Source organism: Mesorhizobium sp. URHB0026 (genome assembly GCF_054059755.1).
Genome location: NZ_JBSSCN010000002.1, coordinates 286,891 through 342,590, shown reverse-complemented (window position 1 = coordinate 342,590; position 55,700 = coordinate 286,891). Strand labels below are relative to the sequence as shown.

Sequence of the window (55,700 nt, the reverse complement as noted above, 5' to 3'; positions counted from 1 at the left end):
GCGCAGCTAAGTTTCTGCTTGGTCCACCTGATGCGGCGCGAGCCTGCCGAAGCCCTTCAATGGGCGAAGAAAGCTGTCACTTTATGTGATGAATTCGTCATGCCATTGCTGCTTGGCCAGGCTCGTGTGTATTTCGGCTGGGCGCTCGCCGGTCTGGGGCAGTTGGAGGAAGGCATTCGCCAAATGCGCCTGGGAATTGCGGGTATCGCCGCAACTGGCGCGGATATGGGCATGGCCTACTACCTTTGCATTCTCGCGCGCAACTGCGGCGAGCGCGGCGATGCAAGCGAAGGCCTTGCCCTCCTGGCGCAGGCTTTCGACACTCTGGGCAAATCGACCTCTAAGTATCAGCTACCAGAGTTATTGTGCACAAGGGGTGAGTTGGTTTCAGCGCTGGACCCGACCGATGAAGCCGCCGAAAGCTGGTTCCAGCAATCGCTCTCGGCGGCCCGCGATCAAGGCGCGAAATCCTCTGAACTGAGGGCCGCGCTTCGGCTCACCCGCCTCTATGCCGGCCAAGGCCGCAACGATAAGGCGCGGCATATTCTTGCGCCAGTCCACGCCAGCTTCACCGAGGGGTTTGACACACCTGATCTCGTAGAGGCCAAAGGGCTGCTCCAAATGCTTTCGCATTAGACGGAACGTGGGTGAAGCACTGCATCCAATACGCAAATTCCTAGTTGGACGACGCTGCTGTGGAAGGAGAAGCGATATGCAAACGTGGGCTGGTCTGTTGCTAGGCGCCGCCATGACATTTGCGAGTGGACCTGTTTCGGCCAAGGAACTCACTATCCTTTGGGCGGAGTGGGATCCGGCGAATTACCTTCAGGAACTCGGCAACGAGTACGAGAAGGAAACCGGCGTCAAGGTAACTGTTGAAACGACTGCCTGGCCGGGATTCGAAACCAAGGCCTTCGCCGAGTTCAACGCCAGCGGCGACGCCTATGATATGGTCGTCGGCGACTCGCAGTGGCTCGGCGCCGGCTCGACCGGCGGCCACTATGTCGACCTGACCGACTTCTTCGCCAAGAACGACGTGGCCAAGCTCATGGCCCCTGCCACGGTAAAATTCTACGCCGAATATCCTGGCAACAGCGGCAAATACTGGGCGATCCCGCTCGAAGGCGACGCCGTCGGCTGGTCCTATCGCAAGGACTGGTTCGAAGACCCCAAGGAGATGGAAGCCTTCAAGGCGAAGTATGGCTACGACCTCGGCGTGCCGAAGGATTTGAAGGCGCTGCGCGACATCGCCGAGTTCTTCTACCGTCCGGACCAGAAGAAGTACGGCGTCGCGATCTATACCGACAATACCCACGACGGGCTGGCAGCGGGCTTCGAAAGCATGCTGTTCTCGTACGGCGGCGAGCTTGGCGACTACTCGACCTACAAGGTCGACGGCTTCATCAACTCCGACAAGGCGATTGCCGCGCTCGATGCCTACAAGGAGCTGTACGAATTCACGCCTCCGGGGTGGGCCAACGCCATTTTCACCGAGGACAACCAGGCGATCACTGAGAACCTGGCGGCGATGAGCATGAACTTCTTCGCGTTCTTCCCGTCGCTGATCAACGAGGCGAGCAATCCCAACGCCAAGAACACCGGCTTCTTCGCCAACCCTGCAGGACCGAACGGCGACCAGTTCGCCGCGCTTGGCGGGCAGGGCATCTCGATCGTCTCCTACTCCTCGAAGCAGGCCGAATCCCTGAAGTTCCTGGAATGGTTCATCAAGGACGAGACCCAGAAGAAGTGGGCGGCGCTCGGCGGCTACACCTGCAGCGCAGCCATACTGAAGTCGGACGAGTTCCAGAACGCCACGCCCTACAACAAGGCCTTCCACGAGACTATGTTCAAGGTGAAGGATTTCTGGGCGGTTCCGGAGAATGCCGAACTGCTGCTACAATTCAACCAGCGCGTATATCCGTATGTAACCGGCGATTCCGGCACGGCCAAGGAAACGCTTGACGCGCTGGCAGCCGACTGGAATGCGACTTTCAAGAAATACGGCCGCCAGTAGGCCGTCTATTCTGGTGACCTCAATCACCGCTTCTGGCGCAAGGCGGTAGCCACTTTGCCGGACGCAAGCGTCGGTTTTCTCGATCAATTGTCGCGAAGGGGACGGTCCGCTCCCGGCCCACGAGCTTCCAGCCCGCCGATGGTTTTCTCTTCGGCCAATCAAGGCCGAGGAGAGCGGGCTTCACCATGTAATCAGTGGCGAACGGTGCCGCCAGGCGTCGCTACGCACCTGGTCGAGGACAAATTTCGCAACGTCCTCCCGCGCGATGGTCCCGCCGTGCAAGCCGGACAGATCGGTTAGAGCGCGGACATAGCCGTGTCCCGCCTTTTTGTTCAAAACGGTTGGCCGGATGATAGTCCAATCGAGCCCGGACTCCCTGACGACGGCTTCCTGGCGGTTCTTGTCCGCATAGACGTTGCGCAGGAGCAGCGGGAAGATCACTTTGTCGAACAGGAACCCGCCATGGCCGGCGCTATCGCCGGCGCCGAGCCCCGTGATGGCGATCAGGCGCGAGACTTGCTCCGTCTTCATTGCGTTGACGAGCGCTCGGGTCGCGCTCGAGAGCAGCGTCACCTGCTTGAACGGGCTGGCCGGAGTGCCTAGAGCACTGATGACGGCATCCTGGCCTGTGACGGCCTGGCGCATGGTCTTCTCGTCGCGGACGTCGCCGACAACAAGGCGAACGCCCTTCATATCCGCCGCTTTTTCGGGAGATCGGACCAGTGCCGTCACCTCATATCCGCGTGCCAATGCCTGGCTGACGATGAGACGGCCAGTCGGCCCCGTCGCCCCCAATACCAATATCTTGGTCTGCGCGGCGTGGGGATTGTCGTTTGTGGACTTGGTCATGGCTTTCTTCCTCGTTGGGTGAGACGTTTGCAGTTGGGTAGGCTGTTGTCGTGAATGTGAGTGGTTCACAGATGAAGCGATAGATGCTAATACTGGACACAACGTCTCACTGGTGGAACGGATGGATTTGCTGGCTCTCGCGGACTTCGTGCTCGTGGCCCGCCACGGCGGCTTCGGCCGTGCAGCACGGGCCGCCACCCGCCCCAAAGCGACTTTGTCGCGACGGGTGGCGGAACTCGAGGCTGGCCTTGGTCTCAGACTCCTCGAACGGGACGCACGAACTCTCAAACTGACTGAGGAAGGGCGGGCACTCTACGAGCGAGCGGGCCATCTGCTGACCGAACTTGACGAAACTGCCGCAGCGATTGCCTCGGGCGGACAGAGGCCGCGAGGCAAGCTGCGGATCAGTGCTCCACTGCTTTTCTCTCAAACCGCGATGGGCAAGATCGCCGCCGGTTTTGCGCTGAAGTACCCGGAAGTTCGGCTCGAGGTCTCCACGGAAGACCGCGCTGTGGATATGATCGAGGAGGGGTTTGATCTAGCGATCCGGGTAAACCCGAATCCGGATGAGACCCTTGTCGGGCGAGCGTTCCTGCACGATCGACTGGTGGTCGCCGCTAGCCCGGGTCTCGCCCGGCCGACGGCGAACACGACAGCGCCGGTCGTCGTACGATCGGCCAGCGATCGACTTACCTGGCAAGTGATGACCGCCACCGGCCCGACCCCAATTATGATCGAGCCCGTTCTGGCTCTAACATCCCTTGTCATGGTCCGGGACGCGGTGCGAGCCGGAGTTGGCGCCGGCCGCCTACCTTTGTCGCTCGTGAGCCACGATCTCGCAGACGGCACGCTGGTAGAATGGGGCGAGGTCGACGGACCTGACATTGTTCTTTGGACGCTCTACCCGTCCAAGCGACTCCTGAGTGCTCGGGTGTCAGCGTTTCTGGACTATCTCAAGCAGGCCTTCCCTAAGGGGACCCCTGACGAACTGGCGGCCTATATCGGCAAATGAGGTGAGAGCAGTGTTTGTGCCCGGAAACGACCGTTATCCGCACGACCGGCGTCTACTGGGTATATCCGATCCCACGGGCTTATCTGAAATCGCGTGTCTTCACCTCGATCTGGTCGATAACGCGGATAGCGATTCTGTCCCGACTCGGAGACTGTGCCGAGTAAGCTGCCTAAGCCACGTGTCTTTCGCTAAAAACCCCGCTGCGGCTCGGCATCGTCACGGTATTCCACGTCGCGAATGTCTCAGTTGGGGTGGGATGCGGACTGTCGGGTTTTCGCATCAAACGAAGAAAGCAGACACTCCTCGATTGACAACTTCGGACCTGACCGCTGCGAGAGAAAGACGGCAGCGGCGAGCATGGCTTCAGGCGTTGGTGGCGAGCGTTGCCTGGGCCAATGCGCTTGCGGGTCCGTCGAGTGAACCGATAGCGGCCGGCCAGGCGTCCATATCGAGGTCGAGAGCGGTGCGAAGCTATGCGAGACTTAGCCGCCGCGTCGCTTCGAGACTATCGGGCGCTTCAATTTCGGTTTCCTTTGCATCCAGACCGGCAATGCCACCCAATCCGTGACCAACGCCATGCACGGTGACAAGAGCCTGGGCTCCCGTGTCGTGAAAGGCATCTGCGTGCCACACGGGGCCGCGCAACGTGAACTGCGGGTTGTCGTCCGCGCCGCAGATCACAAGACTGCGCGTTGTCATATGCGCAAAATCCACGTCAAAGAATGGAAAACGGGCGGCACTTTGCGCGGTGAGGTCGCTCCCACCGCGCCCCGGTGCTGCCAGCAGGACGCCTGCGGATATTCGCGGATCGGGCGGCGCCGGCGGCTTCACGGTCGATCCCAACTGCAATCTCTCGACCGTTGCGGCAATTGCGGCGGAAATCGCTTCTGCCTCGCCATAGAGCGTCGGGCCATAGATGCAATTCGCTGCTTCCTCGCTGGGTAGAACGCCCGGCGGACAATGATCTTCGATGGTTGCTCTGATCATTTGCAGGGCGGCTCTGCCGTCAGGATCGTTCTTCATGGGGCATCGAACCCGGCCCCGCGGTAAAAGTTCCGGAACCACTCGGCATCAGCAGCACTGAGATCGAGGAAGACGCCGGCAGCGTCTATGAGGTGGTCCTTGATGCGATCGTCCACCACGATGCCGGGTTGGCCGACTGACTGGTCTTCCATTGTCGGCTTAACACGCACGTCCCGGCAACTGTCCAGTTCCGGAGGTATTTAGCTCGAACTAATTAAAGGCGGTTGGGTAACAATCGCGAGGGCGTGAAGTGTCGGAGTATCGAGTTGAGATGATGGCCGGCGAGTTGCTTGTGTCCTCGCAGGTGTTCATGGCCCAGACGCCATTTGTGGCGTAATGAGCAAACGCGGAACAGACTTTTTGCGACAGTGGCTTGCCGACGACGTGCCTATCTGGGTGCCGATCTGATCTCGGTGACTGGAACGGTCACAAACGGATGGAGCAGGCTCGCTCTGTTCAAGTGGTTCATAAAAGGAGGTGCGCCGTGGATGGCGTTAGCGTGGCCGTTCCTAGTCCGCAACATCTTGCTCTCGTCGGCGATCTCTCTTCGTTGATACCCAGCCCGTTTGGATATCGGCCGCGGCGCGCAAACTTGTTAATCGAAGCGCTATTACTTGGGTGGCGGCTCTGAGGCCGTCTGAATCCAAGCTTTCGACGCAAATAGTGGGTACCAGGAACGATTTAAGTTCTTCCTCGACCAGCTTAACGTGGTCGATTTGATCAAGACTGCTCTGCAGATCAAGATCGAGGAACTTCTGAATGATTCCGAGAGTACGCCGGCGTTCCCTCAACCGAGCCTCTAGAATTCGTCTTGGCGCCCGCAATTGGACAAGAAGGTCCGGTTTGGGCAGAAGCTCGAGAGCACGCGACACTCGTTCACGATCCGTTATGTCGCTGAACAAAACCAGAGAGGATACGAATTGAACCATACCTTGATCAAAAATTGAGATCTTTTGATTAGATGCCATTGCTGCGCGCCAAGCTTGCAGAAGAGCCTCAAGATGCCAGTTCAGACGAGCTGCCCACATCTCGTTCTTGGGTGGGAGAATCTCAAACAGTTCTCCGAGAGAATGCTGTGCAATCCACTTTGAATGAACGCCAGAAACCAGTTTAAAGGCGGCTCTTCTAACCGGGTGTGCACGGTCAGCGATTTGCAAAAGAACGGGCTGGCCCTGACCTCGCAGAACGCGCGCCAACTCGGACGCCAAGGTGGTCTTACCAGCACCGGAGGGCCCAAATAGCTCCAAGATCATCTTTCAATCCAGACTGAGGGGAGCCGTCCGATAGTAATCTTAGCCAACGAACCAGGAAATGCGTCATCCGTATGAATGACCGTGTCGTGAGTAAGACAGGGGCCCCGCCGCCGAAAGGGCTTGCGAAGGAAAAGGCCAATGGCTAATGCGCGTCTGGTCGGCCGCGTGCGGTTCCTGAAGGGCGAAGAGAAGCTACGTCACGCCTCAAGCATTTTCGGGAAAGATAGCGGGCATTCTTACGCACCTTCTTGCAAGCGGAGGCTGGCGAGGGATATAATCCTTTCGTTGCGGCGAACCCCTCAAACGGAGATCGCCACCATGGCTAGGTCAAACCCATCCAAACAGCTTTCCCAGGCAGAAATCGACCGCTTCCTGACGGCCGCAGAGGCTCTGCACAAGAGCATCATCAAGCCGTTCATCTCGCCCCATTGCGAGCATTACCGCGCCACGCGAACCCTGCATGAGGCGCTGTTGAAGTCTGTGCGGGAAGTGACGGGGAAGGAAGTCGAGTTCATCCAGTGGAACACTACCGGGCCGGTGCGTCCTAAGGCGGAATGAACGCTATACGATGTTAACCCGCTACGGCGATTCCCAGGCCGATGGCGAGGCCGAGGCGGCATTGGCGAGCAGCGTGGTCGCGGACTTCCTTCATGTTAGTGAAACCTAATATTAAACCGGCTCGTTACAGCGCCCCGGAGCGCACGGCACCGCCTCTACGGCTGGGTAGCGCCAGCCCACATATGCGGTGGCCAACCCGTTCAAATCGTCCGAGCTTCTTGATGTCGATGTGGATCATATCGCCGGGATGCTCGCGTTCGTAGCGGCGGATCGGTTCGGCTGGCGCGATGTCCTTCAGACGCGACAATCCGGCACGCCTGAGAACCCGGCTGACGGTGGCGGGCGAGACGCTCACCGCCACGGCGAAGTGTTTGCCGGTCAGCCGCTGGCGGCGCAGGACGACGATGCGCTCGGCCACGGCCTGGCTGGTCAGACCCGGCGTGACGTTGGGCCGTGACGAACGGTCAGCCATCCCTTTACTGCCTTCGGTCTTGTAGCGCTCGACCCAGCGCGCCACAATCTTGGGTGACACGCCATAGGTCCGCACCGCATAGGCTTTGGAAAGGCCGCCTTCTATCACCAAAACCGCCATCTCCTCTCGATGCAGAGGCGTGAGACGGGCATTCTGGTGGATGTTCATTCGGACCCTCCGGTGAGTGCTGAAGCGTGGTAACTCCAGTCTCCTCGGTTTGGTCCGAATGGACAACCTAGCGAACCTGTGATCCGCATTCAGCGGGGGCCGAGGAATCCACCTTGCAGCACCAGTCATGGATGGAATGTCCGCCCCAAACAGCGCGGCGCCCGGAGGCCTAGCGGCCGCCGGTGGTCGGCGTGATGCTAGGCCTTCGCTCGTCGACCATCCGAGCCGGCGTGATCATCTTCCTGGCCCACAACTGAACTGGTTGCTCAATGTACCTCCGCGAAACGACGGCCGTGCCGATCGCAGCCGGGAAAAGGACCGCGATCACGAACCAGGGCTGTCCGCTAAGTTGACCGAACAGATGGCTCAAAACCAGCTTCACCGGCACATGCAATAGGTAGAGCGAGTAAGAGCAAACCCCTACGCCAACCAGCAATGGGGTCGCGAGAAGTGATGCTCGATCCGACGAAGCAGCCCAAACGGCAGTGATGAATGCTGCATTGACCAAGAAGTAGAGAGTCGGACTGATGTGCGCCCAATCCGGGCGCCCAAAAAGCGAATAAAAAACCGCCAGGATAAGCGCAAGGCAAGTCAATTTCTTCGCTCGGCCGGTGCGGATGCGGTAGAGCATCATGCCGGCGATAAACAGGTGTCCGAACTGCGGCATTAGTAGCGACTGCACCATCCAGTCATTGTAGAAGCCCCACCCGTGGCCGCTTAGCAGGATTGCGCCTCTAAGCAGAATCATAAGCGTTAGCCAGGCAATCGATATAGCGTCTATATTCTGGAGTTGGCTGATTTTGAAAATCACCGCCATGGTAGCGTAGAACACGAGTTCATACGCTAAGCTCCAATATGGACTAACAATGTTGGGCGCGTAAAGAAAGGCCTGCAGCATCGTGGCATTGATCAGTATGGTTCGACCGGTGGTTTGATCAGTCACCCATAGGAAAAGGCCGGCTACGCCGATTGAAAGCCAATATGCAGGATACAAACGGGCCGCACGACCGATGACAAATTCGGTTAACGATTTCACTCGCTCGAGCGTCATAAGGATCACGAACCCGCTGATCACAAAGAACAACTCGACGCCAAGCAGGCCATAGTAGGCGGGCCTGTCGACGTAGTGGTAGGCAACCACGCCGAGGGCGGCCAGACCTCGCAATCCATCAAGAGCGCTGAGTCTTCGCGAGGCGGTCATTGGGTGCAAGCAATGAGATCAAACAAGACCGAGACGTAGCGCGCCTGCGCCATTCGTCAATGATGCTGATTGGCGCCAACCGCCAACGGGAAGCTTGGGTCATGAAGAGTAGCGGTAGGCGAGTTTCAACCTGGCGACAACAGAACACTGCCGCGAACACGAGCGTTCTCCGCCTGGAATGGGGCGGTGAAGAACACCGCCCGTTCTGGATGTCGATTCAGACAGTTGGGGCTGGCGGGATCATACATTCTGGGACTGACGCCGAGACACTTGGATGCCAATCTGCCCCGCCAGCATCCCCGCTTGGCGACCTGGTCCATGCTGCTCGAACAGGGCCTGGACAACGGCAATCTGATTGTTGCGTTGGCGGCTTTGGACGGCATCGAAGCCGCGGAGCGGGAGATCGAACGTCAGCCTGCCCGGGACAAGGAACGACTGAGCGCAGTGCTGAGACACGACACCGACGGCGGCAATGTCAATCGTCCCGATTCCGCAGGTTGATTTTTCGTGGTGGTGTTCGTTATTGCGTCGACTATTGAGATATCAATATAGGTCGACGAAAATCGGCTCTGGGTCGTCAGGCTGAATGGCGGCTTGTCGACGAGATTATCACGAAAGCTGTCGCTCTGATTGCGGCCCCTAATCTGCCGGCCAGCTTTGCGCCTCATTTCAGACATTGAGACCACGTCGTCTGCGCTCGGAAACGGACCCTCTCGCGATCTAGAATCAGCAGCTGGATGGACCAGCAAGCGCGTCGCGCAGCACACGGCTTGGCCGAAGAGTCCAGCACCAGATTCAGCCGTTCTGAACGCCCGTCGGCGACGATGACGACGAAATAAGGACGCGCCATAATGCTGCAATCACACTCCCATCCCAAGGGAAGCGTGGATCAGCTCACCTGGCTTTTCTCGAAGAGCGCCGAATGTGTCGCGGTCGAGATGTTCTGGTTGACGCTAAAAAAGTTGGTAGGGTCGTATTTCCTTTTTACCTCGGCAAGCCGGCTGTAATTGTCGCCGAAGGCGGCGCGGATCACTTGGTCCGCGGGCTCGCTCAGAAAATTCAGAAGGTGCATGCCGCTCGAATGCGGCTCGAATGCATCATACATGGCCCGTACCCAAGCAATATGCCTTTCGCTTTCGGCCGGATCCGTCCACTGTGCAGTCATCCCGATGTTGTATTCTGCGTTCCGCTGGACGAAGGCGGAGTCCGCGTAACTGATCCGGCCGGGCGCGCCGCCGTAGAACTCTACTATGCAGGCCGAAAGAGGCGACTCCATCCGATTTCCATGCTCGACAAGCAGGTCGATGATCGCGTCGGTAAGCTGCGGAACGAAGCTCGCCTTCCAGTAATTGTGGGTGCCGTCCGGGAATGCGCCGTCCAGCAGCTTCTGCATAGACGGGAAAGGCATTGCCTGGATGGCGTCAAGCAGCGGTGGACCGAAGGCTCGCAGCGGCGCCAGCACGCGCGTGCCTTCGTCCACGTCACCGCACCAGCATGTGATTATGCCGACCGCCGGCATGCCGTCCGGCGTCGTCAGCATGGCCGCGTAAGCAGTCAGTTCCTCCGGCGCCGTAGCCATGAAGTCGCGATAGAAGCGCAACACCTCGCCGGACTTGTCGCGGGCATGAACAATCAGGCCGCCGAGCACCGAAGATATTTTCTTCGCCCGGAAGGTGAAGCAGGTGACGATGCCGAAATTGCCGCCTCCGCCGCGCAAAGCCCAGAAGAGGTCGGGGTGGTCTGCCGCGTTGGCCGTCAGCAGGTGGCCCTCCGCAGTCACCAGCTCAAACGAGATTACATTGTCACAACTCAGTCCGTGCTTGCGCACCAGCCAGCCTACGCCGCCGCCGAGCGTCAGACCGGCAACGCCGGTCTTCGAGACGACGCCGACCGGCACCGCCAGCCCATGCAGATGCGCCTCTCGGTCGAGATCGCCAAGCGTCGCGCCGCCCTGAACTCGCACGGTCTGGGTTTTGGGCTCAACCAGCACGCCACGCATAGCGGAGAGGTCGATGACGATGCCGTTGTCGCATAGCGCCCGCCCGGCGACATTGTGACCGCCCCCACGCACCGCGACAAGAAGGTCGTTCTGAGCAGCGAATCTCACCGCGTGGACTACATCAGCGACACCGAGGCAGCGTGCTATCAATCCTGGGTGTCGGTCGATTGCCGCGTTCCAAATACGGCGCGCCGCGTCGTATTCGGCATCAGCGGGCCGGATTGAGCGTCCAGCCAACCCGGAAGTGAACTCATCGATAAGATCGGCGCCAATCGGCACACCACTGCGGTTTTGAAGCTCCGTCACCTGCTATATGCTCCTCCTCAACGTCCTCGCGTAAGCTCACGCCTCGAGGCGAAAGTTAGCATAGCATCGGTTGGCGTGCCTGTGATGCCGAAAACACTCTCGACCCGATCAGCGGCGCTCGGAGCGTGAGTGGCTGCTTTGCCAATTGGATGTGCTCGAAAGCTGTCAGTCCGCTGGCGGCCCCAATCCTGTCGAGCAGCAATGCGCGTCATGCCTGCCGTTCCGTCGGGTTGGATCGTGCTCTGAAAGCGGACATCTGCCCGGCTCGGTATTCAGAATGGTTTGCGGTTTGCTTAAACCACAATGGGCCCACTATGCTTGATAAGATGGTAGCCCGAATAGCTTGAGCAGCTTCGCCGGAGCTCATGATTGAAGCGGAATAATCGCTCCCTCCGGCAGCCTTGCTTTCAGCCATATTCACCTACAACAAAGTTGTCCGGCCAGCGGGGGGATTTTGGCCAATATGCATGTTTGCGTAACAGCGCGTTGTGCGCTCCAATGGAGCACAGGCTCTGCGACGCGGCCGGCCCATAGCGTTTGGCGCCGGTTGAACGGAAAAGAAACCATTCAGGATCAGACTGCTGGTTTCGACACGCCTGTTCGAATCGTCGGAACAAATGGTGCTAGTCGCGCCAGCGCAAAATGCCCCAGTGGCGGAACCATCCATGAAAAGCCTGACGATACGTCACCGCATACTCGTGAGTTTCGCTGCCATCCTGGTAGTCATGTGCGTGATAGGTGTGATCACTTACGTATGGTTTCTTCAGACGCAGCAGGAAGCGACCGAGGTCGAAAAGGGCATCCTCCCAGATCTCTATCACAGCACAGAGATCATGATGGGTCAGATAACGGCTCATAGCCTGCTTCAGGAATATGCCCTTCAGGACAATCCGACGGACAAAAGCGCGGTTGAAAGCACCATCGTGGGCAATCGCGACCGCGTACAGCGGTTGATGGACGACTATGAACGAACCATCATTTCGGATGTCGACAAGCAGAACTACGCCGTCGTCAAAGACCTCGCCAACCAATTTCGTCAGGCAGAAACTGCTGTGCTGGATGCAAGCCGGGCTGCCTTGTCAAAAGGTGAAGCCCCCAATGAACGCCCGGCCATCAAGAACACCGTCGAGCCGATTTTTCTGAAATTGCAGTCTGCCCTGCAAGCGATGGTCGATGATCACAGCGGCGAGGCAAAAAGCGCGACGCAACGGATCAGTGAGATCGTCAATACGGCAGAAGTGGGTTTGGCATTTGGCTTGCTTGTAGCCCTCGGGTTGGCCTTTCTCTGCGGGTATTTCCTGTTCCGCGCCATTACTGGGCCGCTCACCCGCCTGGTCGATGCCGTTCAGTTGATGCGGCAAGGCGACTTCAGCGGCCGGCTCAACGTCGGGCGCCGGGACGAGTTCAGCATGCTTGCTGATGGCTTCAATGCAATGGCGGACGATCTCACCACGCTTATTGGCCAGATTCAGAAATCCAGCATCCAGGTCAACACTTCCATCACCGGAATTGCCGCCACCTCCAAGCAACAGCAGGCGACTGCAACTGAAATCGCAGCGACCACTACGGAAATCCGCGCGACGGCAAAGGAGATCTCCGCCACGTCGAACGAGCTCGTCCGCACGATGAACGAGGTCTCGGCGGTCGCCGAGCAAACGGCAGCGGTCGCCGGCGGCGGACAGGCGGGACTGACCCGCATGGAAGCGACCATGCAGCAGGTGATGGACGCGGCCAGCGCCATCAATTCCAAGCTCGCGATCCTGAGCGAGAAGGCTGGCGGCATCAATCAGGTGGTGACGACCATCACCAAGGTGGCCGATCAGACAAACCTGCTTTCCCTTAATGCCTCGATCGAAGCCGAGAAGGCGGGCCAATATGGTCGTGGTTTTGCAGTGGTGGCGACCGAAATTCGAAGGCTCGCCGATCAGACGGCCGTTTCCACTTACGACATTGAGCAGATGGTCAAGGATATCCAGTCGGCAGTAGCGGCTGGTGTTATGGGGATGGACAAGTTTTCCGAGCAGGTCCGTCGCGGCATGCAGGAGGTTCAGCAGGTTGGCGGACAACTCTTCGAAATCATTGAACAGGTGCAAGGCCTGGTGCCGCGCTTCGAAGTTGCCAATGAGGGCATGCAAGCCCAGGCTACCGGTGCAGGGCAGATCAGCGATACGCTGACACAGCTGAGCGATGCGGCTCAGCAAACAGTCGAGTCGCTTCAACAATCCACGCTCGCGATCGACGACCTCAATCAAGTTTCGGGCGGGCTGCGAAGCAGCATTTCCAGGTTCAAGTTGAGAGCATAGCTGGGCTGCTACCCGGAGGTGATAATGCTATTTCTCGCCTTCAACATGGGACATGACCTCTACCTACTTGATGTTCATCAGGTTGAAGAAGTTTTGCCGTACGTCGCTGCTAAAGGACTCCCAGGTGCGCCAACCGGGGTGATCGGCCTTATCGATTATCGCGGCGCGCCGATCCCGCTGATCGATATCACTCTTCTTGCGCTTGGCCGCCCGTCGGTTCCGGTGCTGAGCACGCGAATGGTTGTAACGCGCTATTCCTCGCTGGATGGCGAGCAGCGCCTGCTAGCTATGCTGGCAGAGCGAGTCACGGATACGCTCGAGCGAGATCCTTCCGAATTCGCACCGTTTGGACTCGAGCCAGGAACTCCGCCTTATCTCGGTCCGGTGGCCTCGGACGAAGAAGGACTTACACAGTGGGTCAAGGTCGAGGCACTGCTTTCAGAAGAAATTCGTGCCGCACTACTGGCCAGGTAGCGATGAGTGAATGATGTCCGATCCAGTAGAAAGGCTTCTGAAGAAAACCATCGGACTGGACACCGCCAGCGTTGGCCCGACAGTCGTCCGTCAATCGGTCCGAGAGCGGATGACTGCATGCGGGACAACCAACCCTGAGACCTATTGGCGGCTCTTGACGGGTTCCCCACAAGAACTGCAGGAACTGATTAATGCCGTCGTGGTCCCGGAGACCTGGTTCTTTCGCGATCGGGAAGCGTTCACGGCCTTGGCGCAGCATGCACGCATGCACAAGCGCGCCAACCAGCCCATAAAAATCTTGAGCCTGCCATGTTCAACGGGCGAAGAGCCTTATTCGGTCGCCATGGCGATGTTCGATGCAGGATTTGGAGCGCAAGAGTTCAAAATCGATGCGGTGGACATCAGCACCCGCAATCTTGCGATCGCCGAGCGCGCCGTCTACGGACGAAATTCGTTTCTGCGGCAGTTACCTCGAATTCAAAGATCGCTATTTCGAACCGGCGGAAGGCGGGCACCAGGTTAATCCTGCGGTGTTGAAACAGGTTCGGTTCAGAGCCGGAAACCTGTTCGATTCTCGGGCGTCCATTGGGGCCGAGGTTTATGATGTTCTCCTCTGTCGTAATTTGCTGATCTATTTTGATCGAGAGCTGCAGGATCGCGCGCTGGTTTCCCTTAAAGCCCTCCTCGCCAGCGATGGACTTCTGCTTGTCGGTCCTGCGGAATCGGCTCTTCCGAGGCTGCATGGCTTCACGTCCGCTGAATGGCCGATGGCGTTTGCCTTCCTGAAGTCGGTTCAGGTCGTGGCCCAGACCGTTCCTGTCTCCAATTCAACACTGCCCCCCTCGGTGCCCAAGCCTTTGAAGAGCAAGATTGTTCCCCCGGTGGGCAGACAAGGGCACTTGCAAACCACGGCCCAGATGCTTGATCAGATCACGGAGAGCCTCGCAACGATTGAGCGGATCGCGAATGCGGGACGGGTCAAGGAGGCACAGGAAGTCGCTCTGTCGCATCTCAAGCAATTCGGTCCTTCAGCGGAAATTTTCTACCTGCTGGGCCTCGCTCAGGACGCAGAGGGGGCTGCTCCCGAAGCGGTCCAGAACTATCGGAAGGCGCTCTACCTCGCACCGAACCATCGGGAGGCTCTTGCCCATCTTGCTCTGCTGCTCCGTAAGCAAGGTGACCACCATGGTGCCGAGGCGCTGACCGGTCGGCTGGGTCGGATCCAAACGAGGAGCGGCACCTGATGTCAGCTCCGACAACGTTCGCACGCCCGGTGGAAGACATTGAAATTAACGACTGCTGGCGGCGGATAGGCGTCAGAGGTGACAAGTCTTGTCCCGAACTGGAGAAGCATCTCCATTGCCGCAATTGCCCCACTTACAAAACGATAGCCCGGGGGCTGTTGGATCGCGCCGAGTCGTCGGACTATCGCGACGAACGGGCTAGAAATACCGGCCGCGAGATCAGTTCGACAGCCGAAGCCGTCGCGTTTCGGACAGCGGTCCTGTTCCGTCTGGGAGAGGAATGGCTGGCACTCCCAGCTAGTATTTTTCACGAAGTGGCCGAATCCCGTTCGATCCATTCGCTTCCACACCGCAGGAACAGCGCAGTGCTTGGCATCACCAATGTCCGCGGCGAGTTGCTTATTTGCCTGTCCCTGGCTGAACTGCTTGACATCGATGAGAGCCAGAACGGCGAACAAGGTAGACAAGCCAAGAGTTTCCGTCGCCTGGTCGTGGTGGGTGAGCGCGACAAGCGAGTCGCTTTCATGGTCGACGAAATCCACGGCATACATCGCTACAGCGAAAATCAAACGCTCACTCCGCCAAGATCAGTTGGCAAAGCGGTCTTGTCCGCCATCGTTGCTGTGCTTCCATGGCAGGGGCGAACGGTTGGGTGTCTCGACGGAGGTCAACTGCTCGCGATGGTGGATCGGAGCATCGCATGACCGATGAGGATTTCAGTCAGGTTTCTATGTTGAGCCTGTTCCGGGCTGAACTGGAAACGCAGTCTCAAGCTTTGATTTCTGGCCTACTGGCGCTCGAACGCGATCCGATATCTGCCGACGCATTGGAAGGCTGCATGCGAGCAGCGCATTCCCTTAAAGGAGCTGCCCGTATCATCGATCTGATGCCAGCGGTCAAGGTTGCGCATGCAATGGAAGAGTGTCTGGTTGCCGCGCAACGTGGGCATCTCAGGCTGCGCCGGGAGCACGTCGACACGCTTCTACAAGGCATCGACATTCTTAAGTTGATAGCGTCGAACCCGACTTCGAACGATGGAGGCACAAACTCTGAAGTTGCCCGCTTCCTGGCGACGTTCAAGAAAGTACCCTTGTCTGACGGCGTACCCCTGGAACGCAATCTTGCAGATGATTTCACACTGCCAAGTGACGTCCAGGAAGACCTGGCAAGGTCATCTTCAGCAAGCCTTCTCGTTCGGCCGGAACCGCAGACTGATGGCAGTGGCGTGGGCTCTGAGCGAATGGTTCGGGTTACGGCGGACAGTTTGAACCGATTGCTCGGTCTGGCCGGCGAGTCCCTGATGGAGGCTCGGCGTCTCAGGCCATTCACCAACGGGTTGCTCCGATTGAAAAGACTGCAGTCGGACCTCGCAACCGCCTTCGATGATGTTCGCATGAAGCTGCCGTCGATGGACGAGGGATTGGCCCAAGCGCTTACTGAGGCGCAGCACAAACTTCGGCTGAGCGAAGTGTTCCTAGGAGCGCGCCTGGATGAGTTGGATTCGATAGACCGAAAGGCCACTGACCTCGCTAATCGACTCTATGACGAAACATTGGCGAGCCGGATGCGTCCGTTTGAAGACGGCGTGCGGCGTTATGCGAGAATGGCTCGTGACCTCGGCCGTACGCTTGGCAAGAAAGTGCGACTGGAGATCGTTGGCGGTTCAACCGGCATCGACCGTGATATTCTTGACCAGCTTGATGCACCTCTGGGGCATCTTCTCCGCAACGCTGTCGACCACGGATTGGAATCGCCTGAAGAGCGTCTCGCGATCGGCAAAACCGAAGAAGGTCTCATAAGGCTGGAAGCGAGACACAATGCTGGCCTGCTGCAGATCTCCGTTGTGGACGATGGGAGGGGGATCGACCTCCAAAAACTGCGTGAGACCATCGTGACCCGACACCTTGCAACGGCGCCAACCGTTGCAACGCTCAGCGAGGCGGAACTACTGGCGTTTCTGTTCCTTCCGGGTTTTTCAATGAAAGCGGATGTTACGGAGATTTCTGGCCGTGGCGTGGGGCTTGATGCAGTTCAGGCGATGACGAAGGAGGTCCGGGGCATCGCAACAGTCTCCTCAGAAATCGGCATCGGAACGCGGTTTCAATTGCAGCTGCCGCTCACGTTGTCAGTGCTCCGCACACTGCTCGTCGACATCGACGCAGAGCCCTATGCATTCCCACTCGCCGCGATTTCCAAGACAGTAAAGTTGAAACGCGCGGACATCGAACTCCTGCAGGGGCGGGCGCATTTTCGCTTCAACGACCGACAAATCGGACTGGTTACAGCACGCGAGGTGCTGAACCGTAGTGAGACTCTCCTGGAACAGGATGATATGTCTGTCGTCGTGCTCGGTGGAACTCAGGGCGAAGCATATGGCCTGATTGTTGATCGTTTCCTCGGAGAACGTGAGTTGGTGATCCGTCCTCTCGATCCTCGTTTTGCCAAGATCAAAGATATCAGCGCGGCGGCGCTCATGGAGGATGGTTCGCCGGTATTGATCCTCGACGTCGATGATTTAATTCGATCTGTGGAGAAGCTTGCCTCATCGGGCGGGCTACGAAGTCTTCGGCGAACTGCGGCCGACGCCGACGCTCGGAGGCGCAAGCGCGTGCTTGTGATCGACGATTCACTGACGGTCCGCGAACTTGAGCGCAAGCTGCTGGGCAATTACGGCTACGATGTCGAAGTCGCGGTTGACGGGATGGACGGGTGGAACGTCGTCCGATCTGGTCCCTTCGATCTTGTGGTGACTGACATCGACATGCCTCGCATGGACGGCATCGAACTGGTGAGCTTGATCAGAAATGATGCCCAGCTCAAGAACACGCCGATCATGATCGTTTCTTACAAGGATCGGGAGGAAGATCGCACGCGCGGTCTTGATGCGGGCGCGGATTACTACTTGACCAAAGGAAGCTTTCACGACGAGGCGCTTATCCATGCTGTTGTCGACCTGATCGGCGAGGCGACGACATGAGACCAGACATGCGGGCCAGCAAATGAGGATCGGCATCGTCAACGACCTGCCGATGGCCGTTGAGCTTCTCCGGCGGCTCGTCATTTCGAACATGGAACATCAGGTCGCCTGGATCGCGACCAACGGGCGTGAGGCAGTCGAAGCCTGCAGACGCGACCTCCCGGATCTCGTGCTTATGGACCTGACGATGCCGGAGATGGACGGCGTGGAAGCAACACGCAGGATTATGGCGGAGACACCCTGCATGATCCTGCTGGTGACAGCCAGCATCGAAGCGAACGTGCCCGGCGTCTATGAAGCGATGGGCCACGGTGCGCTTGACGCGGTCGATATCCCGTCGATCGGCATCGACGGCAAAGCATCATCGCAGTCCGCACGGCTTCTAGCCAGTAAGATAGCGACAATGGGCAAGCTGGTCCGAGACGCACCATCGGCGTCGAACGGGAGGATATCAAATGCGGCTCATTCATCGTCTGGACACCTAATCGCAATCGGTGCCTCCGCGGGCGGGCCGGCTGCTGTTGCCACCGTCCTGAGCGCATTTCCCAGTGACTTTGTGGGCGCGATTGTGCTCGTCCAGCACCTCGATGCTCAGTTCGTTCCAGGCTTGGCCAATTGGCTAGGGCAGCATACCGCCCTTCCAATCCGTGCAGCTCGGGAAAGAGATGTGCCTCAAGCAGGTACTGTTCTCATCGCCAGCAGCGCGGATCATCTGGTTTTCAAATCAGCCCAGCACCTCGGGTACACGTCCAGCCCAAGGGACAATGTCTACCGACCGTCGGTTGATGTGTTTTTCGAAAGCGCGGCACAGTGGTGGCCAGGCTTGGTGATAGGTGTCTTGCTCACAGGAATGGGAAGGGACGGTGCCCGCGGTCTGAGACAACTTCGCGACAAGGGACATCTCACAATTGCGCAAGACAAAGAAACTAGCGCCGTTTATGGCATGCCCAAAGCCGCCGCTGCGATCGACGCGGCTATTGATATCCTTCCTCTAGGCTTGATCGGCTCACGTATTATCGAGGCCTGCGAGCGATCTACGTGGAAAGGCACCTTGGTATGACGCAAGAACCGGAACTGGTCCCGCCGCTCCCGGAGAACTATTCGTCGATGGTTCTCCTAGTCGATGATCAAATCATGGTCTGCGAGGCCGTCAGACGCGCTCTCGTCAACGAGCTGGACATCGCTTTCCACTTTTGCACCGATCCATTGAAAGCGATGGCGGTTGCGGACGAGGTCAGGCCAACGGTTATCCTGCAGGATCTCGTCATGCCGGGAATGGATGGGCTGAATCTGGTACGGGAATATAGGAAGAATTCTTCGACACAAGCTGTGCCGGTTATCGTGCTTTCCAGCAAAGAAGATCCAACCACCAAGGGTGAAGCGTTCAAGGCAGGAGCGAATGACTATCTTGTCAAACTCCCGGACCCAATCGAGCTGATTGCACGTATTCGATACCACACCCGGGCCTATCTTGATCACGTTCAGCGAGACGCAGCCTATCGCGCACTGCGGGAAAGCCAGAGACAGCTGATCAGCGCAAATCTCGAACTTGAGCGTCTGACGCGGATCGATGGCTTAACCGGTCTCGGCAACAGGCGCTACTTCGACGAGTACCTCGGCGCTGAGTGGAAACGCGCCCTGCGCGCGCAGACGCCCTTGTCGTTGCTGATGATCGATGCGGACAATTTCAAGCGCTACAATGATGCCTATGGCCACATGGCTGGCGATGATGTGCTGAAGCAAATTGCCCACGCGATCCAAAGTGGCGCCGGCCGTTCGACCGATCTGGCTGCGCGGTACGGTGGGGAGGAGTTCGTCGTCGTCCTGGTAGATGCCTCCCTGGCGCAAGCGAGCGCAATCGCAGAGCGGCTCGTCCAGGGCGTACGAGATTTGAAAATATCCCACGGCACTGGGCACGTGACCATCAGCGTCGGCGTCGCTAAAACGGTACCCACTGAGAATGAGACCCCACATGATCTCGTAAAAGCCGCTGATCTGGCACTTTTCCGTGCAAAGTCGGGGGGACGAGATCGCGTGGTGGTCGATGGTGTGTGACGTTTCGCGCAACATTTTCCGCCACATGACTTGACGTTTCATGGACGCCGCGGACGTTTAGTTGTCAAATCCCATCGGGACGCAACCGACTGAATTTGAGTCTCAAGCGGAACGGCAGACTTGTCGCCGTTTTTAGCCCAAAGCTGCCGGTGCTGGAGGAGATCTGCCATCGGCATTGCTACGACCATTGGTCTGGATATCGCCAAGTCGGTCTTTCAAGTGCACGGTGTGGATGCGGCTGGCGAGGTTGTCATCCGGAGGAAGCTGACCCGTGGGCGGGTCCTGGGGTTGTTCGAGAATCTGCCCCGATGCCTCGTCGGGATCGAGGCATGCAGTTCCTCGCATTGTTGGGCTAGAGCAGAATCTGATCACTCAGGCTCGTATCCTGCGGCGCAGAAGTAGTTTGAGCACTCCTCGGCGGTGAAGCGTGGCAAGGCGTCGCGGATTGCGTCCCAAAGCTCGGGGATGTTGCGTGCGGCGGCTTTCCGAGGATCGACTTCAGCTTTGGAGAAGGCATTCTCGATTGATGGTGTGGATGGCTCCTGCTCCCGGCGTCGCATTGCGCCATAGTTGGGATGTTGTCGTCCCGAGCAAAGGAGCCATCCATGTCAGAACTTGCCACAGTTGGCATCGACCTCGCAAAGAGTGTCTTCCAGATCCATGGTGTCGATGGGAACGGTCGGGTTCTCGTACGCCGTCAGCTTCGCCGCAGCCAGTTGCTGGTGTTTTTCCAGAAGCGTCCACGATGCCTGATCGGCATGGAGGCTTGCGCAGGTTCTCACGATTGGGGGCGCAGGCTTCTGGAGATGGGGCACGACGTCCGGCTGATGCCGCCCTCCTATGTGAAGCCTTACGTGAAGCGCGGGAAGACGGATGCTGCGGATGCGGCCGCCATCTGTGAAGCCGTGACACGCCCCTCCATGCGGTTTGTCGCCATCAAGAGCGAAGCCTGCTCGTCGGTTCTGGTTCTTCACCGCACGCGAGACTTTCTGGTTCGCCAGCGCACGCAGATCGGCAACGCGATCCGGGCCCACATGACGGAGTTCGGCGTCATCGCGGCGAAGGGCGCGCAGAACGTCAATCGACTGAAGGATCAACTGGATCAACTGCCGGAAGTAGCTCGAATGCCTGTGAGTTTGCTCTTCGATCAGTTGGCCGAGACGGACAAGCGGATCGAGCGGCTGACCGACGAGCTCGAAGAGACCTACGCGCAAAGCGAGACAAGCCAGCGTCTAGCCACAATCCCAGGTGTGGGGATGCTGTCGGCGACGATCATCGCGGCGACGACGCCGGATGTCGACAATTTCGGCAGCGCAAGGGACTATGCCGCCTGGCTCGGCCTCACTCCCAAGCCGCACTCCACCGGAGGCAAGCAGAGGGTGGGCCGGATCTCGAAGATGGGCAATCGTTATATCCGACGCTTGCTGTATCTGGGCGCCATGGCGCAGATCATGCTCAGATGCAGACTCAAGCGCGAGCCGAGCTCGGACTGGCTATCGGGCATGCTGATGCGAAAGAAGACGAAGATCGTCGCCGTCGCTTTGGCGCATCGCATGGCACGAACAATATTCGCCGTCCTGAGGGACGGATCGCGTTACGAGCCGCAGTCAGCCTGACAGGCTCTCGGAATGGTCAGGGCAAAGTGAGGTGATGGCGAACAAACGGAGACGAAGAACCAGGACACCCCGATTAATCCGAAGCGCCTCGAGCGCGCTCGATTGAGTGGGACCTGTTCTCCAAGCGGATATTCATCAGGGCGCGCAGCGATCCCGTTGCACATTCAGACGCCGTATACATGGCCGCAACCGACCTGTTCACCAAACCCGATCCGATACCCTTGACCCGCAGGAGCCATCCATACATGCGGCGGCTTTCCGAGGATCGACTTCAGCTTTGGAGAAGGCATTCTCGATTGATGGTGTGGATGGCTCCTGCTCCCGGCGTCGCATTGCGCCATAGTTGGGATGTTGTCGTCCCGAGCAAAGGAGCCATCCATGTCAGAACTTGCCACAGTTGGCATCGACCTCGCAAAGAGTGTCTTCCAGATCCATGGTGTCGATGGGAACGGTCGGGTTCTCGTACGCCGTCAGCTTCGCCGCAGCCAGTTGCTGGTGTTTTTCCAGAAGCGTCCACGATGCCTGATCGGCATGGAGGCTTGCGCAGGTTCTCACGATTGGGGGCGCAGGCTTCTGGAGATGGGGCACGACGTCCGGCTGATGCCGCCCTCCTATGTGAAGCCTTACGTGAAGCGCGGGAAGACGGATGCTGCGGATGCGGCCGCCATCTGTGAAGCCGTGACACGCCCCTCCATGCGGTTTGTCGCCATCAAGAGCGAAGCCTGCTCGTCGGTTCTGGTTCTTCACCGCACGCGAGACTTTCTGGTTCGCCAGCGCACGCAGATCGGCAACGCGATCCGGGCCCACATGACGGAGTTCGGCGTCATCGCGGCGAAGGGCGCGCAGAACGTCAATCGACTGAAGGATCAACTGGATCAACTGCCGGAAGTAGCTCGAATGCCTGTGAGTTTGCTCTTCGATCAGTTGGCCGAGACGGACAAGCGGATCGAGCGGCTGACCGACGAGCTCGAAGAGACCTACGCGCAAAGCGAGACAAGCCAGCGTCTAGCCACAATCCCAGGTGTGGGGATGCTGTCGGCGACGATCATCGCGGCGACGACGCCGGATGTCGACAATTTCGGCAGCGCAAGGGACTATGCCGCCTGGCTCGGCCTCACTCCCAAGCCGCACTCCACCGGAGGCAAGCAGAGGGTGGGCCGGATCTCGAAGATGGGCAATCGTTATATCCGACGCTTGCTGTATCTGGGCGCCATGGCGCAGATCATGCTCAGATGCAGACTCAAGCGCGAGCCGAGCTCGGACTGGCTATCGGGCATGCTGATGCGAAAGAAGACGAAGATCGTCGCCGTCGCTTTGGCGCATCGCATGGCACGAACAATATTCGCCGTCCTGAGGGACGGATCGCGTTACGAGCCGCAGTCAGCCTGACAGGCTCTCGGAATGGTCAGGGCAAAGTGAGGTGATGGCGAACAAACGGAGACGAAGAACCAGGACACCCCGATTAATCCGAAGCGCCTCGAGCGCGCTCGATTGAGTGGGACCTGTTCTCCAAGCGGATATTCATCAGGGCGCGCAGCGATCCCGTTGCACATTCAGACGCCGTATACATGGCCGCAACCGACCTGTTCACCAAACCCGATCCGATACCCTTGACCCGCAGGAGCCATCCATACATGCGGCGGCTTTCCGAGGATCGACTTCAGCTTTGGAGAAGGCATTCTCGATTGATGGTGTGGATGGCTCCTGCTCCCGGCGTCGCATTGCGCCATAGTTGGGATGTTGTCGTCCCGAGCAAAGGAGCCATCCATGTCAGAACTTGCCACAGTTGGCATCGACCTCGCAAAGAGTGTCTTCCAGATCCATGGTGTCGATGGGAACGGTCGGGTTCTCGTACGCCGTCAGCTTCGCCGCAGCCAGTTGCTGGTGTTTTTCCAGAAGCGTCCACGATGCCTGATCGGCATGGAGGCTTGCGCAGGTTCTCACGATTGGGGGCGCAGGCTTCTGGAGATGGGGCACGACGTCCGGCTGATGCCGCCCTCCTATGTGAAGCCTTACGTGAAGCGCGGGAAGACGGATGCTGCGGATGCGGCCGCCATCTGTGAAGCCGTGACACGCCCCTCCATGCGGTTTGTCGCCATCAAGAGCGAAGCCTGCTCGTCGGTTCTGGTTCTTCACCGCACGCGAGACTTTCTGGTTCGCCAGCGCACGCAGATCGGCAACGCGATCCGGGCCCACATGACGGAGTTCGGCGTCATCGCGGCGAAGGGCGCGCAGAACGTCAATCGACTGAAGGATCAACTGGATCAACTGCCGGAAGTAGCTCGAATGCCTGTGAGTTTGCTCTTCGATCAGTTGGCCGAGACGGACAAGCGGATCGAGCGGCTGACCGACGAGCTCGAAGAGACCTACGCGCAAAGCGAGACAAGCCAGCGTCTAGCCACAATCCCAGGTGTGGGGATGCTGTCGGCGACGATCATCGCGGCGACGACGCCGGATGTCGACAATTTCGGCAGCGCAAGGGACTATGCCGCCTGGCTCGGCCTCACTCCCAAGCCGCACTCCACCGGAGGCAAGCAGAGGGTGGGCCGGATCTCGAAGATGGGCAATCGTTATATCCGACGCTTGCTGTATCTGGGCGCCATGGCGCAGATCATGCTCAGATGCAGACTCAAGCGCGAGCCGAGCTCGGACTGGCTATCGGGCATGCTGATGCGAAAGAAGACGAAGATCGTCGCCGTCGCTTTGGCGCATCGCATGGCACGAACAATATTCGCCGTCCTGAGGGACGGATCGCGTTACGAGCCGCAGTCAGCCTGACAGGCTCTCGGAATGGTCAGGGCAAAGTGAGGTGATGGCGAACAAACGGAGACGAAGAACCAGGACACCCCGATTAATCCGAAGCGCCTCGAGCGCGCTCGATTGAGTGGGACCTGTTCTCCAAGCGGATATTCATCAGGGCGCGCAGCGATCCCGTTGCACATTCAGACGCCGTATACATGGCCGCAACCGACCTGTTCACCAAACCCGATCCGATACCCTTGACCCGCAGGAGCCATCCATACATGCGGCGGCTTTCCGAGGATCGACTTCAGCTTTGGAGAAGGCATTCTCGATTGATGGTGTGGATGGCTCCTGCTCCCGGCGTCGCATTGCGCCATAGTTGGGATGTTGTCGTCCCGAGCAAAGGAGCCATCCATGTCAGAACTTGCCACAGTTGGCATCGACCTCGCAAAGAGTGTCTTCCAGATCCATGGTGTCGATGGGAACGGTCGGGTTCTCGTACGCCGTCAGCTTCGCCGCAGCCAGTTGCTGGTGTTTTTCCAGAAGCGTCCACGATGCCTGATCGGCATGGAGGCTTGCGCAGGTTCTCACGATTGGGGGCGCAGGCTTCTGGAGATGGGGCACGACGTCCGGCTGATGCCGCCCTCCTATGTGAAGCCTTACGTGAAGCGCGGGAAGACGGATGCTGCGGATGCGGCCGCCATCTGTGAAGCCGTGACACGCCCCTCCATGCGGTTTGTCGCCATCAAGAGCGAAGCCTGCTCGTCGGTTCTGGTTCTTCACCGCACGCGAGACTTTCTGGTTCGCCAGCGCACGCAGATCGGCAACGCGATCCGGGCCCACATGACGGAGTTCGGCGTCATCGCGGCGAAGGGCGCGCAGAACGTCAATCGACTGAAGGATCAACTGGATCAACTGCCGGAAGTAGCTCGAATGCCTGTGAGTTTGCTCTTCGATCAGTTGGCCGAGACGGACAAGCGGATCGAGCGGCTGACCGACGAGCTCGAAGAGACCTACGCGCAAAGCGAGACAAGCCAGCGTCTAGCCACAATCCCAGGTGTGGGGATGCTGTCGGCGACGATCATCGCGGCGACGACGCCGGATGTCGACAATTTCGGCAGCGCAAGGGACTATGCCGCCTGGCTCGGCCTCACTCCCAAGCCGCACTCCACCGGAGGCAAGCAGAGGGTGGGCCGGATCTCGAAGATGGGCAATCGTTATATCCGACGCTTGCTGTATCTGGGCGCCATGGCGCAGATCATGCTCAGATGCAGACTCAAGCGCGAGCCGAGCTCGGACTGGCTATCGGGCATGCTGATGCGAAAGAAGACGAAGATCGTCGCCGTCGCTTTGGCGCATCGCATGGCACGAACAATATTCGCCGTCCTGAGGGACGGATCGCGTTACGAGCCGCAGTCAGCCTGACAGGCTCTCGGAATGGTCAGGGCAAAGTGAGGTGATGGCGAACAAACGGAGACGAAGAACCAGGACACCCCGATTAATCCGAAGCGCCTCGAGCGCGCTCGATTGAGTGGGACCTGTTCTCCAAGCGGATATTCATCAGGGCGCGCAGCGATCCCGTTGCACATTCAGACGCCGTATACATGGCCGCAACCGACCTGTTCACCAAACCCGATCCGATACCCTTGACCCGCAGGAGCCATCCATACACGGGTTAAAGTCGGGGCTGTAAGGCGGTAGGAAGAGCATTCGCGCGCCGGCCGCTTCGATCGCTTGGCGGGCGGCGGCGACTTTGTGAGCGGGCAGGTTGTCGAGGATGACGATGTCACCAACTCGAAGCGTAGGCGCCAATACATGCTCGGCATAAGCGGCGAACCATTCACCCGTCATCGGTCCGTCGAGGACCATCGGCGCAGTCATGCCCGTCAGGCGCAATGCGCCTGTAAAAGTAGTCTTTTTCCAGTGCCCGTGCGGGATCGGAGATCGGCACCGCATGCCCCGCTTTGCCCGTCCACGCAGGCGAGCCATCTTCGTCGATGCGCCGGTCTCGTCGATAGAGACCAACCGTTCGGGATCGAGATCAGGCTGGGCCTTGAACCAGGCGCGTCGCCGCGCGAGCACGTCGGGCCGATCCTGCTCGCTGGCGTGCGCTGTTTTTTTTGAAGGTCATCGAGTGACGGTCGAGAAAGCGCCAGATCGTGCTCGGCGCGAACACGACCGCATGCTCCGCCCTGAGAAATTCAGCCAACTCGACCAGTGTGATGTCGTCCTGACCTTCGATCACCGCTAGGATCGTATCCCGGTAGGCTTCGATCCGATGGGAGCGCTTGTCTCCGCCTTGGGGCTTTGCCCGCGTCGCGCCGCTCTCTCGCCATTCGCGGACCCAGCGGACCGCGCTTGCCGCGGCAACACCGAAACGATCCGCCGCAGCCCGCCGCGACAGGCCACTCTCAACCGCTGCGATCACTCGCGAACGCAAATCCTCCGATATGGCTCTAACCATGCCTGCTGGCCTCCATACCCAGCCGACATGATGAATCAGATATTCTCCCCGATGGGAATCCCTAGCGATTCCATCAGGTCAGATTATGCTCTAGAGAACTGATTGCCCGAGGCAATGATGTGCGGCTGCTTCCTGCTCGGTATTTGAAGGCCTAGACTAGTTGAAGCGGCAGAAGAACGATGCGGCCGATGCTGAGGCCATCTGCCGTGACCCGGCCGAGGCGCTTGCTTTCCACGTTGAAGGGCTCTTTCAAGATGCGAGGCCATATCGGAGCCGTCATCGATCCAGCAAGTGCTTGCCGGTGGCGATCGGGGCGCTTTCACCACAATTGCAGTCCCATTGAAGATCGGCCGGTAACGCCCATCCATCTTTGCGATTTGGACACCACGGTCTTCAACGGGCGAGAAACCTTGATTGACTTCGTGAGAAGTCACGCCGCCGTTCCGCCGCAATGCGCCAGCACTTGGGCGAAAGCGCCCCTGTTTTCAGTCTGTGTCAGTTCCCGGCGCTTCAGAGGAGTTCTCGTGATGATCATCAAGAAGGCCATCCTGGCAGTGCTTATCACCGCAGCCCTTGCCGGCTGCGAAACGCAGACCGAGGGCCAGCAACGGGCCACCACCGGCGCGCTCGTCGGCGGCGCTGGCGGCGCGCTGCTTGGCCAGGCGATCGGCGGCAACACCAAGAGCACCGTGATCGGCGCCGCCAGCGGCGCCTTGCTCGGCGCGGTCGTTGGCTCGGCCACCACCCCGCAGCGCCGCGAAGATCAGCAATGCCGCTACCAGGACCGCTACGGCCGCATCTACATCGCGCCCTGCGACGACCGGTATTACAACGGCAACTATTGATTAGCTTCCGAGTGAGGGAGCCGGCCCGCAATGCCGGCTCTCACGCCGTCATTCTTCTGTACGGTATGCCCGATACGACACTCTGAAGTGTCTGCATAGATTCTCTAATCGCTGGAAGCGGTAAGTCTGCTTGCGGCCCACGAACTTCCGGCGCGCCGATCGTTTTCTCTTCGGCCAATCAAGGCCGAGGAGAATATTATGGGTTACTCTTTCCAAAGGCGTCTCGGGGACAGCACTTGGTGATATCCTAGATCGATTCAGAGGCGCGGGGGCAGGATCAAAGGTCGATTCTTGGGTAAGGCGCTGGGCCGAACCAGCCAATCGACCCAAATGACGTCGAAGCGGCAATAGACGAAGACACGCTGACGTCCCTCTCGATGCAGACCGGCCTTTCGCGTGAGGAACTCATCAGCAGGATCACCCGGGATCTGCCCGAGGCCGTCAACAAGATGACGCCAAATGGCGCACTGCCGCCTGAGTCAACGAAGGGCTCCGGTGAGGCGACCCTCCTCGAAGACGTGCCCCCACATAGGCCGCAAGCCAAATCAACCGGGCAAAACGATGTCTAGAATGAAGGCCATATCTCAGGAAGACCTCCTGAGGCGTGCAAGCTCGGCCGTTCGGATAGGTGGGCTGGGCTTTAAGGGTGCCGAGGCAGCAAGCGTAGTTGCCGAATTGGACTTGTTGGCGGCGCTGCTTGATTCCCGTTGGCGGATTCCGGGAACCTCAATTCGTTTTGGACTGGATGCCCTCGTGGGCTTGGTGCCCGTCCTCGGAGATGTGGCGACAGGTATCGTTTCGGCTTACATCGTTTTACGAGCCCGAAGCTGCGGCGCTGGAAAGATCTTGGTCGCCAGAATGTTGGGGACGTATTGCTTGATACGGTTGTAGGAAGCATTCCTGTTCTGGGCTCGATCTTCGACGTGTATTTCAAGTCCAACAATCGCAACATTACGCTGCTTCGCCGCCACCTTCGTAAAGCCGAAGGTGGCCGCCGACGACCAGCTCAGCATTCGCCCGAGGAACTTTATTGGTTTATCGCACGTTCTGCCGCCGAACCAATTTCGGTTCAGGTAAAGGGGAAAATATGGAAAATCCAGGTGTTGGTTGGATTGCTGCTATCGTGATCGGCGGTATTGCCGGTTGGCTTGCCGAGATGTTCATGAAAAGCAATATGGGCGTGCTCATGAACATCATTCTGGGGATCGTGGGCGCCATCGTCGCCAACTTCCTCCTCAGCCTGTTAGGCGTATCAATGGCCGGCTGGCTTGGGTATCTAGTTGCAGGCTTCATCGGTGCCTGTATTTTGATTGCCGTCGCGCGAATGATCAGGCGCTAAACCAAATCGGTTGTTCACATTACTCATGATTGAGGCGCGTGATCCCCGGGATTACGCGCCTTTTTGCTGGAACCAGTCCCGACGCTCCGCATTCTATTAGCTTGGGTTCAAAGAGGGTGCGATGAAAGCGGTTTTGGCACTGGTCGGCGGCTTCGTGCTGACCCTTGCGGTCTTCGCCAGCGGGCTTGCTTTCACTGCATGGCTGATTGTAGCCAAGCCCGTACATCAGGCGAAGCCCGCCGGCCGTGTCTCGTAGCTTTGGACCAAGGACGCTCAGCCCGTCGACAAGGCCGCCCCAGGCCTGAGAGCGTGGCCGCCGCGCAGCCCGCGGCGCCCGACGCTGCATCAGAGTGCAGGCGGCTGAGCCGACTAAGATAGGCGCGGTGGCGTGCCGCCCGCCCATGTCAGTTGGTGCGCCGACCGCTACCGCTCCTACAATCCCGACGAAAACAGCTACAGGTCCTATAGCGGACAGCAGCGGCCTATCTCGACACCGCGCCGGACGCCGGCGAGCGACAGGCCGCGCTGGTCGCTCAGTGGTTAGCCCGCGCGCAAACTGCATAGACGGGCTTCCAATTTTCGGAGGTTCTCTCCGAGTCGCTATCATTATTTCGTGAGCGCTGTCCCGGCGCCACCTTTCGCGCGTGGTCGTGAGCCACGATGCTCGGAGCCTTTGAGGGCTTCGACACATGACGATTTCAGAGCTTACGCTTAAGTCCAGGGACGAGGAGCCGGTTCGACGGCTTGAGATATTCACGGTTCTGGACGGCGGCGCGAATGGTTGCCGGAGGAGAAGGCGCGGATCGTGGCGGAAAGCTACGATGCTGGCGAGACCGTGAGCGCGGTGGCTCGGCGACATGCATTGTCCCCGCAGCAGCTGTTCGCCTGGCGCCGGTCCGCGCGGGTGCCGTTGGCGAATGCGCCGGCACCGGAGCCGTTGTTTGTTCCAGCAGTGGTCGCGGCACAGGAGCCCGAGCCGGCGGGGAAGCGCGCGAGATCGACACGGAAGCGGAAGGCCGCGCGAGAAGCTGGCGTGATCGAGCTGGAGATTGACGGCGTCGCCATGCGGGTCGGTCGTGGCGCCGACGCCAGGACGGTGGCGGCGGTGATCCGTGCGCTGAAGGCGCCGTCGTGATCGGGCCGACGAGTGTGGTCAAGGTGATGGTCGCGACGAAGCCGGTGGACTTCCGCAAGGGGGCCGAGGGCCTGGCGGCGCTGGTGCGCGAGACGATGGGCGCCGATCCCTTCTCTGGCGCGGTCTACGTCTTCAGGGCCAAGCGCGCCGACCGGGTCAAGCTGGTGTACTTCGACGGCACCGGCGTGTGCCTGCTGGCGAAGCGTCTGGAGGACGGGAAGTTCTGCTGGCCTGCCATCACCGATGGCGTGGTGAGGTTGTCGGCGGCGCAATTGCAGGCGCTCCTGGAAGGGTTGGATTGGCGGCGCGTGCATGACGCCCGCGAGACGCGCGCGCCGGTCGCGGCAAGTTGATTCCATGGGCGGCCAGAGACGCTGGCAAAGCATTGGAGCATGATTGAATCGGCCTTGTGAGCAACCCGGCCGAGCCTCAGACCAACGATCCGATCGCGCTTCAGGCGATGCTCGCGGCGGAGCGCGCCGAGAACGAGCGGCTGCGCCAGATCATCAAGGAACTGCAGCGCCACCGCTTCGGCCGCAGGGCAGAGAGCCTGCCGGTCGACCAGCTGCTGCTGGGCCTGGAAGGCCGAGCAGGTCGAGGCGGAGGGCTTCGCTGCAGAGGACACCGCCGATCCTGCCAAGCGCGAGGCTCGCGCCAGCAAGCGCCGCACCAACCGCGGTGCACTGCCCGCGCACCTGCCGCGTATCGAGCAGGTCATCGACATTCCCGATAAGATCTGCCCGTGCTGCAAGGGAATGCTGCACGTCATGGGCGAGGATCGCTCCGAGCGCCTCGACATCGTGCCGGCCCAATTCCGCGTCATCGTCACGCGCCGACCGAAGTATGCCTGCCGGAGCTGCGAGGAGGTCGTGGTGCAGGCGCCCGCAGCGGAGCGCCTCGTCGAGGGGGGCATCCCGACCGAAGCGACCGTCGCCCACGTGCTGGTGTCGAAGTATGCCGACCATCTTCCCCTGTATCGCCAGGCGCAGATCTATGCCCGCCAGGGCGTGAACCTGGATCGGTCCACGCTCGCCGACTGGGTCGGCAAGGCAGCCTTCCTGCTACGGCCGATCCACGAGCGGCTGTTCGAACGGCTGAAGGCGTCCGGCAAGCTCTTCGCCGACGAGACCACGGCGCCGGTGCTCGATCCTGGGCGCGGCCGCACCAAGACGGGCCAGCTGTTCGCCTATGCGCGCTACGATCGCCCCTGGGGCGGGATCGCTCCGCCCGGCGTCGCCTATCTCTATGCGCCCGACCGCAAGGCCGAACAGCCACTCCGGCACCTCCAGGGCTTCGTCGGAATCGTGCAAGTCGACGGTTACGCCGGATACCGGGCGTTGGCCGAGCGCAATGCCGTGAGCCTCGCGTTCTGCTGGGCGCATGTCCGTCGCCGGTTCTACGAACTGGCCCAGTCCGGACCCGCGCCGATCGCCACGGAGGCGCTCCAGCTCATCGCCGAGCTCTACAGGATTGAGAGCGAGATACGGGGACGCTCGCCCGAAGAGCGGCGCACCGCCCGCCAGGAGAGAAGCCGCCCCGTCATCGATACCCTCCAGCCATGGCTGCGCGAGAAGCTCACCCTGGTCAGCCAGAAGAGCAACCTCGCCGAAGCAATCCGCTACCCGCTCTCGCGCTGGGCCGGACTTGGTCGCTTCCTCGACGACGGCCGCGTCGAGATCGACTCCAACGTCGTCGAACGCTCGATCAGGCCAATCGCCCTCAATCGGAAGAATGCGCTCTTCGCCGGCTCCGACGGCGGTGGCGAGCACTGGGCGACCATCGCCTCGCTCGTAGAAACCGCGAAACTCAACGGCGTCGACCCGTACGCCTACCTCGCCGACGTCATCACCCGCATCGTCGCAGGCCATCCGCAAAGCCAGCTCGACGACCTGCTGCCCTGGGCCTATGCCCCCGCGCCTCTCAAGGCCGTGGCCTGAGAACAGCGTTACATTATTTCAAAGACAGATGTCACGGATTCGCTGGCCTCTACACTGTTAGGCGCGCGAATAGTTCAGTCGATAATTCACCTCGTCTCCACGACCCAGGTCGCAGTCAGTCTCAGGTTCACTGCGTTCGCAGTGCAAATGGTAATTGGTGCGTATTGGTCCTGGGCGCTGTTGAGGTGAAAAGTGCTGCCGCTTCAGAAGCTCGGCGGCCCGTAGCGCATTGCGCAGGAGCCGAAAAACGGGGCGCCCGACGTAGCGGCGGGTTGGCGGAATGCCGATAACCAGACGCTCTACCCATTCACCTCGGTACAAAACTATGCCGCGTTCTCAGCCTGGGTTTTTTCCGACTGTTGCCCCACTATCCGCACTTGCGCTTTCGGACACCCGGTTGATCCGCAAATTCGGAACAAAGCAGCACAGGCTGCGTTTTTTCAGAGACGAGGTCCATCCGTTCAACCGACCGCGTTTGAAGTGGGCAAAAAGAGTGCTCTTTAGACGCCGAAATCCTGATGGTCTCTTCGGAAGATTGCGCGTTTATATATGGCCGCGCCGCTCCTTCTCGCGATCGTTTCAGTATGTTTCAAAGCGTATCCTCCGTCTGAACGCCACTCCAAACGCCGTCGCGGCGGGGGTGGCGGCTGGGGTTTTCGCGTCTTTCTTTCCACTAGGGTCCCATTTCGCCATTGCCGCCATCGTGTGCTGGCTGATTTCAGGAAACATGGTGGCGGCAGGGCTAGGAACATTTGTCTTTGGCAATCCGCTGACCCTCCCGTTTGTTGTGGGAGCGACTTGGGAGACCGGCAAGATCATGTTGCACGGCCACATGCAAAGTCACGAACGGCCAGCCCATCTGAGTGAGATGTTGCAGACCCTTTCAATTTCGCAACTGTGGGCACCGGTCTTAAAGCCCATGCTGTGCGGTGCGGTGCCACTCGGGCTGATTTTTGGCCTGTTGTTCTATGGCATCACCCGCTATGGCATGACAGCCTTCCGCGAACAGAGGCGCAAGCGACTAGCCGAAAAGGGGAGCCTACTCCAGCAGCAGGAAGACATCGTGTTATCACCGCCTCTGCCCACTCGACATCGCCGTGCTGGAGGGTGAATCGCGGGTAGGGCAGCTGTAGAAATGCTTCCAATATCGCCGCTATAAGCGCTTCCCTCCAATTGGCGGCCCGGATATCTGGAGCCTACGCCATGGGTTCCTCGCCGCACTTTTATGGATGAACTTTCCACCCTGGTCTGTTTGGCGCGATGTCAGGCCGAGAGACGCTCATGAAGCTCTGTGAGACAACGCTATGTGAGAACCGCTCCTCAGGGCCCATGGGCCATATGTATGCATGCACCTCGCATCAACGTTCGATCTGCCGAATGGCAGCTGTTTGCCGAGCTTGCCCCGATAGCGGACCCGCCGGTCCGGCCCCAATCCTGTCGAGCAGCAATGCGCCTCATATCGGCCGTTGAGATTGCTTTGCTGATTCATGAAAGCTGACCTTCGAGGACCCTGCAGGCGGTCATTGTTCATTGCCGCCCTTGGAGGCCGCTCCGCTAACTGACGCAAACGGGCGCGTAGAGTGTGGTCATGCGCTGTGACTTCGGCCGCACAGGGGGCCATGGTCCTCGAGCTACATGGTGTAGACGACAAGAAAGCGAGGCATACCGCACTTCGGGCTCGTGGAAGAAAAGGGCGCCTCGTGGCGAAGCGATAGCATTATATGAGGCCCGCGCGGCGAACCGTCATTTGCCCATTGTCAACCTGTAATGCTTGCTTTTGATGCCTAAGAGGCCCTGGGCCCGGCCAGTTGCCTCGCCTAAAGCTCTTAGAGCATTGAAGAATGTCGCCCCTCCCGTAAAGGGCGCGAGCAACAATAGCACCAAGCCCGACAGCAGTTTGAAAATTGCAGACACAGGCGCACGGAGCCATTTCGTCGCCGGCCTACGATCGGATTTGTCATTCAAGGAAACAAGGGCGTGGTCGCGCGCTCGTCTTATCTGATACCATGGCGACAACCGTTCGCGAACGATCTGCTCGCGAACGACAGCCTTGTGTGCCCACCCCGTTTTGGCGCCAAGTCGCCATGCATCACGTAAAAACCGCGTATCTTCTCCTCCAGTTAAATTATAGCGCTCATCGAACCTCAGCTTCTCCTTTCGAACGAAAGGCAGGCTCACAAGCCAGTTGTTCGTTGAGAGGACAATTTGTGACTCTTGGCCGTTGGCTTTCCTTTCGCCGCATGTTTGCTCCACCTGCTGGACGCGGGATGAAAGACCCTTCCAGACGATCCGATTCCAGAAGGTCAATGGATGCGGGTCGACAAATGCCCTGACCGGCCCTCCGACAATGTCATACTGGCCGCGTTGCTGTTCCGCCACGAGTTCGAGAATCCAGCTGGGCGTGACGACCTCATCGTCATCAACGAACGCCAGTCCATCGAAATCCGAATTGGTGGCAAACTCGAGAGCCGCGTTACGCGCGAAAACAATACCCAGACGCGGCTCGACGAGATGGTGAATCTTGATGCCGGTACAGTTTGTCGCAAAACGTTCAACTGCCTGCCGCAAGACTTCGCCATTGCCATTCTCAACAAGAATTATTGCCAGCTCAAGGTTCGCGTCGGTGTCGAGGCGAGCAACCGAGTCAAGGAGTTCCGAAACCATTTTCGGCCGATCTCGCGAGGCAATGCCGATATAGACGCGCGTCACGGCCCCATCACGCAGTTCGCCGATCATCGTCTTGCCGTCAAAGATATCTGAGAGTCGGGACCTGGCTCATAGTGGAAGTGACCCCGGCTGACGGTCCCATAATTCAGGAGTTTGACGGAGAAGTTTTCTGCGAGCTCCTCGACAAGCAAGCCGCTCAACTGAAGTGTCCAACCAGCACCCAGACATCGGTGATGATCAAGTCCAAGCGGCGCATAGGAAGCGCTTGAGAATTTCTTGTCGACAAACCGGTCAGGCTTGAAGACATCCGGATCGAGAAACCTGTTCGCGTCTCGATGCGCTTCCCATATGCAGATTCTGACTCGACTACGCCTCGGAATAAGAAAGCCTTCGAAAACGATCGGCATGATGGCAGTTCGAAGGATAAACTCGCTTTGCTGCATCCGGAGAGTCTCAGATACGGCTGATTTCGCCATCACCTCGCGTCGCCCGGCGTCGGGTTCGTCTGCTATCGCATTCAGGTAGTTCTCCTCGCCTGCCGTTTCGAGGAGTATCCAACGCCACAAACCGTGGAAATCGTAGCGAGCAAATTCAGTCATGTGTATTAAGTTGCCGACAACGGTGTCATCGAGCGTTTGGAATCGTACAATGTACTCGAGCAAGCTCGAAGGCGGTCTTTCCGAACCCTTCAGATCGTCAGCCAAATTCAGCACTAAACCTTTGATACGCTCGTACTTGGCGCGCTCGGTGGGCGTGATGACAATGTGCATGCCATTTGGAGCATAAGCATTGTATGCGTCTGTGAGTTCACCAGCGATCTTCGACCCGTCTTTGGCACCCAAGATGAGTTGCAGCATCAACGCTGTCGACGCCTGTTTAAGAATTTGGGCTGCCGTCTGGGAACGCAACCGGCCTTCGCCGGTGGTCAGTTCGGTCAGACGACTGTGAAGGATAGCCCTGAATTCCGCGCTGCGACCCTCAAGAGAGATGGCTCGAAAAGCAGCCAAAAACATGCGCCGATAATCGACATGGGTAGTTCCCTCCATTGCTCGTAAAAAGCCCTCGGGAAAGATCGGCGTCATATCGATAGTTGCGGCGCGCAACTTGGCCTTTTTTTCCGTCAGAAACCTCAAGCCAAGTTCATGCCCGACGATGCAGGTCGTCAGCTTTCCACCCGACCAGGTCGTGAAGATGTCGCCATATTTGCGGTGCAACTCCAGGAGATGAAATTGGTCACGGGGCGACCCGGTACTCTCTGAAATTATGCTCCCAGGAGCCAGTCGGCTGGAGGTGAACATACCCTGCAGCCGGGCCTGGCCTATCTTGCTGGCAATCTTGAAGCGGTCTAGATGTCTTTTCGCAGCGCCCATTAAGCTCTTTCCCTGGATGTCGGTGCGCGTTCCCTCATTCGGCGACCGACCGTTGGTGTGATCAAACTACCATTTGTAGCACATTAGCTCGCACTCATTTGAGGCAACGGCTTCGATCTTGCGGCGGAGCTCGGTTCCTATGATCGATCGATATGGCTCCCGATTGGTCCGCCACGCACCCTTGGCGCGCGGAAGCGCGATCTCCTCGGCGATACCCAAGGATCTCAACAGGCTTGCAATCTCTTCCGAGAGATTTTCATAGCGCATGATACGGTCAACAAGGGAAACCTTATCGTCGGCATATATGTGCCAGTTCGTCAGATCGCGGTCCGGCAAAGTCTGCAAATACTCATTGATGTCGTCTTTGGAAGGCTGTGACCCCGGAACTATCTCGAGTGATGCGTTGTGATGCCGGTCGTGAAAATATTTGCTGATGGCGCGGTCGAATGGATTTCGAGCGACTGTAAATTTGAGGAATGAATGCCATTCCTGTTCCGGAATCTGCGCCCGAAGCTCAATCGCGGATATATTGTGGTCGAAGCGACGTTTCTGTTTTCCGCGTTCCCATCCGAGCAGCCTTCCCGCCAATCGCTTGTGGAAGGCGTCCCGATTGTTCTGCTCAGGGCGTCCTCCCAAGCTGCGGCGCAGTCGTTCATCGGGGGGCGGCAGATAGGTGATTACATCTTTGGGACCGCAAAATCGCGACAAGACGATTTCGCAACTCGTGCCGCCAGTTTTGATCGTTTTGAAAAAAATGAACCTGCGATGTCGACTGAGTATCAAGCTGCCCGCCCTCTCTTCAATGCCTGAACGAATGGCGACCGAATTTAGTTCATGGGGACGAGCGAATAACGCAGCGGATGCGTCCACCTTCGCTCTGCATTGCACTTCAAGGCCGTGTATAAGCCCGCCTGAGCAGGCCTTCAGGCTCAACCTTCGCCTTCAAAGGCAGCCTGCCGCGTGGTAAGTGGCTTGTCCATGCGAATATTAGCGCCGTCTTTTGCGAGGTTGCTTTCCACACCCACCGCCAAGGAGCGAAAACGCATACTTGCATCAATGTCAGCTGGACCGTGCACGTCGAAAACGACTCGGCCTAACCGGTTCATGGACTTGGACACGGCCATCATCTCGGCCATCCGGCGGCTGCCGATGGACAAGGAAGTCACCGTTCACGATATGGCGGCATCTGACGGCATTACGTCTTTGGAACTGTTCGACAGGCTAAGCCATGAGCGACCGGTCAGGCTGACGGCAAGCGATTACTACGATGAGATTGGCGCGGCCAGCAAAGGGATGTTCTGGGTCTTCTACGACAAAGACCAGGTTGTCCTCCAAGTAGCGCTGGGCGCTATTGCATTGAGAAGCAGGCGGGCAAATGAGTTTCTGGCCTGGCTGTTGTCGCCCAGCCTTTCAACGCTGACGCCCGTGTCACTTTTTCATCCTGACGTCATCGAGAGAGCGAAAATTGAGGGCCGCTTCGTGGCCACCAGGGATAATTTCTTTTCGCCGTCGCCTATGCAGTATGATGTCGTGCGCGTGATGAACGCCCTTGGGGAGAGGAACTTTCCTCGTGGTCAAATCGAACGCGCGCTCCGTGCCGTTGCAAAGACAGTCGTCGATGGTGGTTTGCTGGTTTTAGGTCGCAGTGCCGATGAACTCGACGGTAGTCCTCAAGCCACGATATTCCAGCGGCGTCAAAATACGTTCAGAGCTGTTTCCGACATGAGAGGCGGTTACGAATTGAGGGATTTCGTGTTGGAGCTGCAGCCTGATGCATAAATTGACAAGGCTGTGTTTCTTGCTTCGTCACTCGGCGATTGCTTGCGACCCGCCACCGTGCCTGACACCTCAGTTATGCCTTCGCATGCTTGAGGCGCAGCTCAGGGTCGTGAAGAAACAGATCCTCGAAAACGATCGTAGGGTTCGGGCGAATGCGCGTGAGACCGAGCTTGGTCGCAGGTTGATGGAACTCCCAGGCGTCGGCCCGCTGCTGGCAAGTGCATTCGTGGCTACGGTCGCCGATGCGCATGCGTTCAAGTCGGGGCGCTGTCTATCGGCATGGATCGGACTCGTGCCGAAGCAGCACTCGAGCGGGGGGAAGGAGAGGCTCGGCAGTATCTCCAAGGCCGGCAATCGCTACTTGCGGCAGTTGCTCGTGGTGGGTGCGATGGCGGTCATCCGCTATGCCGAGCGCAACGCTACCAGGAGGCCATGGCTCGTGCAGTTGATGGCGCGGCGAACAGCCAAGGTTGCGGCGGTTGCGTTGGCCAGACCGCCCGGATGGTCTGGGCACTGATGACGAACGGTGAGCGCTACAGGGAGCCGGTCATCGCATAGAACAAGATAAGGCGAGCGATCGCTGACGAGGTTGGAAAGGGCGGACAGGAGCTAATGCACAAAGCCGGTTGATACCGCCGGATCAGGAAAACCCACTGGGGCCGTGCACCTCGAGTGCGAGCTTACGATCGGGACCTGAGACGCGCGAATGGCATTATGGCCAGCGGCACATGACAGGCCGCACCTACAGGTCGGATACATGGCCGCACCAACCAGCAAAGGCAAAGCTCAAAGAATCCCTTGCCAACGGAGAGCCGTCCATACACGGCCCCAAGGCTGCCGGTCAGCAATGCGCCTTATCTCGGACACCGCGGTGAACCTACGTGCTCCTCGAAAGCGGATATCGCGGTCCACCAAGCGACTTCTTCCGTCCGACTATTCGCCAGGGTCGAACTCACCTTTGAACAAGACTGTCGCGACCGGTCCAATCGGATTGGCGATCCGGCTCTCCAGGACTTCGACAAGTTTGCGTCCGACACCCGCTATGTCCACGAAATGAACGCCGATCTTCGCAGGCAGGAAGCGCGATAGCCGCGTGCTGTCCCGAGTGACAATGTGGATGTCACTCCCTGGCGCGAGACCTCTTCTGCCGAGAGCGTGTAATGCCCCTAGAAGGCCCAGTTCGTTGGCGCATGCCAAGCCCGTCGGCGGATCTGACCAGGCCAGCATGCGATCGAACCAGGCTGCGCTCGATTCCATGGTGAACATTCCATGACCGATCAGCGACTGGTCGATCGGAATACCAGCCTCGGCCATTGCCCTTCCATACCCGGAAAGACGCATGGCACTCGCCTGGTCGCCCGGAACGAGAAGTTGCAGCGCAATGCGTCGGCAGCCCTTGTCCATGAGCCACCGGGTCGCCTCGTAGGCAATCTGTTCATTGTCGATGTCGACATAAGGATATGCTGAATCCAGGTCAGTTCTCCCGAAGGCGACAAATGGCATGCCTTGATCCAGCAGCAGCTTGACGCGCGGATCGCCCGACACCATGCGCGTGATGATCAGTCCATCTGTGCTGCGCGCCTGAAGCTGCCGCTGCACACTCTCAACGGGATCGTCGTCGGGAGTCGTGGAATAGATGGACAGACTATAACCGGCTTGCCGCGCCGCCAGCGTCATGCCTTCGATCAAGGGAAGCTTCAACAGATCGGACAGATGGTCTTGTGTCTCCATCGGGTATATTGCCGTCATCGTCAGCGTGCGGCCAGTTTTGAGCGCGAAGCCATGATGATTTGGCACATAGCCGACCCGCTTCGCCACCTCCTTGACGCGAGCGATGGTCGACGGATGAACCTCCGGCCCATCCTTCAGCGCGCGGGATACCGTGGTTACAGAAAGGGAAAGTTCCGCCGCGATCTGTTTCAGGTTGGTCATGTCGCCCGACCTCATTTGCGAAAGCGCCGGCTGATTTGCTGACTTCCACTACGTGACCGAATTCCACCTCACGGTCAATCCAAGCTCTCGCTAAAGCAGCTTGACTCTCCTGCAATTGGATGCAATCGTAACGTTACGATGGACAGAATTGGCCATTTTGAGCACGTCTCAACAAATTCTAGGGAGGAGAACCTATGTCTTGGTTACGCATTTCCTTGACGGTATTCGCATTCTCGGCCGCCGTGCCGGTCTATGCCCAATCAGTCACCATCACGACTGCGGGCGGCGATTATGGCAACGCCATGAAGGAAGCCATGTGGGCCCCCGCTGCAAAAGAGCTTGGCTATGATGTCCGCGAGGAGACCCTCAGCGACGGCCTGGCCGCCCTGAAGATGCAGGTCACCTCGGGTGCGGTCACGACCGACGTCATTCACCTCGGCTCACCGGAGGGCGCGCAGGCCGCGGCACAATCGCTGCTGGAGCCGCTCGACTACAAGATCATCGATCCCAGCTCCGTGCCGGCCGGTGCAAAGTCCGACTACTGCTATCCGTTCGACTCCTATGGCACCGTCTTGTCGTGGAACACCAAGACCTATGGCGAGAACCCGCCGAAGACCTGGGCGGAGTTCTGGGACGTTGCAAAATTCCCGGGCCGTCGCGCCCTCCGCGCCAATGCGCAGGACTCGATCGAGATCGCGCTGCTCTCAGATGGCGTGGCGCCGGCCGACGTCTACTCCGTGCTCAGCACGCCGGAAGGTCTGGAGCGCGCCATCAAGCGGCTTGAAGCGATCAAACCAAATGTCGCGGTGTGGTGGACGTCTGGAGCTCAGTCCGCGCAGTTGCTGAAGGACGGTGAGGCGGATTTGGTCGTCACCTGGAACGGGCGGGCCCAAACTGTGAAAGCGGATGGCGGCGCGGTCGACTACACGTTCAAGGGTTCCGTCATCGGCACGGATTGCCTCGGGGTACCGAAGGGGGCGCCGAACAAGGAAGCGGCCATGAAACTCATCGCGGCGATGACACAGCCCGCACGCGTGGCCAAGCTGACCGATTTCATAGCTTATGGCCCGGTCAATCCTGCTGGCTATGAGGGTGGCCTTATTCCCGAGGACCGTCTGAAGACCCTTGCGACCGCGCCTGAAAATGCCGGCACTTCGGTGTTCTCGAATGCGGACTGGTGGGTCAAGAATGGCGAGGCTGCTCAAAAAACCTTCGATGAGATGATGGCCCGCTGAGTCTCAGCTTTCATGCTGAAGCACATGATGAAGTCGCTCCCGATTACCATCGACAGCGTGCGCAAGACCTACGGATCTTACGTCGCGCTGGACGATGTCTCGCTCGACATTCAGGCTGGCGAATTCCTCACGCTCTTGGGGCCGTCCGGATCGGGCAAGACCACGCTGCTCATGGCTTTGGCCGGATTTGTCCGGCCCGATTCCGGTAGACTTTTGTTGGACGATCGGGACATTACCCGCCTGGCCCCCAACAAGCGCGACATCGGCATAGTCTTCCAGAACTACGCCCTGTTTCCCCACATGAACGTTCTGGCAAATGTCGAGTATCCGTTGGTGCTGCGCAAGACGCCGAAAGCCGAGGCCCGCCAGAGGGCACTCGACACTTTGGCCCGCGTGAAGCTTGAAGGTTTGGCGGAGCGCAACGTTGCCGCATTGTCCGGCGGCCAGCGCCAGCGGGTGGCGTTGGCGCGGGCGATCGTCTTTGAGCCACGCGTGATGCTGATGGACGAGCCGTTGTCGGCGCTCGACAAGAACCTGCGCGAAACCATGCAGTACGAGATCCGGCGTCTGCACGACGATCTGGGGATCACCACCATCTATGTGACGCATGACCAGCGCGAAGCACTGATCATGTCAGACCGGGTTGCGGTGATGAATTCCGGCCGCATTCAGCAGATTGACACGCCACAGCAGATTTATGATCGTCCATCGACCCGCTTCGTCGCGGAGTTCATGGGTGAGGCCAACATTGTGGCTCCAGGCTGGGCGCGCAGAATAGACGGCGCCGAAGCGTCACGCGACGCTCTGATGATCCGTGCGGAAAGCTTCCATCTTGATGAGAAGCTCGTCGGGCGAGACGGGGTGGCGCTTGAGGGAACGCTGCGCGCCAAGGCGTTTCGCGGTGAGAACTGGCTTTTGACGCTGGCGCTTGACGGCGGGCAAGAAGTCCTTGTCTGCATTCCGGCGGCGCTGGCCAGTGGCTGCGCCGAACTTGCCACCGGTCAGCGGGTGACCGCCTATGCACCGGCAGAGAAAGTTCACGCGATACCGGGAGCCGCAGCGTGACCGTCCTTGCCGATCCTGGGCTGGCGGCAGACGCTCGACGCGAGCGGCGGTTCTTCCTCTCGCTTTCACTGCCCGCGCTTTTCATCGTCGGACTGGCGGCGATACTGCCCATCCTCTGGATCCTCCGGCAATCCTTCCTGACCACAGGGGGCGAATACACCGTAGGCAATTACGAGAAGGTGCTGTCGAGCGGACTGACACGGTCGGCGCTCGTCACGACCCTTGATCTGTCCCTCGGCACGCTGGCGATCTGCATTCTTCTCGGTACCCCCCTGGCGCTCGCCCTGGCCAGCGCCAGGCCAAGGGTGGCCAATTTGCTGATGGCCTTCGTCATGCTGCCGTTGTGGACCTCCATTCTGGTGCGCACCTATGGCTGGCTCGTGCTCTTGCGGCGCGATGGCCTGATCAACGCGGCTTTGACCGGCTCAGGCCTGACAGCCGAGCCATTGCCGCTGGTCTACAACTTCACGGGAACGCTCATCGGCATGGTTCACTACATGCTGCCGCTCTTTCTGCTGCCCGTTTATGCCGCGATGCGCGATATCGACGCAAACCTCGTCCGCGCGTCGGCGAGCATGGGCGCCACGCTCGGGCAAACGATCCGCACGGTTATTCTGCCGCTTTCGGCCGGCGGCATCTTCTCGGGGTCGATCATCGTCTTCATTTACACCATAGGGTTTTTCATCACGCCGGCGGTGCTTGGCGGCGGCAAGGTAAATCCTCTTTCCACCCGCATCGAGCGCACGTTGTCGACCTTCCAGGATTGGGGCTCGGCGAGCGTCCTGGGCATTCTGCTCCTCGTTCTTATGGCGTTGGTAGGGGTGATGTTCCTGGCTGCGCGGCGGCTGATTGCCGGACGCAGAATCGGCACAGCCCATGCTTGAAGCCTATCCAGATAGCAGGCTGGCCCGCATCATCCTGTGGAGCTTTTGCGCGCTCGTAATGGCGTTCCTGATGTTGCCGACGCTGGTCGTCGTTCCGCTCTCCTTTTCGGCGTCCAATCTTCTCGAGTTCCCACCGCGCGCATACTCGTTGCGCTGGTATGAAACTTTCTTCGGTTCGGCGACGTGGATGGCCGCACTCAGGACGAGCCTGATCCTAGGCACATTGACGGCGATGATCGCAGTGCCGCTGGGGCTGCTTGCCTCCATCTCGATAAACAGGCTCGGCGGAAAAGCCGCCGTCACCATTCAGGGCATTCTGCTTACCCCGTCCATCGTGCCGGGCATCCTGCTGGCGATCGGTCTCTTCTTTGTTCTGGCGGCGCAACGTCTGGTCGGAACGCTGTTCGGCGTACTGGTCGGACATGTGGTGCTGGCCATCCCAGTCGCCTGCATTGTGTTGTTGCCCGCTCTGGCCCGCTTTGACTGGAACCAGGTTCAGGCGGCGCGCAGCCTGGGCGCAAACTGGGCGAGAGCCATTGGCGGAATAATTGTCCCGCAACTCCGGATCAGTCTGTTGTCGGCCACGCTGATGGCCTTCCTGACTTCGCTGGACGAGTCTGTGATTTCGATCTTCGTCGCCAGCGGTCAAAACAGCACGCTGCCGAAACTCATGTTCATATCTCTGCGCGATCAGATCGACCCGACCATTGCGGCGATCTCGACCTTGTGGACGGCCATCGTCGTGGTCGCCGTCCTGATCGTGAGCCTTCGCCAAAAATCCTGACCGAGACTGGAAACATGCCTCCAAATCATCACGTGGCCGGTGCTCCGGCGGATCAGTCAACGGACATCCCTCAGGTAGGGTTGGCCATCATCACCGGCTCGGCAAACTGGGGGCTTGCCTTCCCGGAAGATGTCGCATTCGAGGGTGTGCGCACCTTGCGGCGCGACATGAGTTTTGAAACGCCTTTCGGTCGTTCTGACAACTGGAAGCTTCTCGAATTCGATGCGTCGATTACCGTCGAGGGCAAAACCAAACATGCCCTGTGCATGTATTCGCACGGCAATCCCCGAGGCCATATCGACCATTCCTGTCATCGCCGCGCGTTCTGGGTCTTGATGAAAGCGGATGTAAGGCAAGTGCTGGCCTGCTCGACTGTTGGCGCCGTCAACAAGGCGATCCAGCCCGGCGACATAGTCGTAAACGCCGATATCATCGAACTGTCGCAGACCCCGTTTTCACTTCTGCCTGGCCGCCAGAGCTTCGACTGCTCGGGCAAGCAGATCGTATGTCCAAGATGTGCGGCATTGTTGGCCGAGACCGCCCGGCGCCATTGGCCAGCCGAATGCCGCGTCCATGGCATCGAGCAGCAGTTGGTCGCTGCCCACTGCTACGGGCCGCGACTGACAACTCCCGCCGAAGCTCTGGCATATCGAAACATGGGAGCGGACGTGCTCAACCACTCGATCGCTCCAGAGGCCACCTTATCGCGCGAGATCGGCGCCTGTTTCGTGCCCCTGGCGTTCGTCACGGCCGGTTTCAACGACTATATGGACCGCGAGCGCCAGAAATTGCTGCAGGAGCACGTGCTGCCGAGCCTCTCTATGACAGCCTCGCGGGTTGCGCTGGAGACCGCGGCACGTCTTCCGGCGAATCCGGAATGCTCTTGCCACGGCTTGAAGTCGCCCCAACCGGCAGAGCGTTCTACACGGTTCTGAAAAGCAGCGCGAGAGTCTGGATCGTTCACTCGCAACGATCCTCGCGCCGAACTGAGAGTCCGCTTTTGAAGGTGCCATGCCCGAAGCGTTCGGGCTGCTTCCGGCCCCAACGCTACCGGGCTGCAATGCGCCCAAAATCGTCATAGAGTTCTACTTTGCGAGTGTCCGAAAGCTGACATTCGGGCGACCGCGTTAGAGAGCCGCCGACCACCCAATTGTCTGGGAATTACCAAGCCTTCGGCTATCGGGAACAAATTACCAAAAAGCAGCTTTGGTCAATCGAATTAACGCTCGTGTCGCGTGTTCACTGATCGAAGTATGGCGCCGCGAGAGAACGCGGCCTTCGGCCGGTGGGAGCGACCCAATGTTTGTAGATGAAGTAGCGACAAGACGCCTGAAAATGCTGGTCGAGCAATATGTCGAAACCAGAAGAAGGCGACATGACGTGATATCCACCTCGACGGCGGAAGCCGCCATTCGGGAGGTACTCCCGAACTGCCCGATTTCCGGAAAAGCCTTTGATGATCTGATAGCCGCCAGCGCCATCACACATGGTCTCGGCGTACGGTTTGACAGGTCAATCTCAACGGAGAGCCTGGCTGACTAGCTGTTGAGCCAGTTATCGCGCTTTTTCGATATCCCCGTTTGGTACGTTTTCGACACTATCCATCAAGCGTGCCGCATTTAAAAATCGAGCAAGGTTGGAGCTACCATGCCCAGATTCTTCTTCCACATTCGAACCGGGGGCGGTCAGCTTTTGAAGGATACAGAGGGACAGGAGTTCGCAAGCTTGCAAGAGGTAGAAAACGATGCGATGGCGTCCGCCAAGGAGATCCTGGCCGAAGGACTGCTGGCCGGGAAACCGGTCTTCACAGGCGACGCCTTCGAGATATTCGATCAGAGCAACGTCTTGGTCCTGGAATTTCCCTTTTCGCGTGCAGCGGAAAAGCCCGGTGCCCGGCCATAATGCCTAACGTGATTAGGCGTTGTTGCCAGCAGAACGTATATGTGACCTACCGTTCGCACGTTTTCACGGGCGCGTACGGCTGGGAAATCACAAAGCTCTTGCCCTGTGGAGGGTGGAGTCATGTCTAACCAAAGCATCACCTATCGCAATGCCCTTTTGAAGCGGCTTTCTCGGGCAGACTTGGACTTGCTCGAGCCACATTTGAAACGGGTGGATTTGCCGTTGCGTACCCCGCTTGAGAACGCGAAGTCGCTTATCGAAGACGTCTACTTTCTTGAAAGCGGTATTGCGTCGGTTGTCGCCAGAATACCGAACGGCCGCGATACCGAGGTGGGCCTGATCGGATTGGAAGGTATGACCGGGTCGCTGTTGGTTCTCGGCGGCGATCGCGCGGCCCATGATACCTACGTGCAGGTTGCTGGCGACGGGTACCAGCTGCCTGCCTCGAAGTTGGTGGCAGCCATGTCTGAAAGCACGACGCTTAAGGCTCTCTTGCTTCTCTACGTGCATACGCTTTTTGTTCAGATTAGCTACACCGCCCTGGTCAATGCCAGGTCGAAACTGGATGAGCGTTTGGCACGCTGGCTGCTGATGTGCCGGGACAGGGTGAGCGATGATAGATTCGCGATTACCCATGAGTTCATGTCTGTAATGCTGGGTGTGCGGCGACCTGGCGTGACCGTCGCCATTCAGGAACTTGAGGGCAGAGGGCTGATCCGGGCAAGCCGGGGCGAGATCCTTATCAGCGATCGCGATGGCCTGTTTCAGATTGCCGACGGCGCCTACAGCGAGCCGGAACAGCAATATGAGCGGCTGCTCGGTAAAATCTAGCCATAGTCGGCAGCAGCGGCGAAGGTGACGGTAGCGACGACCGTCCCGTCGTCGAGTGCGACCTCATACGCGGCATCACGGATCAATGGTTTCCCCGCGCGCAACTCCTCCGCCATCAGGTCCTTGGCCGCCCAAATGGCTTCGCGAACGGCGCTTTCGTTATCAGGGAGCTCACTACCCTCCGGATCAGGGCGCCGGCGTCCAGTGTAGATTCCTTTGGAAGGATCCCGTCCGATCGAACAATCCGCTGTCACCATTCTGCGCACCAAAGCTGCCGGTTCGGGGTCGGCCCAAAGGCTGCCGGACAGCAATGCGCCCCAAAAGCTGATATCGCTGATGCCCGCGCAATGGCGGCAACATTCTCATCGGCACCGCCCTGGGTGCAGACAACTCGCAGACCAACATGCTGGTTATCGCCGGGGATACGTCAGGCACGGGTATGCTCCAGGTTGTCAATCTCGGCGGCGGCGGGGCGCAGACGGTCGAAGGTATCAAGATCGTCGATGTCGGCGGCGTCTCGAATGGCAGCTTCTCGCTAAAGGGCAACTATACGTTCGAAGGCGATCAGGCGGTGGTCGGCGGCGCATATGCCTACAGGCTCTATCAGGGCGGCACAAGCACGCCCGCCGACGGTGGCTGGTACCTGCGTTCCGCCCTGATCGATGGCGGCGGACCCGGAACCCCGCTCTATCAGGCCGGCGCACCGCTCTACGAAGCCTATGCGGGCGTCGCCTCGGTCTCTCGCTCGACCATGAGACACAATGGCAGGACCGCACGGGCCGCGCCGAGCACACGAACCTCTACGGCATTGCCAACCTTTATTATGATTTTGGGGATGGCTCCTCGGTCGACCTGGCCGGCAACAACCTCTCAAGCAGGAGCGAGCAACTCTGGGGCGGCCTGGGTGTCGGCGGCACGATCAACTGGGCCGACGACAGGTTCTCGGTGTTCGGGGAAGCCGTCGCCCGGACGGGCCTCGAAAACTTCGGTAAAAGTCACGCACTGACCGGCTCACTGGGTTTGCGGGTCAAGTGGTGAGCAGGCGTCGGCTTGGCACTGACGAACTGATGAAAACGTTCCGAGCGTCCGCTTCTGAAGTTGCGAAACGCGAAGCTGCCAGTCGTCTTCCGTGAAGAGTTTCGGGCGCCGGCAGGCGTACGAAAGTCCCGAGGAAGGAACCCGCGGGCCACAGTCGATGGCTATGGGGACTTCGATCTGCTGCTGATGTCGGCGATGGCGCGACCGTCGTCGGAAATGCCGCGATTGATACGGGCAGGCCGCTTTGTTGCGCCTCCGCGCGATGTTGCCAGCTCGGCGCTGGCCCGGACGCGTCCCCTTCGGCGTCCGTAGTCACCCTGGACACGCGTGGATCCGTTGCCGGCAGCTGAGCGCCTGCGGCTGAAGGCTCGACCATGCCATGCCGGGTCATGGGACGTTCTCCCGGTTCGTCGCCGTCGCATCCGGCGGTCTGCGCGGCTGCCCCCAGCGTCCGAACGTCTCGATGACGATCATGCGTCCGCCGCAGCACGGGCATGACGGGCGGAAGTCGTCCGGTTCGTCGGGGCCGCCGGGTTCGGGCTGCGCGGCGACGTCCAGGAGTTCGCGGGCGTGTGCGAGGCTGGCCTTGCGGGCGGAGCCGGCCAGGATGCCGTAGTGCCGGATGCGATGGAAGCCATGTGGCAGGACATGGAGCAGGAAGCGGCGGATGAACTCATCGGTGGCGAGCGCCATGACCTGCTGGCGATCGGCGCCGTCGCGGCGATAGTCCTTGTGTCGGAAGGTGACGACGCCGCCGATGAGCTGACCGGCCGCGCTGTCGGACAAAAGGATGTCGGCGCCGGTCTGAAGCCTCCAGGTCGAAGTGTTGTAGGTCGTTCCCGTGGTGGAGCTTTCCGGATCATAGGAGCCGCTGGTGCCTTCGATCCGGCCCCACAGCCCGATACCGGCCTCGGCCTTCATCTCGTCGGAAATCCCGTCGGCGCCTTGCGCCTCGACATTCCACGACCGGTTGCCGAGCCGCTGCTGCAGCGTGCCCAGCTGGTTGAAGCTCTGCAATACGGCGTCGCCTTCAAGTACGGCACCGTGTCCGCCGACGGCGGTGGGAAAGAACGACTGACATGAGGCGCAAAGCGTCAGGAGTTGGAGCACGCGCCGGGTCAAAAGCCCACGCTTGGCCGGCGGGCGTCGGCTCGCCTTCTTCGGATCGGCGCACCTCACCGCCCGACACGCCTTCCTTCGCCACCTTGCTCCCGTCCGGAAGAAGCGCTGGGTGGTCTACGCCAAGGCGCCATTCGCCGGGCCGGAAGCGGTACTTACCTATCTGTTGCGCTACACTCACCGGGTCGCGATCTCGAACAGCCGCTGATCGCTTTCGACAAGAACAGCGCCGGCCGAGCAGGCTGTCGTTGCTGCCAGGCGTAACCCGTGCGCCGAAGGCATCGGTGAAGGCATCGAGATCGACGGACGACCAGGCAAGCTGCGCCTGCGGCGTCACTGACCAGCTCGGGTCGAGCATGATGCGCTTGCCCGCTTCGACGCCGAGAGCGTAGCCGACGCCGTTGTTGCCGTCGACAAGCTGCTGTCCGGCGGTCGCCGAGTCGAGATTGCTGTCGTACCAGATCACCTCCGCCTGGCCGTCAAGGTAGAAACCTTCCGCGCCATACCAGGTTAGCGAGCCTGAAATGCCGGTGCCGGTGGTGTCGATCGAGCCGCTGCCGAAGACCGAGGAGACGCGCCTGAAAGCGGAAATTGCCGACGGCCACGCTGGAAGGCTTCGATGCATGGCAGAAAATTAGACGCCTCCCGGCTTCAGAGGGCATGACAGACGATTATTCTCCTCCTACGAACAGTGCCCGCATCGACGTCGCATCGCGGCTTGTTTTAATCCCCTCCAGGAGGATAGCATTGAGCTATGAGCGAGCTGCCACACATCCACGAAACTCATCCTGACATCGTCAAGCGCCTGAAACGGGCCGACGGCCATCTCAAGGGCGTCATCGAGATGATCGAAGCGGGCCGGCCCTGCCTCGACATCGCCCAGCAGCTTTATGCTGTAGAGAAGGCCATCTCGCAGGCTAAGAAGACGCTGATCCAGGATCACCTCAACCATTGCCTTGAAGACGTCGTCGGACCGCTAGCGCGCGAGCAGCGCCGCTCGATCGACGAATTCAAGGATATCACCAAGTACCTGTGAGAAGCGCCGTGCTGGACAAGATACTCGACTGGTTTGGCTTCGGTCCGATGACACAAGGGTTCGGCGGCCATGGTCACGATCATGGCGATGCCAGTGGCCATGGCCACACGCACGGCGTCATCGATCCGACGATCGCGACGACCGACCGGGGTATCTGGGCGATCAAATGGTCATTCGTGATATTGGCCATTACCGCGGCCCTTCAGCTCGTTGTTGTGTTCATCTCGGGCAGCGTGGCGCTGCTGGCCGACACGATCCACAATGTCGGCGACGCGGTCACCGCCGTTCCGCTATGGATCGCCTTCGTGCTGGCCCGCCGCAAACCGAGTAAGACCTTTACCTACGGCCTCGGTCGGGTCGAGGATCTGGCCGGGATCATCATTGTTCTCATCATCCTGTTCAGCGCCATCGTTGCCGGCTACGAGGCGATTGACCGGCTGATAAACCCCAGGCCGATCGCATTTCTGGGCTGGGTCGCCGTCGCCGGCCTCATAGGCTTCATCGGCAACGAACTCGTCGCGGTGCTCCGTATCCGAGTTGGCCGCGAGATCAACAGCGTAGCGCTGATCGCCGACGGTTATCATGCGCGCACGGATGGCTTTACCAGCCTGGCGGTTGTGCTGGGCGCCATCGGTGTCTGGTTGGGCTTCCCTCTTGCTGACCCGATCATCGGGCTGTTGATCACAGTGGCCATCTTCGCGATCGTCTGGCAGTCTTCGAAGGCGGTGCTGATGCGCATGCTTGATGGCGTCGAGCCCGGCCTCGTTGATGAAATCCATCATGCTGCCGAGCATGTGCAGGGCATCGAGCAGGTTCGTAGTGTGCAGGCGCGCTGGATCGGCCACCGCCTGCATGCAGACGTTGCCATCAGCGTGCCGAGCACGGCGACCGCCACAGAGATCATGAGTGTGACCGAAGCCCTTAAATCGGAACTGTTCGAACACCTGCCGGCCTTGGCGGATGCGAATATTCGACTGGAACGTTCAGTCGGTCCTGGTGCAGGGCGCACGGAAACTGCGCACGCTGAACATCACGCGCCGGAGCCCTTCAAGGTTGCCTGTGATCTGGCTACCGGGACTTTGGAGATCGTCGACACTCCTGCCGGGGAACGAATGCGCCTCACGGTCGATCGGCATTCTGATGATTTGATGAGGGCCACCGTGATTATTGACCGCCTCGGCGGTCCGGAGACGCTGCCCCTGCAATCTGTCGCCGGCGACCACCATCGTCTTGAGAGCACCGTGGCCCCGGCCGAGCCTCACGAGTTTGAAGCGAAGCTGATCCTGGTAGCCAAAGACCGACAGCAGGAATTGCCGTTCAAGATGGTCGAACCTGAGGGCCACCATCACTAGCGGTGCGATGGTCGATCTTGGCTGTTTATGCAGGCCTGTTCTTCGCAGCTTTGATCGCTGCGACGATCCTGCCGATCCAACCGGAAGGGTTGCTACTCGCCGATTGCTGGCCTTCAGGATTGGAGCTGCGCAACGTTGGTACCGCTATGGAAAATGGACGCTTCTGCTGAGCAATCGCGCAGAACTAGGGTAAGCTGACAGACGCGTTCTTCAGCGATCCGACGGGACCGATCTCGGCAAGATTGTCGCGACCCGCCTCGAACTGACATGCGGGTGAGGCAAGGCCGGTCCATTGCAAATGTTCCAAACCATCGTCGAATTCCAGCGAACCATCTACGCTACGGTGGCCAACTAGATCAAACTGCTTTCGGCCGGCGGCGGCTGGTTGGCCTTTATGGCCTTTCTGCCGATGGGTATTCTCTTCGGTGCGGCGCATGCCTTGACGGCCGGCCATAGCAGGGCTGTGTTGGCGACCTATCTCGCTGGATCGGAGGCAAAGGTTGAGCGCGGGCTATTGGTCTCGCTGACACTCTCATTCACGCATGTGACGATCGCGGTGTTGATCTCGGTTCTCTCGCTGCCGTTGGTTTCGATCGCGCTTGGCAGCGTCGGCCGGGCACCGTTGCTAGAAGACATTAGCCGCGGTCTCCCTGGTTTGGTAGGCGCTTGGATGGTTTGGCGCGCTCTGCGCCAGCGTCATTACCAAAACACTAGGGCGAGATAGTCGGCGTGCTGGCCGCCCTGGCTCCGTGCCCACTTACCTTATTCGTCATGACATTTGCGATCGTGCGCGGCGTACCCGTGGCCGGTCTGCTGTTCGCCGGCACGATAATGATAGGGGTGGCAATTACTCTTGCGGTGTGCCGGTCCTCTCCATACTGCTTCGCGAAAACCTGATGCATTTCGTTGAGAGCCGGCCGCGCGTGTTCGATGCGATCACGCGCACGCATTGAAGGGGTGGCTGGTGCGGCTCTTGTCGTCTTGGCAGTCCCTGAAATCTTGCTTCGCTGATCCGACCACGACGCGGGTGCGAGAATTAGGCCTGCCAAGGCCACTTTGCGCATTCGTTCCGAACCTGAGTGCGACTCAGACCCAGATCGGCAAGCTGATGGTCTTCGAGCTCGGCCAATTGTTCGCGCTGGCAGTGGAGTTGTATCCAGCGCGACACCACCATGATTGGTCCTATCACACTGATGAAGATGTGACGGCCATGTGTCGGCAGCGACGCAGAAGGCCTCCGCCCCTCAGTCATCGAGTGATTCAACATTTCTCATCCTTCGCGGCATCCGTGTTGACGTACGGCGTTGAAGTGCTCCAATCTGCCCGCCGGCGCAAAGCATTGTTTCTCGTGCTTGGCCCAATTTTTCTCATAACATGGTGCAAGATTGGCTCGCCGACTGCCATCGCTAAATGCTCTTAAGGCCTTCGAGGCGGCGGCACGCCATGAGAGCTTCACGAAGGCGGCGGAAGAGCTGTCCGTGACGCAGGGCGCGATAAGCCATCAGGTGAAAGCGCTCGAACTCGAATTGGGCATCAGGCTGTTCGATCGAGAATGGCAAAAGCTGAACATCACGCGAGCCGGCCTCTCCTATCTGGAGGTGTTGCGCGACGCGTTCGACCGGATCGCTCTCGGCACGGAACGCATCCAGCATCTATCTCGGGCAGGGGCTCTGACGGTCAGCACCTCGCCAGACTTTGCCGCCAAGTGGTTAGTCAACCGCCTTGGCCGGTTTGCTGAGATGCACCCCGATATCGATCTGCGGATTTCAGCAACAATGCATCACGTCGACTTCGCTAGAGAGGACGTCGATCTCGCCGTGCGACATGGGGATGGCAATTGGGCGGGGCATCATGTTGTCCGCCTGTGCTCCGAGCAACTGTTTGCGGTTTGCAGTCCCAAACTTCACCAGCGGATGCGCGAGCCGTCCGACGTTTTGAAATTTCCGTTGCTGCATCTTGATGACCGAAAGGACTGGTCGGAATGGCTCGAGGCCGCCGGCGTGGTTGATGCCGAACTCTCTCACGGACCGATCTTGAACCGCGCCAGCATGGTCATAGATGCCGCTGTCGACGGCCAGGGCGTCGCACTCGCCCGCACCACGCTTGCGGCGTGGGACCTCATCAACGGTCGTCTCGTAAGACCGTTCGCCGTTGCTCTGCGATTGTCCAAGACCTACTGGATCGTCTGCCCCAAGGCGACGTCGATGCTCCCCAAAATCACGACATTCCGGGACTGGCTGTTGGCCGAGGCTGCTGATGACGTACGTCGCCTCCAGACGCTCGTTCCATAGGCCCAATACTTCCGAATCGCGAAGGCCAACAATCGCAGAAATTACTCGCCAAAGGCTCATTTCTTCGACTAACTTTTGCGACGGGCTAACGTCCGGTTACCAGCCGCAAACAGTAGTTCGGACGAACGCCGAGAAGAGTCCGCTAGTGGCGCAACCGCGACCTCCAGGTGGTGGGTTCAACCGGTCGCCGCAACACCTTTAATCTGAGAGGATTGGGAGGTGTCGCATGGTGACGTCACGGATCTGGTTTACCCCGGAGCAGAAGGCCGAGCTTTGGGAGCGGTGGAAGCAGGGTCAGAGCATTTCATCGATCTCGCGGGCACTAGACCGCCGGACCAAGGGCGGCGTGGCTAAAGTGGCGGGTGGCGCAAAAGCTGGCACTGCAATGGTCGCCGGAGCAGATTGCGGGTTGGCTGAAGCGAGCGTACCCAGGCGATCCAAGCATGCGGATATCTCATGAAGCGATCTATCGCAGCCTGTTCATCCAGTCGCGAGGGGTGCTCAAGAAGGAGCTGACAGCCCATCTGCGCACCAAACGACAGATGCGCCTCGGCAAGGTCATTGGGAGGGTGATCTGCTCACCGGAGCAAACGACACGAACATCGTCACCCTGGTCGAGCGACACAGCCGGTTCACGATGCTTGTGAAGTTGGCCAGAAGGGACTCAGCGACTGTCGTGGCGGCCCTCGCCGAGAAAATCGGCACATTGCCCCAAGAGCTGCGGCGCTCGTTGACATGGGACCAAGGCAAGGAGATGGCTCGTCATAAGAGCTTCACCGTCGCAACCGATCTCCAGGTCTACTTCTGCGACCCGCGCAGTCCCTGGCAACGAGGCCGCAACGAAAATACCAACGGCCTGCTCAGGCAGTACTTCCCCAGAACAACCAACTTCTCGCAGGTCCCGCAGGCCCAACTCGACAGCGTCGCCCTGCGGCTCAATCAGCGCCCCCGAAAAACCCTGGACTTCGAAACACCCGCCGATAGGCTACACAAGGTGTTGCAGTGACCGGTTGAACCCACCGCCTCAAGTCGGCGGCTCGGGCTGTTTGGTGTCTAGTCGGTGAGCAGACATTTGGTACGCAAAGCGTATTGTCTGCGTCCAAAGCAGTTCACGCCTCCTGGTCGCATTTAGCTGGTTGGGGCGATGTGAGAACCTTCGAGGGCATTCAGCGCCTCTTCAATTTGGCGGGTATCTCGATGCAGCAATCCAACCAGCGATACCAAACGGTCCGGAGCCAATCGCGCACTCGTCATGTTAATTGCATAGCAGCGATTGCATCTCTTCGGCGAGGCAAAATGGGAACCGCGAGCGCCGAAATGCCAGCGACCAGTTGACCATTGTCGAACGCGTAATCGCGATCTCTAATCACCGTTAGCGCCGCACGCACGTTGGTTCCTGGGAGGTTTCCGTACCGGCGATAAACGCTGCATTTGTGCCGCAAACGCCCGCATTAATGCAGGGCCATCCTGTGTGTCACCTCAGCAGTACTCAGACGTCCGGCCTGCCACTTTGTCGGACAGAATAATCCGGGTGGATTGTTCGCGCTCGACGTTGGCGTCAAGGGCCTCACACTGCCGGCATTCAACGGCTAGCTTTTGCTTTGCACTTCGCCACAGACATCACTGGCGGCCACATCAGCCCTTTCCAACTTTGCGACCGGCCAAGCATGATAGATCTGAAATCGCCTGCATGATGATCTCCTCGACGTTCGCCCGTTCCTCACCAGTGATCGGGAGGCGTGGTTTTCGGACATGCTCTGGGGCGCCGTACACCAGATGCTCGGCAAGTTTTATGTACTGGACCAACTTGACGTCGGTATCGAGATGAAACGCCGGCGTCAGCAGCCGGTACAAAGGAAGTGCCGTCGCGAAGTCACCGCCGCGTGCCGTGTTGAACAGGGATACGCACTCGGCTGGCCATGCATTCGTCATGCCAGAGACCCAGCCAATGGCACCCAGCGCCAGGCTTTCAAGGATCAGATCGTCCACGCCGCAAAAGATATCGAAGCGATCGCCGAAGGCGTTAAACAGGTCGGTGACCCTGCGGATGTCACCGGTTTCTTCCTTGACGGCCACGATGCCGGGTACGTCGACCAGCGCCTTCAGCGTTTCGACATCAACGTCAACTTTGTAGGCAATGGGGTTGTTGTAGATCATGACCGGCAGATCGCTCGCCTCGGCCACCGTTTTGTACCAGGCGACGGTCTCCTGGCGGTCGGTGCGATAGGCGAGGCTAGGGAAGGTCATCAGGCCTTCGGCTCCAAGCTTCTGGTAGTTGCGAGCCGCAGCCGATGCATTGTCGGTGGACAGCTCCGCAAGGCCCGACAGCAGCGGCACCCGTCCCGCGACGACTTCTTTCGCGGCGCGAACGACAGTGTCGCGTTCCGACTGAGTGAGCGTGGCATTTTCGCCAAGCATCGGCAGCACGA

At 59.3% G+C, this 55,700-nt stretch carries 52 protein-coding genes and 14 pseudogenes (2 of these 66 only partly in view); 46 read left to right on the top strand and 20 right to left on the bottom strand.

Annotated elements, in window-relative coordinates; translation table 11 throughout:
* Positions 1 to 636: the 3' end of an AAA family ATPase gene (locus ACVWWD_RS30305; protein WP_457103689.1), read on the top strand. The gene continues 2,769 nt to the left of window position 1, outside the view; the window shows 636 of its 3,405 coding nt (coding positions 2,770–3,405); its start codon lies beyond the left edge, outside the window; it ends in the stop codon at positions 634 to 636.
* A gap of 112 nt (positions 637 to 748) precedes the next feature.
* Positions 749 to 2,014: an ABC transporter substrate-binding protein gene (locus ACVWWD_RS30300; protein WP_352553383.1), complete on the top strand. Its 1,266-nt coding sequence runs from the start codon at positions 749 to 751 to the stop codon at positions 2,012 to 2,014.
* Positions 2,015 to 2,194: 180 nt separating this feature from the next.
* Here ACVWWD_RS30300 and ACVWWD_RS30295 read toward each other — a convergent pair whose 3' ends face one another.
* Positions 2,195 to 2,863 (bottom strand): NAD(P)-dependent oxidoreductase, encoded by a 669-nt coding sequence (locus ACVWWD_RS30295; protein WP_352733124.1) that lies wholly within the window; start codon positions 2,861 to 2,863, stop codon positions 2,195 to 2,197.
* Between the two features lie 121 nt (positions 2,864 to 2,984).
* On the opposite strand from ACVWWD_RS30295, the gene ACVWWD_RS30290 reads away from it, so the two are divergent.
* Positions 2,985 to 3,875, top strand: coding sequence for a LysR family transcriptional regulator (locus ACVWWD_RS30290; protein WP_352733121.1), 891 nt, complete (start codon positions 2,985 to 2,987; stop codon positions 3,873 to 3,875).
* 471 nt (positions 3,876 to 4,346) lie between these two features.
* Here the strand turns inward: ACVWWD_RS30290 and ACVWWD_RS30285 are convergent, their stop codons facing one another.
* The 3 genes from ACVWWD_RS30285 to ACVWWD_RS30275 form a co-directional block, all read right to left on the bottom strand.
* Positions 4,347 to 4,898 (bottom strand): hypothetical protein, encoded by a 552-nt coding sequence (locus ACVWWD_RS30285; RefSeq protein ID WP_435054053.1) that lies wholly within the window; start codon positions 4,896 to 4,898, stop codon positions 4,347 to 4,349.
* Complete coding sequence (locus tag ACVWWD_RS30280; RefSeq protein WP_352733118.1) at positions 4,895 to 5,050, bottom strand: hypothetical protein; 156 nt, start codon at positions 5,048 to 5,050, stop codon at positions 4,895 to 4,897. The genes ACVWWD_RS30285 and ACVWWD_RS30280 overlap by 4 nt, the downstream gene beginning before the upstream one ends.
* Positions 5,051 to 5,407: 357 nt before the next feature.
* A complete protein-coding gene (locus ACVWWD_RS30275; RefSeq protein WP_352553391.1) occupies positions 5,408 to 6,151 on the bottom strand; it encodes an ATP-binding protein in 744 nt (247 codons plus the stop codon).
* A 318-nt stretch (positions 6,152 to 6,469) separates the two neighbouring features.
* On the opposite strand from ACVWWD_RS30275, the gene ACVWWD_RS30270 reads away from it, so the two are divergent.
* Entirely contained in the window at positions 6,470 to 6,709 is a 240-nt protein-coding gene (locus tag ACVWWD_RS30270) for a hypothetical protein (protein ID WP_352661957.1), read from the top strand.
* A gap of 175 nt (positions 6,710 to 6,884) precedes the next feature.
* Here the strand turns inward: ACVWWD_RS30270 and ACVWWD_RS30265 are convergent.
* Both ACVWWD_RS30265 and ACVWWD_RS30260 read right to left on the bottom strand, forming a co-directional pair.
* Positions 6,885 to 7,349, bottom strand: a pseudogene (locus tag ACVWWD_RS30265) (helix-turn-helix domain-containing protein); the annotation flags it as partial.
* A gap of 169 nt (positions 7,350 to 7,518) precedes the next feature.
* Positions 7,519 to 8,550 (bottom strand): acyltransferase family protein, encoded by a 1,032-nt coding sequence (locus ACVWWD_RS30260; RefSeq protein WP_352676523.1) that lies wholly within the window; start codon positions 8,548 to 8,550, stop codon positions 7,519 to 7,521.
* A gap of 318 nt (positions 8,551 to 8,868) precedes the next feature.
* Between ACVWWD_RS30260 and ACVWWD_RS30255 the strand changes: the two genes are divergently transcribed.
* On the top strand, positions 8,869 to 9,051 hold the full coding sequence (locus ACVWWD_RS30255) for a hypothetical protein (RefSeq protein ID WP_352553397.1): 183 nt from the start codon (positions 8,869 to 8,871) through the stop codon (positions 9,049 to 9,051).
* Between the two features lie 388 nt (positions 9,052 to 9,439).
* Here ACVWWD_RS30255 and ACVWWD_RS30250 read toward each other — a convergent pair whose 3' ends face one another.
* On the bottom strand, positions 9,440 to 10,828 hold the full coding sequence (locus tag ACVWWD_RS30250) for an FAD-binding oxidoreductase (protein WP_457103688.1): 1,389 nt from the start codon (positions 10,826 to 10,828) through the stop codon (positions 9,440 to 9,442).
* 692 nt (positions 10,829 to 11,520) lie between these two features.
* On the opposite strand from ACVWWD_RS30250, the gene ACVWWD_RS30245 reads away from it, so the two are divergent.
* From ACVWWD_RS30245 to ACVWWD_RS30190, 12 genes and pseudogenes are all read left to right on the top strand, one after another.
* Positions 11,521 to 13,158, top strand: a complete 1,638-nt coding sequence (locus ACVWWD_RS30245) for a methyl-accepting chemotaxis protein (RefSeq protein ID WP_352733112.1) — start codon at positions 11,521 to 11,523, stop codon at positions 13,156 to 13,158.
* 24 nt (positions 13,159 to 13,182) lie between these two features.
* On the top strand, positions 13,183 to 13,632 hold the full coding sequence (locus ACVWWD_RS30240; protein WP_352733109.1) for a chemotaxis protein CheW: 450 nt from the start codon (positions 13,183 to 13,185) through the stop codon (positions 13,630 to 13,632).
* Positions 13,633 to 13,642: 10 nt separating this feature from the next.
* Positions 13,643 to 14,876: pseudogene (locus ACVWWD_RS30235) on the top strand (CheR family methyltransferase).
* Positions 14,876 to 15,580, top strand: a complete 705-nt coding sequence (locus ACVWWD_RS30230) for a chemotaxis protein CheW (protein ID WP_352577129.1) — start codon at positions 14,876 to 14,878, stop codon at positions 15,578 to 15,580. Before ACVWWD_RS30235 ends, ACVWWD_RS30230 begins: the two are co-directional and overlap by 1 nt.
* On the top strand, positions 15,577 to 17,853 hold the full coding sequence (locus tag ACVWWD_RS30225) for a hybrid sensor histidine kinase/response regulator (protein ID WP_352733098.1): 2,277 nt from the start codon (positions 15,577 to 15,579) through the stop codon (positions 17,851 to 17,853). The genes ACVWWD_RS30230 and ACVWWD_RS30225 overlap by 4 nt, the downstream gene beginning before the upstream one ends.
* Positions 17,854 to 17,875: 22 nt before the next feature.
* Positions 17,876 to 18,913, top strand: coding sequence for a chemotaxis response regulator protein-glutamate methylesterase (gene cheB / locus ACVWWD_RS30220; protein WP_352733095.1), 1,038 nt, complete (start codon positions 17,876 to 17,878; stop codon positions 18,911 to 18,913).
* Entirely contained in the window at positions 18,910 to 19,908 is a 999-nt protein-coding gene (locus tag ACVWWD_RS30215; RefSeq protein WP_023784925.1) for a response regulator, read from the top strand. Before cheB ends, ACVWWD_RS30215 begins: the two co-directional genes overlap by 4 nt.
* 174 nt (positions 19,909 to 20,082) lie before the next feature.
* Positions 20,083 to 20,265, top strand: a pseudogene (locus ACVWWD_RS30210) (IS110 family transposase); the annotation flags it as partial.
* Between the two features lie 248 nt (positions 20,266 to 20,513).
* Positions 20,514 to 21,524 carry an IS110 family RNA-guided transposase gene (locus ACVWWD_RS30205; RefSeq protein WP_023832783.1) on the top strand — a complete coding sequence of 337 codons (1,011 nt, stop codon included), beginning with the start codon at positions 20,514 to 20,516 and terminating at the stop codon, positions 21,522 to 21,524.
* 378 nt (positions 21,525 to 21,902) lie between these two features.
* A complete protein-coding gene (locus ACVWWD_RS30200) occupies positions 21,903 to 22,913 on the top strand; it encodes an IS110 family RNA-guided transposase (protein WP_023832783.1) in 1,011 nt (336 codons plus the stop codon).
* 378 nt (positions 22,914 to 23,291) lie between these two features.
* Positions 23,292 to 24,302 (top strand): IS110 family RNA-guided transposase, encoded by a 1,011-nt coding sequence (locus ACVWWD_RS30195; protein WP_023832783.1) that lies wholly within the window; start codon positions 23,292 to 23,294, stop codon positions 24,300 to 24,302.
* Positions 24,303 to 24,680: 378 nt separating this feature from the next.
* Complete coding sequence (locus ACVWWD_RS30190; RefSeq protein ID WP_023832783.1) at positions 24,681 to 25,691, top strand: IS110 family RNA-guided transposase; 1,011 nt, start codon at positions 24,681 to 24,683, stop codon at positions 25,689 to 25,691.
* A gap of 246 nt (positions 25,692 to 25,937) precedes the next feature.
* On the opposite strand, the pseudogene ACVWWD_RS30185 reads toward ACVWWD_RS30190, so the two are convergent.
* Both ACVWWD_RS30185 and ACVWWD_RS30180 read right to left on the bottom strand, forming a co-directional pair.
* Positions 25,938 to 26,394: pseudogene (locus tag ACVWWD_RS30185) on the bottom strand (IS630 family transposase); the annotation flags it as partial.
* An 84-nt stretch (positions 26,395 to 26,478) separates the two neighbouring features.
* Positions 26,479 to 26,730 (bottom strand): annotated as a pseudogene (locus tag ACVWWD_RS30180) (helix-turn-helix domain-containing protein); the annotation flags it as partial.
* A 527-nt stretch (positions 26,731 to 27,257) separates the two neighbouring features.
* On the opposite strand from ACVWWD_RS30180, the gene ACVWWD_RS30175 reads away from it, so the two are divergent.
* From ACVWWD_RS30175 to ACVWWD_RS30135, 9 genes and pseudogenes are all read left to right on the top strand, one after another.
* Positions 27,258 to 27,575 (top strand): YMGG-like glycine zipper-containing protein, encoded by a 318-nt coding sequence (locus ACVWWD_RS30175; RefSeq protein WP_023775211.1) that lies wholly within the window; start codon positions 27,258 to 27,260, stop codon positions 27,573 to 27,575.
* A 320-nt stretch (positions 27,576 to 27,895) separates the two neighbouring features.
* Complete coding sequence (locus ACVWWD_RS30170) at positions 27,896 to 28,144, top strand: YidB family protein (RefSeq protein ID WP_457103715.1); 249 nt, start codon at positions 27,896 to 27,898, stop codon at positions 28,142 to 28,144.
* Positions 28,035 to 28,702 (top strand): annotated as a pseudogene (locus tag ACVWWD_RS30165) (DUF4112 domain-containing protein). Before ACVWWD_RS30170 ends, ACVWWD_RS30165 begins: the two are co-directional and overlap by 110 nt.
* On the top strand, positions 28,663 to 28,914 hold the full coding sequence (locus ACVWWD_RS30160) for a GlsB/YeaQ/YmgE family stress response membrane protein (RefSeq protein WP_023784928.1): 252 nt from the start codon (positions 28,663 to 28,665) through the stop codon (positions 28,912 to 28,914). The pseudogene ACVWWD_RS30165 and the gene ACVWWD_RS30160 overlap by 40 nt, the downstream one beginning before the upstream one ends.
* 121 nt (positions 28,915 to 29,035) lie before the next feature.
* Positions 29,036 to 29,425 (top strand): annotated as a pseudogene (locus ACVWWD_RS30155) (BA14K family protein); the annotation flags it as partial.
* A gap of 294 nt (positions 29,426 to 29,719) precedes the next feature.
* Positions 29,720 to 30,049 carry an IS66-like element accessory protein TnpA gene (gene tnpA / locus ACVWWD_RS30150; RefSeq protein ID WP_457103687.1) on the top strand — a complete coding sequence of 110 codons (330 nt, stop codon included), beginning with the start codon at positions 29,720 to 29,722 and terminating at the stop codon, positions 30,047 to 30,049.
* A 26-nt stretch (positions 30,050 to 30,075) separates the two neighbouring features.
* Positions 30,076 to 30,402, top strand: coding sequence for an IS66 family insertion sequence element accessory protein TnpB (tnpB, locus tag ACVWWD_RS30145; protein ID WP_224690299.1), 327 nt, complete (start codon positions 30,076 to 30,078; stop codon positions 30,400 to 30,402).
* A 107-nt stretch (positions 30,403 to 30,509) separates the two neighbouring features.
* Positions 30,510 to 31,986: pseudogene (gene tnpC / locus ACVWWD_RS30140) on the top strand (IS66 family transposase).
* Positions 31,987 to 32,479: 493 nt separating this feature from the next.
* The gene (locus ACVWWD_RS30135; RefSeq protein WP_352733448.1) at positions 32,480 to 33,097 is read left to right on the top strand and encodes a DUF2062 domain-containing protein; all 618 of its coding nucleotides are present in this window, start codon (positions 32,480 to 32,482) and stop codon (positions 33,095 to 33,097) included.
* Positions 33,098 to 33,729: 632 nt separating this feature from the next.
* Here ACVWWD_RS30135 and ACVWWD_RS30130 read toward each other — a convergent pair.
* From ACVWWD_RS30130 to ACVWWD_RS30115, 4 genes are all read right to left on the bottom strand, one after another.
* Positions 33,730 to 34,722, bottom strand: a complete 993-nt coding sequence (locus tag ACVWWD_RS30130) for a glycosyltransferase family 2 protein (RefSeq protein WP_023784932.1) — start codon at positions 34,720 to 34,722, stop codon at positions 33,730 to 33,732.
* On the bottom strand, positions 34,719 to 36,023 hold the full coding sequence (locus ACVWWD_RS30125; RefSeq protein WP_352733436.1) for a cytochrome P450: 1,305 nt from the start codon (positions 36,021 to 36,023) through the stop codon (positions 34,719 to 34,721). Before ACVWWD_RS30125 ends, ACVWWD_RS30130 begins: the two co-directional genes overlap by 4 nt.
* Before the next feature lie 66 nt (positions 36,024 to 36,089).
* Positions 36,090 to 36,956: a sulfotransferase family 2 domain-containing protein gene (locus ACVWWD_RS30120; protein WP_352733439.1), complete on the bottom strand. Its 867-nt coding sequence runs from the start codon at positions 36,954 to 36,956 to the stop codon at positions 36,090 to 36,092.
* Positions 36,953 to 37,180 (bottom strand): hypothetical protein, encoded by a 228-nt coding sequence (locus ACVWWD_RS30115; RefSeq protein ID WP_156939475.1) that lies wholly within the window; start codon positions 37,178 to 37,180, stop codon positions 36,953 to 36,955. Before ACVWWD_RS30115 ends, ACVWWD_RS30120 begins: the two co-directional genes overlap by 4 nt.
* On the opposite strand from ACVWWD_RS30115, the gene ACVWWD_RS30110 reads away from it, so the two are divergent.
* Both ACVWWD_RS30110 and ACVWWD_RS30105 read left to right on the top strand, forming a co-directional pair.
* Entirely contained in the window at positions 37,173 to 37,802 is a 630-nt protein-coding gene (locus ACVWWD_RS30110) for a hypothetical protein (protein WP_352733443.1), read from the top strand. The two genes, ACVWWD_RS30115 and ACVWWD_RS30110, sit on opposite strands and share 8 nt — an antisense overlap.
* A gap of 109 nt (positions 37,803 to 37,911) precedes the next feature.
* The gene (locus ACVWWD_RS30105) at positions 37,912 to 38,319 is read left to right on the top strand and encodes a transposase (protein ID WP_457103686.1); all 408 of its coding nucleotides are present in this window, start codon (positions 37,912 to 37,914) and stop codon (positions 38,317 to 38,319) included.
* 416 nt (positions 38,320 to 38,735) lie between these two features.
* Here ACVWWD_RS30105 and ACVWWD_RS30100 read toward each other — a convergent pair whose 3' ends face one another.
* Positions 38,736 to 39,734, bottom strand: a complete 999-nt coding sequence (locus ACVWWD_RS30100) for a LacI family DNA-binding transcriptional regulator (RefSeq protein ID WP_352733305.1) — start codon at positions 39,732 to 39,734, stop codon at positions 38,736 to 38,738.
* 194 nt (positions 39,735 to 39,928) lie between these two features.
* On the opposite strand from ACVWWD_RS30100, the gene ACVWWD_RS30095 reads away from it, so the two are divergent.
* From ACVWWD_RS30095 to ACVWWD_RS30060, 8 genes are all read left to right on the top strand, one after another.
* Entirely contained in the window at positions 39,929 to 40,969 is a 1,041-nt protein-coding gene (locus tag ACVWWD_RS30095; protein ID WP_352733308.1) for an ABC transporter substrate-binding protein, read from the top strand.
* 27 nt (positions 40,970 to 40,996) lie between these two features.
* Positions 40,997 to 42,034 (top strand): ABC transporter ATP-binding protein, encoded by a 1,038-nt coding sequence (locus ACVWWD_RS30090; RefSeq protein WP_352733342.1) that lies wholly within the window; start codon positions 40,997 to 40,999, stop codon positions 42,032 to 42,034.
* Positions 42,031 to 42,918, top strand: coding sequence for an ABC transporter permease (locus ACVWWD_RS30085; protein ID WP_352733311.1), 888 nt, complete (start codon positions 42,031 to 42,033; stop codon positions 42,916 to 42,918). Before ACVWWD_RS30090 ends, ACVWWD_RS30085 begins: the two co-directional genes overlap by 4 nt.
* Positions 42,911 to 43,702 carry an ABC transporter permease gene (locus tag ACVWWD_RS30080; RefSeq protein ID WP_352597046.1) on the top strand — a complete coding sequence of 264 codons (792 nt, stop codon included), beginning with the start codon at positions 42,911 to 42,913 and terminating at the stop codon, positions 43,700 to 43,702. The genes ACVWWD_RS30085 and ACVWWD_RS30080 overlap by 8 nt, the downstream gene beginning before the upstream one ends.
* Before the next feature lie 80 nt (positions 43,703 to 43,782).
* Positions 43,783 to 44,637, top strand: coding sequence for a phosphorylase family protein (locus ACVWWD_RS30075; protein WP_352733314.1), 855 nt, complete (start codon positions 43,783 to 43,785; stop codon positions 44,635 to 44,637).
* Between the two features lie 364 nt (positions 44,638 to 45,001).
* Entirely contained in the window at positions 45,002 to 45,244 is a 243-nt protein-coding gene (locus ACVWWD_RS30070; protein WP_352733317.1) for a hypothetical protein, read from the top strand.
* A 105-nt stretch (positions 45,245 to 45,349) separates the two neighbouring features.
* Positions 45,350 to 45,604, top strand: a complete 255-nt coding sequence (locus ACVWWD_RS30065) for a DUF6894 family protein (protein WP_023785309.1) — start codon at positions 45,350 to 45,352, stop codon at positions 45,602 to 45,604.
* A 120-nt stretch (positions 45,605 to 45,724) separates the two neighbouring features.
* Positions 45,725 to 46,435 carry a Crp/Fnr family transcriptional regulator gene (locus ACVWWD_RS30060; RefSeq protein WP_352733320.1) on the top strand — a complete coding sequence of 237 codons (711 nt, stop codon included), beginning with the start codon at positions 45,725 to 45,727 and terminating at the stop codon, positions 46,433 to 46,435.
* On the opposite strand, the gene ACVWWD_RS30055 is transcribed toward ACVWWD_RS30060, so the two are convergent.
* On the bottom strand, positions 46,432 to 46,692 hold the full coding sequence (locus tag ACVWWD_RS30055; protein WP_352733323.1) for a DUF6894 family protein: 261 nt from the start codon (positions 46,690 to 46,692) through the stop codon (positions 46,432 to 46,434). The genes ACVWWD_RS30060 and ACVWWD_RS30055 overlap by 4 nt on opposite strands.
* A gap of 146 nt (positions 46,693 to 46,838) precedes the next feature.
* Between ACVWWD_RS30055 and ACVWWD_RS30050 the strand changes: the two are divergent.
* Together ACVWWD_RS30050 and ACVWWD_RS30045 are read left to right on the top strand one after the other, a co-directional pair.
* Positions 46,839 to 47,120, top strand: a pseudogene (locus ACVWWD_RS30050) (autotransporter outer membrane beta-barrel domain-containing protein); the annotation flags it as partial.
* Positions 47,021 to 47,473 (top strand): autotransporter outer membrane beta-barrel domain-containing protein, encoded by a 453-nt coding sequence (locus ACVWWD_RS30045; protein WP_457103714.1) that lies wholly within the window; start codon positions 47,021 to 47,023, stop codon positions 47,471 to 47,473. The pseudogene ACVWWD_RS30050 and the gene ACVWWD_RS30045, both read left to right, overlap by 100 nt.
* 387 nt (positions 47,474 to 47,860) lie before the next feature.
* Here ACVWWD_RS30045 and ACVWWD_RS30040 read toward each other — a convergent pair whose 3' ends face one another.
* Entirely contained in the window at positions 47,861 to 48,583 is a 723-nt protein-coding gene (locus ACVWWD_RS30040) for a transposase (protein ID WP_457103685.1), read from the bottom strand.
* 40 nt (positions 48,584 to 48,623) lie between these two features.
* Between ACVWWD_RS30040 and ACVWWD_RS30035 the strand changes: the two are divergent.
* Positions 48,624 to 48,797: pseudogene (locus tag ACVWWD_RS30035) on the top strand (transposase); the annotation flags it as partial.
* A gap of 36 nt (positions 48,798 to 48,833) precedes the next feature.
* On the opposite strand, the pseudogene ACVWWD_RS30030 reads toward ACVWWD_RS30035, so the two are convergent.
* A pseudogene (locus tag ACVWWD_RS30030) lies at positions 48,834 to 49,217 on the bottom strand (autotransporter outer membrane beta-barrel domain-containing protein); the annotation flags it as partial.
* A 129-nt stretch (positions 49,218 to 49,346) separates the two neighbouring features.
* Between ACVWWD_RS30030 and ACVWWD_RS30025 the strand changes: the two are divergent.
* The 3 genes from ACVWWD_RS30025 to ACVWWD_RS30015 are packed head-to-tail and all read left to right on the top strand — an operon-like array spanning position 49,347 to position 51,150.
* Positions 49,347 to 49,628 (top strand): metal-sensing transcriptional repressor, encoded by a 282-nt coding sequence (locus ACVWWD_RS30025; protein ID WP_352553467.1) that lies wholly within the window; start codon positions 49,347 to 49,349, stop codon positions 49,626 to 49,628.
* Between the two features lie 8 nt (positions 49,629 to 49,636).
* Entirely contained in the window at positions 49,637 to 50,980 is a 1,344-nt protein-coding gene (locus ACVWWD_RS30020) for a cation diffusion facilitator family transporter (protein WP_352733330.1), read from the top strand.
* A gap of 17 nt (positions 50,981 to 50,997) precedes the next feature.
* Positions 50,998 to 51,150: a hypothetical protein gene (locus ACVWWD_RS30015; protein WP_435054097.1), complete on the top strand. Its 153-nt coding sequence runs from the start codon at positions 50,998 to 51,000 to the stop codon at positions 51,148 to 51,150.
* Between the two features lie 14 nt (positions 51,151 to 51,164).
* Here ACVWWD_RS30015 and ACVWWD_RS30010 read toward each other — a convergent pair whose 3' ends face one another.
* A complete protein-coding gene (locus ACVWWD_RS30010; RefSeq protein WP_352733333.1) occupies positions 51,165 to 51,416 on the bottom strand; it encodes a hypothetical protein in 252 nt (83 codons plus the stop codon).
* On the opposite strand from ACVWWD_RS30010, the pseudogene ACVWWD_RS30005 reads away from it, so the two are divergent.
* A pseudogene (locus ACVWWD_RS30005) lies at positions 51,336 to 51,991 on the top strand (HoxN/HupN/NixA family nickel/cobalt transporter). The gene ACVWWD_RS30010 and the pseudogene ACVWWD_RS30005 overlap by 81 nt on opposite strands.
* Positions 51,992 to 52,016: 25 nt before the next feature.
* On the opposite strand, the gene ACVWWD_RS30000 reads toward ACVWWD_RS30005, so the two are convergent.
* Positions 52,017 to 52,154, bottom strand: a complete 138-nt coding sequence (locus tag ACVWWD_RS30000; RefSeq protein WP_198019264.1) for a DUF1127 domain-containing protein — start codon at positions 52,152 to 52,154, stop codon at positions 52,017 to 52,019.
* A 211-nt stretch (positions 52,155 to 52,365) separates the two neighbouring features.
* Here ACVWWD_RS30000 and ACVWWD_RS29995 point away from each other — a divergent pair, with 211 nt between their 5' ends.
* From ACVWWD_RS29995 to ACVWWD_RS29985, 3 genes and pseudogenes are all read left to right on the top strand, one after another.
* A complete protein-coding gene (locus tag ACVWWD_RS29995; RefSeq protein ID WP_352733339.1) occupies positions 52,366 to 53,271 on the top strand; it encodes a transcriptional regulator GcvA in 906 nt (301 codons plus the stop codon).
* Positions 53,272 to 53,633: 362 nt separating this feature from the next.
* A pseudogene (locus tag ACVWWD_RS29990) lies at positions 53,634 to 53,819 on the top strand (IS30 family transposase); the annotation flags it as partial.
* A gap of 8 nt (positions 53,820 to 53,827) precedes the next feature.
* Positions 53,828 to 54,285 (top strand): annotated as a pseudogene (locus ACVWWD_RS29985) (IS30 family transposase); the annotation flags it as partial.
* 621 nt (positions 54,286 to 54,906) lie between these two features.
* Here the strand turns inward: ACVWWD_RS29985 and ACVWWD_RS29980 are convergent.
* Positions 54,907 to 55,700, bottom strand: partial view of a dihydrodipicolinate synthase family protein gene (locus tag ACVWWD_RS29980; RefSeq protein WP_023784717.1) — the 3' portion only. Its footprint extends 121 nt past the window's final position; only the last 794 of its 915 coding nucleotides appear in the window; the start codon falls outside the window, past its right edge — the gene reads right to left on this strand; it ends in the stop codon at positions 54,907 to 54,909.

Bases quoted from the DNA above. Each gene is read 5' to 3' on its own strand.
- ACVWWD_RS30300 (WP_352553383.1), top strand. From the start codon at position 749: ATGACATTTGCGAGTGGACCTGTTTCGGCCAAGGAACTCACTATCCTT.
- ACVWWD_RS30295 (WP_352733124.1), bottom strand. From the start codon at position 2,863: ATGACCAAGTCCACAAACGACAATCCCCACGCCGCGCAGACCAAGATA.
- ACVWWD_RS30290 (WP_352733121.1), top strand. From the start codon at position 2,985: ATGGATTTGCTGGCTCTCGCGGACTTCGTGCTCGTGGCCCGCCACGGC.
- ACVWWD_RS30285 (WP_435054053.1), bottom strand. From the start codon at position 4,898: ATGAAGAACGATCCTGACGGCAGAGCCGCCCTGCAAATGATCAGAGCA.
- ACVWWD_RS30280 (WP_352733118.1), bottom strand. From the start codon at position 5,050: ATGGAAGACCAGTCAGTCGGCCAACCCGGCATCGTGGTGGACGATCGC.
- ACVWWD_RS30275 (WP_352553391.1), bottom strand. From the start codon at position 6,151: ATGATCTTGGAGCTATTTGGGCCCTCCGGTGCTGGTAAGACCACCTTG.
- ACVWWD_RS30270 (WP_352661957.1), top strand. From the start codon at position 6,470: ATGGCTAGGTCAAACCCATCCAAACAGCTTTCCCAGGCAGAAATCGAC.
- ACVWWD_RS30260 (WP_352676523.1), bottom strand. From the start codon at position 8,550: ATGACCGCCTCGCGAAGACTCAGCGCTCTTGATGGATTGCGAGGTCTG.
- ACVWWD_RS30255 (WP_352553397.1), top strand. From the start codon at position 8,869: ATGCTGCTCGAACAGGGCCTGGACAACGGCAATCTGATTGTTGCGTTG.
- ACVWWD_RS30245 (WP_352733112.1), top strand. From the start codon at position 11,521: ATGAAAAGCCTGACGATACGTCACCGCATACTCGTGAGTTTCGCTGCC.
- ACVWWD_RS30240 (WP_352733109.1), top strand. From the start codon at position 13,183: ATGCTATTTCTCGCCTTCAACATGGGACATGACCTCTACCTACTTGAT.
- ACVWWD_RS30230 (WP_352577129.1), top strand. From the start codon at position 14,876: ATGTCAGCTCCGACAACGTTCGCACGCCCGGTGGAAGACATTGAAATT.
- ACVWWD_RS30225 (WP_352733098.1), top strand. From the start codon at position 15,577: ATGACCGATGAGGATTTCAGTCAGGTTTCTATGTTGAGCCTGTTCCGG.
- cheB (WP_352733095.1), top strand. From the start codon at position 17,876: ATGAGGATCGGCATCGTCAACGACCTGCCGATGGCCGTTGAGCTTCTC.
- ACVWWD_RS30215 (WP_023784925.1), top strand. From the start codon at position 18,910: ATGACGCAAGAACCGGAACTGGTCCCGCCGCTCCCGGAGAACTATTCG.
- ACVWWD_RS30205 (WP_023832783.1), top strand. From the start codon at position 20,514: ATGTCAGAACTTGCCACAGTTGGCATCGACCTCGCAAAGAGTGTCTTC.
- ACVWWD_RS30200 (WP_023832783.1), top strand. From the start codon at position 21,903: ATGTCAGAACTTGCCACAGTTGGCATCGACCTCGCAAAGAGTGTCTTC.
- ACVWWD_RS30195 (WP_023832783.1), top strand. From the start codon at position 23,292: ATGTCAGAACTTGCCACAGTTGGCATCGACCTCGCAAAGAGTGTCTTC.
- ACVWWD_RS30190 (WP_023832783.1), top strand. From the start codon at position 24,681: ATGTCAGAACTTGCCACAGTTGGCATCGACCTCGCAAAGAGTGTCTTC.
- ACVWWD_RS30175 (WP_023775211.1), top strand. From the start codon at position 27,258: ATGATCATCAAGAAGGCCATCCTGGCAGTGCTTATCACCGCAGCCCTT.
- ACVWWD_RS30160 (WP_023784928.1), top strand. From the start codon at position 28,663: ATGGAAAATCCAGGTGTTGGTTGGATTGCTGCTATCGTGATCGGCGGT.
- tnpB (WP_224690299.1), top strand. From the start codon at position 30,076: ATGGTCGCGACGAAGCCGGTGGACTTCCGCAAGGGGGCCGAGGGCCTG.
- ACVWWD_RS30130 (WP_023784932.1), bottom strand. From the start codon at position 34,722: ATGATCGGCGAACTGCGTGATGGGGCCGTGACGCGCGTCTATATCGGC.
- ACVWWD_RS30125 (WP_352733436.1), bottom strand. From the start codon at position 36,023: ATGGGCGCTGCGAAAAGACATCTAGACCGCTTCAAGATTGCCAGCAAG.
- ACVWWD_RS30110 (WP_352733443.1), top strand. From the start codon at position 37,173: ATGGACAAGGAAGTCACCGTTCACGATATGGCGGCATCTGACGGCATT.
- ACVWWD_RS30100 (WP_352733305.1), bottom strand. From the start codon at position 39,734: ATGACCAACCTGAAACAGATCGCGGCGGAACTTTCCCTTTCTGTAACC.
- ACVWWD_RS30095 (WP_352733308.1), top strand. From the start codon at position 39,929: ATGTCTTGGTTACGCATTTCCTTGACGGTATTCGCATTCTCGGCCGCC.
- ACVWWD_RS30090 (WP_352733342.1), top strand. From the start codon at position 40,997: ATGAAGTCGCTCCCGATTACCATCGACAGCGTGCGCAAGACCTACGGA.
- ACVWWD_RS30080 (WP_352597046.1), top strand. From the start codon at position 42,911: ATGCTTGAAGCCTATCCAGATAGCAGGCTGGCCCGCATCATCCTGTGG.
- ACVWWD_RS30070 (WP_352733317.1), top strand. From the start codon at position 45,002: ATGTTTGTAGATGAAGTAGCGACAAGACGCCTGAAAATGCTGGTCGAG.
- ACVWWD_RS30065 (WP_023785309.1), top strand. From the start codon at position 45,350: ATGCCCAGATTCTTCTTCCACATTCGAACCGGGGGCGGTCAGCTTTTG.
- ACVWWD_RS30060 (WP_352733320.1), top strand. From the start codon at position 45,725: ATGTCTAACCAAAGCATCACCTATCGCAATGCCCTTTTGAAGCGGCTT.
- ACVWWD_RS30055 (WP_352733323.1), bottom strand. From the start codon at position 46,692: ATGGTGACAGCGGATTGTTCGATCGGACGGGATCCTTCCAAAGGAATC.
- ACVWWD_RS30025 (WP_352553467.1), top strand. From the start codon at position 49,347: ATGAGCGAGCTGCCACACATCCACGAAACTCATCCTGACATCGTCAAG.
- ACVWWD_RS30010 (WP_352733333.1), bottom strand. From the start codon at position 51,416: ATGCGCCGCACCGAAGAGAATACCCATCGGCAGAAAGGCCATAAAGGC.
- ACVWWD_RS30000 (WP_198019264.1), bottom strand. From the start codon at position 52,154: ATGGTGGTGTCGCGCTGGATACAACTCCACTGCCAGCGCGAACAATTG.